The 56,652-nt window shown below is 64.7% G+C and carries 53 protein-coding genes and 3 pseudogenes (1 of these 56 only partly in view); 37 read left to right on the top strand and 19 right to left on the bottom strand.

Going from position 1 to position 56,652, the window contains the following annotated elements:
• From gtdA to AC1DN0_RS06550, 13 genes are all read left to right on the top strand, one after another.
• Positions 1 to 818 carry the 3' portion of a gentisate 1,2-dioxygenase gene (gene gtdA, locus AC1DN0_RS06610; RefSeq protein ID WP_441629064.1) on the top strand. 229 nt of this gene lie to the left of the window's left edge, so 818 of the gene's 1,047 nt are visible here — the last part of the coding sequence; the start codon falls outside the window, past its left edge; the stop codon is at positions 816 to 818.
• Between the two features lie 79 nt (positions 819 to 897).
• Positions 898 to 1,596: a fumarylacetoacetate hydrolase family protein gene (locus tag AC1DN0_RS06605; RefSeq protein ID WP_441629062.1), complete on the top strand. Its 699-nt coding sequence runs from the start codon at positions 898 to 900 to the stop codon at positions 1,594 to 1,596.
• Positions 1,597 to 1,619: 23 nt separating this feature from the next.
• A complete protein-coding gene (maiA, locus tag AC1DN0_RS06600) occupies positions 1,620 to 2,264 on the top strand; it encodes a maleylacetoacetate isomerase (protein ID WP_441629060.1) in 645 nt (214 codons plus the stop codon).
• Between the two features lie 57 nt (positions 2,265 to 2,321).
• A complete protein-coding gene (locus AC1DN0_RS06595; RefSeq protein WP_441629058.1) occupies positions 2,322 to 3,530 on the top strand; it encodes a 3-hydroxybenzoate 6-monooxygenase in 1,209 nt (402 codons plus the stop codon).
• Positions 3,531 to 3,633: 103 nt separating this feature from the next.
• Entirely contained in the window at positions 3,634 to 4,977 is a 1,344-nt protein-coding gene (locus AC1DN0_RS06590) for an MFS transporter (RefSeq protein ID WP_477143901.1), read from the top strand.
• A 339-nt stretch (positions 4,978 to 5,316) separates the two neighbouring features.
• A complete protein-coding gene (locus AC1DN0_RS06585; protein ID WP_477145609.1) occupies positions 5,317 to 7,179 on the top strand; it encodes an OPT/YSL family transporter in 1,863 nt (620 codons plus the stop codon).
• A 382-nt stretch (positions 7,180 to 7,561) separates the two neighbouring features.
• On the top strand, positions 7,562 to 7,768 hold the full coding sequence (locus AC1DN0_RS06580) for a universal stress protein (protein WP_441629052.1): 207 nt from the start codon (positions 7,562 to 7,564) through the stop codon (positions 7,766 to 7,768).
• A gap of 129 nt (positions 7,769 to 7,897) precedes the next feature.
• Positions 7,898 to 10,693 (top strand): monovalent cation/H+ antiporter subunit A, encoded by a 2,796-nt coding sequence (locus tag AC1DN0_RS06575; protein WP_477145608.1) that lies wholly within the window; start codon positions 7,898 to 7,900, stop codon positions 10,691 to 10,693.
• Positions 10,693 to 11,064, top strand: coding sequence for a Na+/H+ antiporter subunit C (locus AC1DN0_RS06570; RefSeq protein WP_441629049.1), 372 nt, complete (start codon positions 10,693 to 10,695; stop codon positions 11,062 to 11,064). The genes AC1DN0_RS06575 and AC1DN0_RS06570 overlap by 1 nt, the downstream gene beginning before the upstream one ends.
• Complete coding sequence (locus AC1DN0_RS06565) at positions 11,061 to 12,593, top strand: monovalent cation/H+ antiporter subunit D (RefSeq protein WP_441629047.1); 1,533 nt, start codon at positions 11,061 to 11,063, stop codon at positions 12,591 to 12,593. Before AC1DN0_RS06570 ends, AC1DN0_RS06565 begins: the two co-directional genes overlap by 4 nt.
• Positions 12,594 to 12,597: 4 nt before the next feature.
• The gene (locus tag AC1DN0_RS06560) at positions 12,598 to 13,101 is read left to right on the top strand and encodes a Na+/H+ antiporter subunit E (protein ID WP_441629045.1); all 504 of its coding nucleotides are present in this window, start codon (positions 12,598 to 12,600) and stop codon (positions 13,099 to 13,101) included.
• Positions 13,086 to 13,361: a K+/H+ antiporter subunit F gene (locus AC1DN0_RS06555; protein ID WP_276286515.1), complete on the top strand. Its 276-nt coding sequence runs from the start codon at positions 13,086 to 13,088 to the stop codon at positions 13,359 to 13,361. Before AC1DN0_RS06560 ends, AC1DN0_RS06555 begins: the two co-directional genes overlap by 16 nt.
• A gap of 52 nt (positions 13,362 to 13,413) precedes the next feature.
• Positions 13,414 to 13,818, top strand: a complete 405-nt coding sequence (locus tag AC1DN0_RS06550) for a Na+/H+ antiporter subunit G (protein ID WP_441629100.1) — start codon at positions 13,414 to 13,416, stop codon at positions 13,816 to 13,818.
• 24 nt (positions 13,819 to 13,842) lie between these two features.
• On the opposite strand, the gene AC1DN0_RS06545 is transcribed toward AC1DN0_RS06550, so the two are convergent.
• Positions 13,843 to 14,154, bottom strand: a complete 312-nt coding sequence (locus AC1DN0_RS06545; RefSeq protein ID WP_441629042.1) for a high-potential iron-sulfur protein — start codon at positions 14,152 to 14,154, stop codon at positions 13,843 to 13,845.
• Between the two features lie 334 nt (positions 14,155 to 14,488).
• On the opposite strand from AC1DN0_RS06545, the gene AC1DN0_RS06540 reads away from it, so the two are divergent.
• A complete protein-coding gene (locus tag AC1DN0_RS06540) occupies positions 14,489 to 15,223 on the top strand; it encodes a hypothetical protein (protein WP_441629040.1) in 735 nt (244 codons plus the stop codon).
• Positions 15,224 to 15,335: 112 nt separating this feature from the next.
• On the opposite strand, the gene AC1DN0_RS06535 is transcribed toward AC1DN0_RS06540, so the two are convergent.
• Positions 15,336 to 16,244, bottom strand: a complete 909-nt coding sequence (locus AC1DN0_RS06535; protein WP_441629098.1) for a LysR family transcriptional regulator — start codon at positions 16,242 to 16,244, stop codon at positions 15,336 to 15,338.
• 211 nt (positions 16,245 to 16,455) lie between these two features.
• On the opposite strand from AC1DN0_RS06535, the gene AC1DN0_RS06530 reads away from it, so the two are divergent.
• Positions 16,456 to 17,439: an aldo/keto reductase gene (locus tag AC1DN0_RS06530; RefSeq protein ID WP_441629038.1), complete on the top strand. Its 984-nt coding sequence runs from the start codon at positions 16,456 to 16,458 to the stop codon at positions 17,437 to 17,439.
• Positions 17,440 to 17,529: 90 nt separating this feature from the next.
• Positions 17,530 to 18,062 (top strand): annotated as a pseudogene (locus AC1DN0_RS06525) (MFS transporter); the annotation flags it as partial.
• Between the two features lie 79 nt (positions 18,063 to 18,141).
• Here the strand turns inward: AC1DN0_RS06525 and AC1DN0_RS06520 are convergent.
• From AC1DN0_RS06520 to AC1DN0_RS06510, 3 genes are all read right to left on the bottom strand, one after another.
• Positions 18,142 to 18,330, bottom strand: coding sequence for a DUF3008 family protein (locus AC1DN0_RS06520; protein WP_441629036.1), 189 nt, complete (start codon positions 18,328 to 18,330; stop codon positions 18,142 to 18,144).
• Between the two features lie 219 nt (positions 18,331 to 18,549).
• Positions 18,550 to 18,774: a DUF2188 domain-containing protein gene (locus tag AC1DN0_RS06515; RefSeq protein ID WP_035864358.1), complete on the bottom strand. Its 225-nt coding sequence runs from the start codon at positions 18,772 to 18,774 to the stop codon at positions 18,550 to 18,552.
• 191 nt (positions 18,775 to 18,965) lie between these two features.
• Complete coding sequence (locus AC1DN0_RS06510; protein ID WP_035864360.1) at positions 18,966 to 19,691, bottom strand: GntR family transcriptional regulator; 726 nt, start codon at positions 19,689 to 19,691, stop codon at positions 18,966 to 18,968.
• A gap of 171 nt (positions 19,692 to 19,862) precedes the next feature.
• Between AC1DN0_RS06510 and AC1DN0_RS06505 the strand changes: the two genes are divergently transcribed.
• From AC1DN0_RS06505 to AC1DN0_RS06495, 3 genes are all read left to right on the top strand, one after another.
• The gene (locus tag AC1DN0_RS06505; protein ID WP_441629033.1) at positions 19,863 to 21,083 is read left to right on the top strand and encodes a pyridoxal-phosphate-dependent aminotransferase family protein; all 1,221 of its coding nucleotides are present in this window, start codon (positions 19,863 to 19,865) and stop codon (positions 21,081 to 21,083) included.
• A gap of 340 nt (positions 21,084 to 21,423) precedes the next feature.
• On the top strand, positions 21,424 to 24,468 hold the full coding sequence (locus tag AC1DN0_RS06500; RefSeq protein WP_477145607.1) for an FAD-binding and (Fe-S)-binding domain-containing protein: 3,045 nt from the start codon (positions 21,424 to 21,426) through the stop codon (positions 24,466 to 24,468).
• The gene (locus AC1DN0_RS06495) at positions 24,461 to 25,627 is read left to right on the top strand and encodes a DSD1 family PLP-dependent enzyme (protein WP_477145606.1); all 1,167 of its coding nucleotides are present in this window, start codon (positions 24,461 to 24,463) and stop codon (positions 25,625 to 25,627) included. The genes AC1DN0_RS06500 and AC1DN0_RS06495 overlap by 8 nt, the downstream gene beginning before the upstream one ends.
• Before the next feature lie 218 nt (positions 25,628 to 25,845).
• Here AC1DN0_RS06495 and AC1DN0_RS06490 read toward each other — a convergent pair whose 3' ends face one another.
• The 3 genes from AC1DN0_RS06490 to AC1DN0_RS06480 all read right to left on the bottom strand — a co-directional run bounded on the left by AC1DN0_RS06490 (position 25,846) and on the right by AC1DN0_RS06480 (position 28,693).
• A complete protein-coding gene (locus tag AC1DN0_RS06490) occupies positions 25,846 to 27,267 on the bottom strand; it encodes an MFS transporter (RefSeq protein WP_477145605.1) in 1,422 nt (473 codons plus the stop codon).
• A 137-nt stretch (positions 27,268 to 27,404) separates the two neighbouring features.
• Positions 27,405 to 27,638, bottom strand: coding sequence for a DUF2188 domain-containing protein (locus AC1DN0_RS06485; protein WP_441629025.1), 234 nt, complete (start codon positions 27,636 to 27,638; stop codon positions 27,405 to 27,407).
• Positions 27,639 to 27,790: 152 nt separating this feature from the next.
• On the bottom strand, positions 27,791 to 28,693 hold the full coding sequence (locus AC1DN0_RS06480) for a LysR family transcriptional regulator (RefSeq protein ID WP_441629023.1): 903 nt from the start codon (positions 28,691 to 28,693) through the stop codon (positions 27,791 to 27,793).
• Positions 28,694 to 28,932: 239 nt separating this feature from the next.
• On the opposite strand from AC1DN0_RS06480, the gene AC1DN0_RS06475 reads away from it, so the two are divergent.
• From AC1DN0_RS06475 to AC1DN0_RS06465, 3 genes are all read left to right on the top strand, one after another.
• A complete protein-coding gene (locus AC1DN0_RS06475) occupies positions 28,933 to 29,898 on the top strand; it encodes a hydroxymethylglutaryl-CoA lyase (protein ID WP_441629021.1) in 966 nt (321 codons plus the stop codon).
• Between the two features lie 11 nt (positions 29,899 to 29,909).
• Positions 29,910 to 31,064 (top strand): CaiB/BaiF CoA transferase family protein, encoded by a 1,155-nt coding sequence (locus AC1DN0_RS06470; protein WP_441629019.1) that lies wholly within the window; start codon positions 29,910 to 29,912, stop codon positions 31,062 to 31,064.
• A 69-nt stretch (positions 31,065 to 31,133) separates the two neighbouring features.
• Entirely contained in the window at positions 31,134 to 32,123 is a 990-nt protein-coding gene (locus tag AC1DN0_RS06465) for a tripartite tricarboxylate transporter substrate binding protein (protein WP_441629017.1), read from the top strand.
• A 197-nt stretch (positions 32,124 to 32,320) separates the two neighbouring features.
• Here the strand turns inward: AC1DN0_RS06465 and AC1DN0_RS06460 are convergent, their stop codons facing one another.
• From AC1DN0_RS06460 to AC1DN0_RS06420, 9 genes and pseudogenes are all read right to left on the bottom strand, one after another.
• Positions 32,321 to 32,836, bottom strand: coding sequence for an NADH-quinone oxidoreductase subunit B family protein (locus tag AC1DN0_RS06460; RefSeq protein ID WP_441629015.1), 516 nt, complete (start codon positions 32,834 to 32,836; stop codon positions 32,321 to 32,323).
• Positions 32,836 to 34,383: a hydrogenase large subunit gene (locus tag AC1DN0_RS06455; RefSeq protein WP_477145604.1), complete on the bottom strand. Its 1,548-nt coding sequence runs from the start codon at positions 34,381 to 34,383 to the stop codon at positions 32,836 to 32,838. The genes AC1DN0_RS06460 and AC1DN0_RS06455 overlap by 1 nt, the downstream gene beginning before the upstream one ends.
• 4 nt (positions 34,384 to 34,387) lie before the next feature.
• Positions 34,388 to 35,842 (bottom strand): hydrogenase 4 subunit F, encoded by a 1,455-nt coding sequence (locus tag AC1DN0_RS06450; protein WP_441629011.1) that lies wholly within the window; start codon positions 35,840 to 35,842, stop codon positions 34,388 to 34,390.
• A 1-nt stretch (position 35,843) separates the two neighbouring features.
• Complete coding sequence (locus tag AC1DN0_RS06445) at positions 35,844 to 36,503, bottom strand: formate hydrogenlyase (RefSeq protein ID WP_477103023.1); 660 nt, start codon at positions 36,501 to 36,503, stop codon at positions 35,844 to 35,846.
• Between the two features lies 1 nt (position 36,504).
• Complete coding sequence (locus tag AC1DN0_RS06440) at positions 36,505 to 37,452, bottom strand: respiratory chain complex I subunit 1 family protein (protein ID WP_441629007.1); 948 nt, start codon at positions 37,450 to 37,452, stop codon at positions 36,505 to 36,507.
• Between the two features lie 7 nt (positions 37,453 to 37,459).
• Positions 37,460 to 39,484 (bottom strand): hydrogenase 4 subunit B, encoded by a 2,025-nt coding sequence (gene hyfB, locus AC1DN0_RS06435; protein ID WP_441629005.1) that lies wholly within the window; start codon positions 39,482 to 39,484, stop codon positions 37,460 to 37,462.
• A 123-nt stretch (positions 39,485 to 39,607) separates the two neighbouring features.
• A pseudogene (locus tag AC1DN0_RS06430) lies at positions 39,608 to 39,757 on the bottom strand (ribbon-helix-helix protein, CopG family); the annotation flags it as partial.
• Between the two features lie 383 nt (positions 39,758 to 40,140).
• The gene (locus AC1DN0_RS06425; protein ID WP_441629003.1) at positions 40,141 to 40,479 is read right to left on the bottom strand and encodes a hypothetical protein; all 339 of its coding nucleotides are present in this window, start codon (positions 40,477 to 40,479) and stop codon (positions 40,141 to 40,143) included.
• A gap of 189 nt (positions 40,480 to 40,668) precedes the next feature.
• Entirely contained in the window at positions 40,669 to 40,872 is a 204-nt protein-coding gene (locus tag AC1DN0_RS06420) for a CopG family transcriptional regulator (RefSeq protein ID WP_035864406.1), read from the bottom strand.
• A 156-nt stretch (positions 40,873 to 41,028) separates the two neighbouring features.
• Between AC1DN0_RS06420 and AC1DN0_RS06415 the strand changes: the two genes are divergently transcribed.
• From AC1DN0_RS06415 to AC1DN0_RS06390, 6 genes are all read left to right on the top strand, one after another.
• Entirely contained in the window at positions 41,029 to 41,280 is a 252-nt protein-coding gene (locus tag AC1DN0_RS06415) for an HPr family phosphocarrier protein (RefSeq protein WP_441629001.1), read from the top strand.
• Positions 41,281 to 41,314: 34 nt separating this feature from the next.
• Complete coding sequence (locus tag AC1DN0_RS06410; protein ID WP_477103020.1) at positions 41,315 to 42,130, top strand: fused MFS/spermidine synthase; 816 nt, start codon at positions 41,315 to 41,317, stop codon at positions 42,128 to 42,130.
• Positions 42,131 to 42,195: 65 nt separating this feature from the next.
• Positions 42,196 to 43,341, top strand: a complete 1,146-nt coding sequence (locus tag AC1DN0_RS06405) for a DUF1275 domain-containing transporter (protein ID WP_477145603.1) — start codon at positions 42,196 to 42,198, stop codon at positions 43,339 to 43,341.
• A 100-nt stretch (positions 43,342 to 43,441) separates the two neighbouring features.
• The gene (locus AC1DN0_RS06400) at positions 43,442 to 43,789 is read left to right on the top strand and encodes a YkgJ family cysteine cluster protein (RefSeq protein ID WP_477112005.1); all 348 of its coding nucleotides are present in this window, start codon (positions 43,442 to 43,444) and stop codon (positions 43,787 to 43,789) included.
• A 1,533-nt stretch (positions 43,790 to 45,322) separates the two neighbouring features.
• The gene (locus AC1DN0_RS06395) at positions 45,323 to 45,658 is read left to right on the top strand and encodes a hypothetical protein (protein ID WP_441628993.1); all 336 of its coding nucleotides are present in this window, start codon (positions 45,323 to 45,325) and stop codon (positions 45,656 to 45,658) included.
• A gap of 66 nt (positions 45,659 to 45,724) precedes the next feature.
• Entirely contained in the window at positions 45,725 to 46,273 is a 549-nt protein-coding gene (locus AC1DN0_RS06390) for a lipid-binding SYLF domain-containing protein (protein ID WP_441628991.1), read from the top strand.
• A 182-nt stretch (positions 46,274 to 46,455) separates the two neighbouring features.
• On the opposite strand, the gene AC1DN0_RS06385 is transcribed toward AC1DN0_RS06390, so the two are convergent.
• Positions 46,456 to 47,349 (bottom strand): MipA/OmpV family protein, encoded by an 894-nt coding sequence (locus tag AC1DN0_RS06385; RefSeq protein ID WP_477103017.1) that lies wholly within the window; start codon positions 47,347 to 47,349, stop codon positions 46,456 to 46,458.
• 529 nt (positions 47,350 to 47,878) lie between these two features.
• On the opposite strand from AC1DN0_RS06385, the gene AC1DN0_RS06380 reads away from it, so the two are divergent.
• A complete protein-coding gene (locus AC1DN0_RS06380; RefSeq protein ID WP_035864451.1) occupies positions 47,879 to 48,421 on the top strand; it encodes a MarR family winged helix-turn-helix transcriptional regulator in 543 nt (180 codons plus the stop codon).
• Between the two features lie 32 nt (positions 48,422 to 48,453).
• On the opposite strand, the gene AC1DN0_RS06375 is transcribed toward AC1DN0_RS06380, so the two are convergent.
• Positions 48,454 to 49,677, bottom strand: coding sequence for an IscS subfamily cysteine desulfurase (locus AC1DN0_RS06375; protein WP_441628987.1), 1,224 nt, complete (start codon positions 49,675 to 49,677; stop codon positions 48,454 to 48,456).
• A gap of 380 nt (positions 49,678 to 50,057) precedes the next feature.
• Between AC1DN0_RS06375 and AC1DN0_RS06370 the strand changes: the two genes are divergently transcribed.
• From AC1DN0_RS06370 to AC1DN0_RS06335, 8 genes and pseudogenes are all read left to right on the top strand, one after another.
• On the top strand, positions 50,058 to 50,546 hold the full coding sequence (locus AC1DN0_RS06370) for a lecithin retinol acyltransferase family protein (RefSeq protein WP_441628985.1): 489 nt from the start codon (positions 50,058 to 50,060) through the stop codon (positions 50,544 to 50,546).
• 154 nt (positions 50,547 to 50,700) lie between these two features.
• Complete coding sequence (locus tag AC1DN0_RS06365; protein ID WP_045241263.1) at positions 50,701 to 51,228, top strand: flavin reductase family protein; 528 nt, start codon at positions 50,701 to 50,703, stop codon at positions 51,226 to 51,228.
• A gap of 33 nt (positions 51,229 to 51,261) precedes the next feature.
• Entirely contained in the window at positions 51,262 to 52,743 is a 1,482-nt protein-coding gene (locus AC1DN0_RS06360; RefSeq protein WP_441628983.1) for a 4-hydroxyphenylacetate 3-hydroxylase family protein, read from the top strand.
• 46 nt (positions 52,744 to 52,789) lie between these two features.
• Positions 52,790 to 53,170, top strand: a complete 381-nt coding sequence (locus tag AC1DN0_RS06355; protein WP_441628981.1) for a cupin domain-containing protein — start codon at positions 52,790 to 52,792, stop codon at positions 53,168 to 53,170.
• Positions 53,171 to 53,172: 2 nt separating this feature from the next.
• On the top strand, positions 53,173 to 54,519 hold the full coding sequence (locus tag AC1DN0_RS06350; protein ID WP_441628979.1) for an amidase: 1,347 nt from the start codon (positions 53,173 to 53,175) through the stop codon (positions 54,517 to 54,519).
• 81 nt (positions 54,520 to 54,600) lie between these two features.
• A complete protein-coding gene (locus tag AC1DN0_RS06345) occupies positions 54,601 to 55,803 on the top strand; it encodes an ABC transporter substrate-binding protein (RefSeq protein ID WP_441629096.1) in 1,203 nt (400 codons plus the stop codon).
• A 27-nt stretch (positions 55,804 to 55,830) separates the two neighbouring features.
• The gene (locus tag AC1DN0_RS06340; RefSeq protein ID WP_441628977.1) at positions 55,831 to 56,520 is read left to right on the top strand and encodes a DUF2848 domain-containing protein; all 690 of its coding nucleotides are present in this window, start codon (positions 55,831 to 55,833) and stop codon (positions 56,518 to 56,520) included.
• A gap of 50 nt (positions 56,521 to 56,570) precedes the next feature.
• A pseudogene (locus AC1DN0_RS06335) lies at positions 56,571 to 56,652 on the top strand (ABC transporter ATP-binding protein); the annotation flags it as partial.

Below are 56,652 nucleotides of genomic sequence, written 5' to 3'. Positions count from 1 at the left end.
CCGGTCTGCCCGGCAAGTCGAGCATCACGTCCACCCTCTATGCCGGACTGCAACTGATCCTGCCCGGCGAGATCGCCCCCAGCCATCGCCACACGCAGTCCGCATTGCGCTTTATCGTGGAAGGCTGCGGCGCCTGGACCGCCGTCAACGGCGAGCGCACCACCATGCATCCAGGCGATTTCATCATCACGCCATCGTGGACGTGGCACGACCACGGCAACCCAGCCGTGGCCGACGGCGGCGAGCCGGTAGTCTGGCTCGACGGGCTGGATATCCCGCTGCTGCAGCACCTGGACGCCGGGTTTGCCGAAAACTATCCCGAAGCCTCGCAGCCGGTGCTGCGTCCCGAGGGCGACAGCTTTGCCCGCTTCGGCCACAACATGCTGCCGGTGCGCCACCGCGTCACCGATCCCACTTCGCCAATCTTCAGCTACCCGTACGCCCGCAGCCGCGAGGCACTGGACCAGCTCTACCGCAATGGCGAACTCGATGCCTGGGACGGCGTGAAGCTGCGCTACGTGAACCCGGCAACCGGCGGCTGGCCGATGCCGACCATGGCGACCTTCATGCAGTACCTGCCGGCCGGCTTCCAGGGCAAGACCTATCGCAGCACCGACGCCACCGTCTATTCGGTGGTGGAGGGGCGCGGCACCGTGCGCATCGGCGAAGCGCAGTTCCAGTTCGAGCCGCGCGACACCTTCGTGGTGCCGTCCTGGCAGCCCGTGCAACTGGCTTCGGTCGGGGACACGGTGCTGTTCAGCTATTCCGATCGTCCGGTGCTGTCCGCGCTCAACCTGCTGCGCGAAGAACGCACCTGATCTTTTTTGCCCGGGGGCGGAACGCGGCGCGTGCCCGCCCTGCAAGGCTTCATCCATTCTTTCCGTGTGAGGGTTTCCCATGTCTTTCGTTATTGCACCTCCCGCTACCGTGGCCATTCCGGTCGTGGGCAGCAGCGACCAGTTTCCCGTGCGCCGCGTCTACTGTGTGGGCCGCAACTACGCGGCRCATGCCCGCGAGATGGGCTTCGATCCCGATCGCGAGCCGCCGTTCTTCTTCTGCAAGCCTGCCGACGCGGTGATTCCGGTAGCTTATGGCGAGACCCTGACGCTGCCCTATCCGGCGCAGACCGCCAACTACCACTATGAAGCCGAACTGGTCGTCGCCATCGGCAAGGGCGGTTCGGATATTCCGCTGGAACAGGCGCTGGAACACGTGTGGGGCTATGCCGTGGGCCTGGACATGACCCGCCGCGACCTGCAGATGAAGATGCGCGAGATGGGCCGCCCCTGGGAAATCGGCAAGGCCTTCGACGCCTCGGCGCCGATCGGCCCGATCCATCCGGCCAGCGCCGCCGGGCATTTCGCGCAGGGCGCGATCTGGCTGACTGTCAATGGCGCCGACAAGCAGCGCAGCGACGTAACGCACCTGATCTGGTCGGTGGCCGAGACCGTTGCCGATCTGTCGAAGTACTTCCGCCTGGAACCGGGCGACCTGATCTACACCGGCACGCCCGAGGGAGTCGGGGCCGTCAAGCCGGGCGACCTGATGGTCGCCGGTGTGGAGCGCCTTGGCGAATTGTCGGTGCGGGTGGCCTGATTCATCTTTGCGAGGGCTGCGCCGTGCAGATCTATAGCTTCTTCAACAGTTCCACTTCGTACCGCGTGCGCATCGCGCTGGCCCTGAAGGGCCTGCCTTACGACTACCACCCGGTCAATATTCGCGTCGGCGAGCATCGCGCCGCGGACTACGTGGCCGCGATCAACCCGTCTGCCGTGGTGCCGGCGCTGGTCGACGGCGATTTCCACCTCGGCCAGTCGATGGCGATCATCGACTATCTCGATGCCCACCACCCGGAGCCGCGACTCATCCCGCGAGAGCCTGAACTGCGCGCCCGGGTGCTGGAACTGGCCAACGTGATCGCCTGCGACATCCATCCGGTGAACAACATGCGCATCCTGCGTTACCTGCAAGACACGCTCGGGGTATCGCCGGAGCAGAAAGACGCCTGGTACCGGCACTGGGTCGATGAAGGGATGGGCGCGGTGGAGCGGCTGCTCGCGCAGCACGGGCGCGGCCCGTGGTGCTTCGGGGCGGCGCCCACGCTGGCCGACTGCTGCCTGGTGCCGCAGATCGCCAACGCGCAGCGCATGGGCTGCGATACCAGCGGCTTCGAGCGGGCCATGGCGGTGTACCGCCATGCCAGCGAGCACCGGGCCTTCCGGCAGGCAGAACCTCAGCGGCAGCCGGACTACACGGCGCGCTAACCGAATGGGGTGCCCCAGGGCGTTTTTGTCCCGACGCGCGCACCCAAGGAGACCATCATGAATACCATTCGCAGCACGGACCGCAAGGTGATCGTCGTGGGCGGCGGCATAGGCGGCCTGGCCGCCGCGCTGGCGCTGGCCCGGCAGGGCATCGGCGTCGAATTGCTGGAGCAGGCGGAGAAAATCGGCGAGATCGGCGCCGGCATCCAGCTCGGCGCCAACGCCTTTGCCGCGCTCGATGCGCTGGGCGTGGGCGAAGCCGCGCGCAAGCGCTCGGTCTTTACCGACTACCTGATGATGATGGACGCCATCGATGCCACCGAAGTGGCCAAGGTGGACGTGGGCGCGCGTTACCGCGAGCGCTTCGGCAATCCCTATGCCGTGATCCATCGCGCCGACATCCACCTGTCGATACTGGAAGCCGTGCAGGATCACCCGCTGATCCAGTTCCGCACCGCGACCACGGTGTGCGCGCTGGAGCAGGACGAGCGCGGCGTCACCGTGATCGACCAGCACGGCGAGCGGCACCAGGCCGACGCGGTGATTGGCTGCGACGGCGTGAAATCGGCGGTGCGCCAGGCTTTGCTGGGCGACGAGCCGCGCGTGACCGGGCACGTGGTGTACCGCGCCGTGGTCGACGTGGCCGACATGCCTGCCGACCTGCGGATCAACGCGCCGGTGGTATGGGCCGGCCCCAACTGCCATCTCGTGCATTACCCGCTACGCGGGGGCGAGCAGTACAACCTCGTGGTCACCTTCCATAGCCGCGAGCAGGAAGTGTGGGGCGTGCGCGATGGCAGCAAGGAAGAAGTGCTGTCGTACTTCGAAGGGATCCATGCCCGTCCGCACCAGATGCTGGACCGGCCGAGCTCTTGGCGGCGCTGGGCCACCGCGGACCGCGATCCGGTCGAGCGCTGGAGCTTTGGCCGCGCCACCATCCTGGGCGATGCCGCGCACCCGATGACGCAGTACCTCGCGCAGGGCGCCTGCCAGGCGCTGGAGGATGCCGTCACGCTGGGCGCGGCCATCGAGGCCAGCGACGGCGACTTCGAGGCGGCCTTCGCGCTGTACGAGAAGGTGCGCATCCCGCGCACGGCACGGGTGCTGTACTCCGCCCGCGAGATGGGCCGGCTCTACCACGCCAAGGGCGTGGAGCGGCTGGTTCGCAATTCGCTGTGGGTGGGACGGACGCAGGAGCAGTTCTACGACGCGCTGCAATGGCTGCACGGCTGGCGTGCCGAGGACTGCCTGCGAGGGGCGCGGTAGAGCCGGCTACGAAAGCCGGAGAAAGCCAGAGAAGGCCGGGAAGGCCACCAAGGGCGAGCCGACAGCAGATCGGCCGCCTCGAAAGACAATGAAGGAGACAGCCGTGCCCACCCAACCATCCATCGGTATCACCGAGTTCATCGACCGCCAGCCCTTGTCGGCGTTTCAGGTCGGCATCGTCGTACTCTGCTTCCTGATCGTCGCCATCGACGGCTTCGATACCGCCGCCATCGGCTTTATCGCGCCGGCGATCCGCGCCGAATGGCAGCTCACGCCCGGGCACCTCGCGCCGCTGTTTGGCGCCGGGCTGACCGGCCTGATGGCGGGCGCCTTCCTGTTCGGCCCGCTGGCCGACCGCTTCGGGCGCAAGACCATCCTTGTTTTCTGCGTGCTGTTCTTCGGCATCGCCAGCCTGGCATCCGCCTTCTCCGGCTCGCTGTGGGGCCTGGTGGCGCTGCGCTTCCTGACCGGCCTCGGCCTTGGCGGCGCCATGCCCAACGCGATCACGCTGACCTCGGAGTATTGCCCGGCCAAGCGGCGCTCCTTCCTGGTGACGACCATGTTCTGCGGCTTCACCATCGGCTCGGCGCTGGGCGGCCTGGCCTCGGCGAGCCTGATCGAGGAACACGGCTGGCGCGCGGTGCTGCTGCTGGGCGGCGTGCTGCCCTTGTTGCTGTTGCCATTCCTGCTGTGGAAACTGCCCGAGTCGGTCCGGTACCTGGTGATGAGCGGCAAGCAGCCGGAGCGGGTTGCCGCTACGCTGCAACGGATCGCGCCGGGCGAGCCGATTGCGCCCGGCAGCATCGTGGTCACGGACAAGCGCATGCCCGGCTCGCCGGCCGCCCACCTGTTCAAGCCCGAGCTGGTGCGGGGCACCCTGCTGTTGTGGCTCACTTTCTTCATGAGCCTGCTGGTGATCTATCTGCTTTCCAGCTGGCTGCCCACGCTGCTGCGTACGACCGGCGTCTCGCTCAAGACCGCGGCGCTGGTCACCACGATGTTCCAGGTGGGCGGCACCCTCGGCGCCATCGTGCTGGGCTGGCTGATGGATCGCGCCAACCCGCACTACGTGCTGGCGGCAAGCTATACGCTGGCGGGCATCTTTGTGGCGGCCATTGGCAGCCTGACCGCCGCGCCCTGGCTGGCGGGCCTGGCGGTGTTCGCCGCCGGGTTCTGCGTTTCCGGTTCGCAGGTCGGTGCCAACGCGCTGTCCGCAGCCTACTATCCCACCGATTGCCGCGCCACCGGGGTGGCCTGGGCCAATGGGGTCGGCCGGATGGGCTCGGTGGTGGGATCGGTGGGTGGTGGCACCATGCTGTCGCTGGGCCTGACGATGCCGGCGCTGTTCCTCCTGGTGGGGATCCCGGCCGTGATCGCGGGCGCCACCATGCTCCGGTTCGGGCGCCATCGCGCGGGCCAGGCGCGGCACATGGCTGTGGCCGCCTGAGGGCTGAGCCGGGCGGGTAAGCTGGCTTATTCTTGAACTTTTAAATGATAATGCGTATCATTTGAGATTCTCGGATTAGTGACACGATCTGAGTCAGCAAATGGGTTCCCGGACACGTCTCGTGTCCGGTCTTTTTTGCGGGCCGCCTTGTGTAGCCTGGTAGGGCCGGCATAAGGTGCCCTTGCGCACGAACGCACGCCTCGCGCTACCCCGGTTGCGGTAGCATCTCCCCAGCCCAGGCGCGGTTGTCTCTCCAGCAGGCCGCCTCTGCCTCACGGCACTTTTTGTTTCCTTCGCGCCAAGCAGCCACTGATGCGCCAGGCGCGCATGGGGGAGCCAATGACGGCAGCCCGCAGGCCACCGCAAGACGCCGCATCGCGCGCTCATGCCGAGCCGGCACCCTTGCCGCCAGCTTACGGCGGCGACGGCACTGGCCGGCGCTGGGCCTGGCTGCCGGAGCAGGGCGGATGGCGGTACTACGCGCTGCTCGGCGCCGTCGGGGTTTTTGTGCTCGGCCCGCTCGGCGGGATTGCCGCGGCCTATATGAACTTCTCGCTCGGCTTCTTCGTGGGCGGGCAGGTCCTGGCGGGGATTCTCGGCTCCACGGTGACCTTTGGCTACGGCACCGAAGGGCGCCACGGGGCGAACTATATCCAGACCATTGCGTCGTCGGTGGCCGGCATGAGCGGCATGGCCGTTGTGATCCAGGCGATGACCTGGATGGGCATGCCCGAGCCGCCGCTGTGGCAACTGATGCTGTACATGCTTTGCGTCGGCATGTTCGGGGTGGGCGTGGGCATGCTGTACACCCCGATCCTGGTCGACCGCCTGCAACTCACCTTTCCGTCCGGCCTGGCGGTGGCCAATATCCTGCGCGCGTTGACCGATCCGGTGCTGCTCCGGCGGTCGTTGTCCCGCCTGGCCGGCGGCACGGTGCTGGGCATTGTCGGCGGTATCGGCGCGGTCCGGATCGATCGGCTTGCCGCCATCGACCTGTCGGCGTCCACCTTCGGCGCCGGCATGATCGTCGGCGCGCGCATCGGCCTTGCCGCGCTGGTGGCCGGGCTGGCGGGCTGGGCGCTGATTCCGTTCTTCGTCTCGATCGGCTGGCTGGCGCCAGGCGAGCCGTTTCGCAAGATTACCTTCCTGATCGCGCTCGGGATGATCATGRGCGCGGCGCTGGTCGATATCGCGCTGATCCTGTTCAAGGCGTACCGGCAGCACCGGCGCCTGCGTGGCAGCGGCATGCCCGGGCCGGTAGGGCCATCGCGGGGCAGCCAGTGGCGGCTGGCGGCGTGGGTGCTGTTCTGGGGCGCCGCCATCGTGGCGGTTGGTGCGGGGCTGCTCCACCAGCCCGCGGGCTATCTGGTGCTGGCGGTGCTGCTGGTGTTTGTGTTCGCGATGGTGAATGGCATCTCGGTCGGCATGGTCGATCAGAACCCGATTTCCTCGGCCTTCGTGCTTTCCGTGATCCTGATGGCCGCGTTTGGCTTGCGCGACCCGCACGTGGGGCTGATCGCGGCGACGGTGTTGCTGGTATCGACCAGCGAGGCGTGCGATATGCAGCAGGACCGCTCCACCGGCTGGCGGCTCGGAACCAATCGCACCTTGCAGTTTCGCTTCCAGGTGGCGGGGATTGTCGCTGGCGCGGTGCTGGCGGTGCTGTTCGCCAGGCTGTTCATGGGTGCCTATCCCGAGTTGGCGCTGGACCAGACCGCGCTTGCCGCCAGCGATCAGCCGCATCGCTGGGCATCGGCCATGACGTACAAGATCGTAGGCGCCTTGCGTGGCCTGACCGATGACCTGCCGCACCAGCGCACGGCGGTGGCACTCGGCATCGCCCTGGGCTTTGCCACGGCGCTGCTGCGCTTGCTGGTCAGATCGGGGGCGCGCTATCAGCGCTTCATCCAGGCCGGCAGGGTTGGACGCATTGCGGACTTCCTGCTCGATACCGTGGTGTTGCCGTCGCCCTATGCGTCCTCCTTTGGCGGATTCGTCAACCTCCCCACCTCCGCGTGGTTCGCGTTGGGCGGGGTAGTGGCCAGCGTGCTCAATAGCCTGCCGGGGTCGAAGGGCACGCCTGACCCCTTGCCCGAGGACATGAGCACGACGTCGCTGGTGGGCGGCGGGCTGATCGCGGGCGATGCGCTGGCGGCGGTGGGGCTCGGCATAGCGGGCCTGGTTTTTACGGCCATGGGCTAGCCCGCTTTGACTTGTGCATTCAACCCTCGTTTTCCTATTTGAGTTCCGGCGGGGCCGGCCAATGTGATCGGGACGGCAGGAAGACACGGGCGTTATTGTAAGAAGGGTGATTCATTGCGCCCATGCGCGATCAGGACTACCGTCGCCCGGCAGCACCTTGCGGACAGGCCGCGAAACGTGGCCACGCTCAGGTAGCGCGCCGTTTTGAATATTTTTGAGACAGATCTGAATTCTTTGTGCCTGCCAGCCGCGCGCGGGCGAGGGCGGGCGGTTGTAGCGCAAAATGATTGCCGGCGGCGCGAGCGCCAGCCGGCTGGCGCCGGACGACCGGTTCGCATGCGCGGATCGTGGCCGCGTGCATTGGATGAGAGGTGATAGCACGATGAATCGACATTGGGTCACTGGCGACCCCGCGCATGAGATCATGCGGCTGGCGGCCGAACTGGATGCCGACGCGATCGTGGTGGGCTCCAAGCGGCGCGGTGCGCTGGCCAATGCCATTCTCGGTTCCGTCGCGACGACGATCCTCGGCAAATCGCAAGTGCCGGTGGTTGTCGTCAGCCGGGGCGAGGCAACGACCGGTACCTGAAGCGCTTTCCCGTTCAACAGCCCGCACCCCACCGGTGCCGGCCACACAGGAGGGAGTGATGACCATGGTGGTGCTCGCCGCGAACAGCTTGTCCAGCCGCATCGCTGGCCCGGCGCCCGGAGGTGGCCGATGTTGATGGTCTGGCTGATTGCGCTCCCGCTTTTCGCCGCGGTGCTGATGCCGCTGGCCCGGCGTCTGGCCCGTGGCCTGGCCGCGCCCATCGTGGTGGCCACGCCGCTAGCGGGCCTGGGCCTGCTGCTCAGCGCGCGGGGCCGGGTGGCCGATGGCGGCGCCATCGTCTGGCGGCAGCCCTGGATCGAGGATATCGGGCTGAGCCTGAGCCTGCGGCTGGACGGACTGGCGTATGTGTTCGTGCTGCTGGTGCTGGGCATCGGGCTGCTGGTCATTCTCTATGCGCGCTATTACCTGCCGCGCAGCGAATCCACCGTACGTTTTTTCTCCCTGTTGCTGCTGTTCATGGCGGCGATGCTCGGTGTCGTGCTGTCCGGCAACCTGCTGCTGCTGGCGGTGTTCTGGGAGATGACCAGCATCGTGTCGTTCCTGCTGATCGGCTTCTGGTCCTATCGCTCGGACGCGCGCAAGGGCGCTCGCATGGCCCTGACGGTGACCGGCGGGGGCGGGCTGGCCTTGCTGGCCGGCGTGCTGCTGCTCGGCCACATTTGCGGCAGCATGGAATTGTCCGATGTGCTGGCGCAGGCAGGCACGGTGCAACGGCACCCGCTCTATCCGCTGATGCTGTCGCTGATCCTGCTGGCGGCGTTCACCAAGTCCGCGCAGTTTCCTTTCAGTTTCTGGCTGCCGCACGCCATGGCGGCACCCACGCCGGTCTCGGCGTATCTGCATTCCGCCACCATGGTCAAGGCTGGCGTCTTCCTGCTGGCCCGGCTTTATCCGGTGCTGGATGGCACCAACTGGTGGTTCTACATGGTCAGCCTCACCGGCCTGGCCACGCTGGTGGTTGGCGCCGGCATKGCATTGTTGCAGCGCGACCTGAAGGGCTTGCTGGCGTATTCCACCATCAGCCATCTCGGCCTGATCACGCTGCTGTTCGGGCTGGACACGCAACTGAGCACGGTGGCTGCGCTGTTCCACATCCTCAACCATGCCGTGTTCAAGGCGTCGCTCTTCATGGCGGCGGGCATCATCGACCATGAGACCGGCACGCGCGACCTGCAACGGCTGCGGGGCTTGCGCAGCTACATGCCGCATACCGCGCTGCTGGCCATCGTGGCCTCGTTGTCGATGGCGGGCGTGCCGCTGTTCAACGGCTTCCTGAGCAAGGAGATGTTCTTTGGCGAGACCCTGGCGCAAGGCCTGCTCGGTGAGTTCAACTGGATCATCCCGGCGGCGGCGACCTTCGCAGGGGCACTGACGGTGGCGTACTCGCTGCGTTTTATCTACGGCGTGTTCTTCGACGGCAAGCCGGTCGACCTGCCGAACTACCCGCCGCACGAGCCACCCCGTTCCATGAGGATCCCGGTGGAGGTGCTGGTTGCCATCTGCCTCGTGGTCGGGCTGTTCCCCGCGTACACGGTGGGGCCCTTGCTGGCCTCCGCGGCCCTGGCCACGCTGGGCGGGCCGTTGCCGGAGTACAGCCTGAGCCTGTGGCATGGCGTCAACCTGCCTTTGTTGATGAGCCTGATCTCGATGGTCTGCGGTTCGGTGTTTTTCTTCTTCCGGCGTGATGCCTTCCATCGCCATCACGCACGCATGCTCCACCTGAACGCCCGCGATGCCTTCGAGGCGGCCATCGGCTGGCTGGAGCGGCTGGCCGGCCGCATGACCGGGGCGTTCGAGAACGGCTCGCTGCAAGGCTACCTGGCGTGGATGGTGGCCGCCATGCTGCTGATTCCGGCCACTTTCCTGGCGGATCTGGACACGCTGGCCGGCCCGGTGCCCCCCGGCCCGCTCGACGCGATGACCGTGACAGGCATGGCGCTGCTGGGGCTCACGGCGATCGGCGTGGTGCTCGCTCACAGGCAACGGCTGAGCGCGCTGATCCTGCTGGGCGCGTGCGGGCTGCTGGTGGCGCTGGCGTTTACGTGGTTTTCGGCTCCCGACCTGGCGCTGACGCAGGTTTCGGTCGAAGTCGTCACAATCCTGCTGCTGGTGCTGGCCTTGTTCTTTCTTCCCATCGACCGGCCGGACGCCTCGCCGGTGTCCCGGCGTGTCCGCGATGCCTGCCTTGCCCTAGGCAGCGGCGGCTTGCTAGCCGTCCTGGCATATGCCGTGATGACCCGGCCCTATGATTCGATTTCCGCCTTTTTCCTGGCCAACAGCGTTGAAGGTGGCGGTGGCCACAATGTGGTCAATGTGATCCTGGTGGATTTCCGCGGCTTCGATACGCTGGGCGAGATCTGCGTGCTGCTGGTCGCCGGCCTTGCGGTACAGGCCTTGCTCAAGGGCATGCGCCTGGCGGCGCCGCAGGCGGGGCCCAACGGGCTGCCGTGGTCGAGCCAGAGCCACCCGTTGCTGCTGGCCATCCTGGCCCGGCTGATGCTGCCGCTGACCATGCTGGTCGCGGTCTTCATGCTGCTGCGCGGGCACAACCTGCCGGGCGGAGGCTTTATCGCCGCGCTGATCACGGCGGTGGTCTTGCTGCTGCAGTATGTGGCCAGTGGCGTGCTGTGGACCGAGGCGCGCATCGCGCTGAATTACCGCGCGCTGGCGGGCAGCGGCATCCTGGTGGCCGGGCTGACCGGGCTGGGTAGCTGGGCGTTCGGCTTCCCGTTCCTGACAACGGCCTTCGGGCACTTCCACTTGCCGGTGCTGGGCGAAATCGAACTGGCCACCGCCATGCTGTTCGACCTCGGCGTCTATTTCACGGTGGTGGGCACGACCTTGCTGATCGTGTCGCACCTCGGCGTGCGCGACAAGCGCATCCACGCGCGGGAGGGTGCCTGATGGAAGCCGTCTACGCCGGCACGGTCGGCATCCTGATGGCCTGCGGCATCTACCTGCTGCTGCGCGCGCGCACATTCCCGGTGGTGCTGGGACTGGCGCTGATCTCGTACGCAGTGAGCCTGTTCCTGCTGGGCATGGGCCGCCTGTCCAGCGGCCGCCCGCCGGTCATCGCCAGCGGGGCGCGGTATGCCGACCCGCTGCCGCAGGCACTGGTGCTGACGGCCATTGTCATCGGTTTTGCCATGACCGCATTCGCGGTGGTGCTGGCGCTGCGCTCGCTTGGCATCACAGGCAGTGACCATGTGGATGGCAAGGAAGCGGGCCAAGAGGAGGCCGGCGGCGCTGGCAGGAACGAGGCGGACGGCCCATGACCCATAGCCTGCCTTTTTCGATCCTCCTGCCCATCCTGCTGCCGATGTTCGCCGGCGGTTTACTGGTGGCGATGCCGCTGCGCTGGCTCCGGGTCCAGCGCACGCTGAGTACGGCCGCCGCGCTGCTGCTGTTGCCGGTGGCTGCCTGCATGGTCCTGGAGGCAGCCACCGGCGCCATCCCGGTCTATCACGTCGGCAACTGGCCGGCGCCGTTCGGCATCGTGCTCCAGCTCGACCGGCTTGGCGCGCTGATGCTGCTGCTGACCGCCGTGCTGGGCGCGGCTGCCGTGGTGGCCGCGGGCAGGGGAGACGCGCGGATGGGGCGGCATTTCCACGCCCTGTTCCAGTTCCAGTTGATGGGCCTCAATGGCGCCTTCCTGGCGGGCGACCTCTTCAACCTCTTTGTCTTCTTCGAGATCCTGCTGATCGCCTCCTATGCCTTGCTGGTGCATGGCGGCGGGCGCGCGCGGATCGGCGCCGGGATGCACTACGTCTTGCTGAACCTGGCGGGCTCGGCCTTTTTCCTGATCGCCATCGGCGTGCTGTACGGGCTGAGCGGCACCCTGAACATGGCGCACATGGGCCTCCGGCTGGCCGGGTTGCCGCCTGCCGACGTGCCGCTGGCCACGGCCGCGGGGGCCATGCTGATGCTTGTCTTCGGGCTCAAGGCGGCGCTGTTCCCCATGCTCTTCTGGTTGCCCAAGGCCTACGCCAGCGCTACGGGCTCGGCCGCCGCGCTATTCGCCATCATGACGAAGGTGGGCATCTACGCCATCCTGCGTTGCGCCGCGCTGATCTTCGGCGCGCCCGGCGGCATGCTGGCGGCGTTCCTGCATGACTGGGTCTGGTGGATGGCGCTCGCCACCATGGGGTTTGGCGCGCTCGGGGCGCTTGCCGCCCCCAACCTGAAGACGCTGACCTGCTACCTCGTGCTGGCATCGGTCGGGCTGCTGGCGGCCAGCGTATCGATGCAGACCGGACAAAGCTGGGCGGGGGCGCTGTATTACCTGCTCAGTACCACGTTGTGCACGGCGGCACTGTTCCTGCTGACGGATGCGCTTGAGCCGGCGCCGCCGGCGGGCTCGGTGGGGCAGCCTGTCCCGGTTGTCCACGGCTCGCGGCTGGCGGGCGCGCTGTTCCTGGTTGCGGCGCTGGCGGCGATCGGCCTGCCGCCGCTGTCGGGTTTCATCGGCAAGGTCATGGTGATGCGCAGCGCGCCGTTGCCGGCCGCGGCCGTGTTGTGGCCGGGCGTCCTGCTATCCAGCCTGGCGCTGCTGATTGCCGTGAGCCGCACCGGCACGCGCCTGCTCTGGCGCCTGCCCCAGGAACACGATCCCGAGCGCCACGGTGCTTACCATCGGGTCGCGCCGGATGGCTGGAAGCTGGGTTGTTGCGCCTTCCTGCTGGCCTGCAGCGTCGCGCTGGTCCTGTTCGCGCAGCCGCTGAGCCAGTACCTGGCGGACACCGCCGCCCAATTGTTCGACCGCGCGGCCTACTTGCGCGCGGTGCTGCCGGCCGCGGGGAGCTAAGGTCATGGTCAAACGCTTGTTTCCGCATCCGTGGCTCAGCCTGGCGCTTCTGGCGACATGGCTGTTGCTGGTAAACAGGGTGTCGCCTGCCGACTGGGCGCTGGGCGCACTTCTCGGCTGGGCGATCTCGCTCCTGATCGGCAAGGGACTCTGGCTGCGTCCGATGCGCGTGGGCCGGCCCGATCTGATGCTGCGCCTGGCGGCGCACGTGCTGATCGACATCGTGGTGGCCAATGTGGAGGTGGCCTTGCTGGTGCTGGGGCCGGTGTCGCGGATGCGCCCGGCTTTTATCCAGGTGCCGATCGATGTCGAGCATGAACTGGCGCTGTCCGCGCTGATCAGCATCGTGTCGCTCAGCCCGGGCACCTTATGCGCCGAACTCAGCGATGACCGCCGCCGGCTGCTGGTCCACGTACTCGATCTGGACAATGAAGCCAAGCTGATCGCGCTGGTCAAGTCGCGCTATGAGGCGCCGCTACGGGAGATATTTGAATGCTTGCCGTCGTAATACCGCTCTCGCTGGGAATCCTCGGGGTCGCCTTCCTGCTCGCCTTTATCCGCCTGGTGCGCGGGCCGGGCCTGCCCGACCGCATCGTCGCGCTCGACACGCTCAATATCAATGCCATCGCGCTGATCGTGGTATTCGGCATCTGGCTGCGCTCGGAATTGTTCTTCGAGGTTGCCTTGCTGATCGCGGTCATGGGCTTTATCGGCACCGTCGCCCTGACCAAGTACCTGCAGCGCGGCGACATCATCGAACTCAAGTGACCGGACGGATCGGACTGGTCCGCTAACCATGACGGGAGGCCCAATGGACAATATGAGCCCAATCGCGGAATTCGCCACCTGCGTGCTGCTGCTGATCGGCAGCGTGTTTACGCTCGTCGGCGCCATCGGGCTGCTCCGGCTGCCGGACTTTTTCATGCGCCTGCACGGGCCGACCAAATCCACCACGCTGGGTGTCGGTGGCGTCGTGGTGGCTTCGGTCGTGTTTTTCAGCAACCAGGGCAACGGCCTGAGCCTGCATGAACTGCTGATCACCGCCTTCCTGTTCCTGACCGCGCCAATCAGCGCCCATATGCTGGCCAAGGCGGCGATGCAGCAGCGCCTGCCCGTCGACCCGCGCACACGGGGGCGCACATGGGAGGCGGAGGACCGGGAGCGCAGCGAGCCGCGCGGGCAGGCCGCGGATCCATCATCGGCGGGGAAGGTTCCCGAGAGCTGACGGCGCCGGCATGGCGTCCAGTCTTCAGCCCTGCTCCCACGCGCTGCACCAGCCGGCGGCGGCTACCTGCTTGTCGCCGAACAGCACGCAGCTGCCCGTCGACGGACTGGCGCCTTCCTGGAACAGCTGGCAGTTGGCGCAGGTCTGGCTGGCCGCATGCCTGGGGAATTTCGCCTGATCCACCTTGCGGGTGTCCGCCTTGTAGTCCAGCTTGACGGCCTGCGGATCCTTCTCGTCGAGCGTGGCCGCGCCGGCGCCGGACGGCGCCGCAACGGCCGCGAGGCTTGTGGCCACGGCTATCGGCAGTGTCTTCAGGAATTGACGGCGGGTCGACATGCGGCTTCCTTTTTCTGTGGGGATTGAAGACTGCCGGACTCGACGACATCACCGGTAGCGGACCGCGCGCGGCGCCTGGCTGACTGGTGTGAAGGCCGATATTCTGTGGGGGAGTTCCGGCGTGCGGCTGGTGTGGATTGTGGCACAGCGGCCGTCGCCTGGCGCGGCATGTGCGGTTTGCCGCCACCGGATTCTCCGCGGAATGGACAAGCCAGGGTGAATCGGGATAATCGTGGCTCCGCTGGCTGGCCTATGGCAAACTCGGCGCTGCCTTTTTTGCCGCAGGCGGGTTCACCGCCGCCACGCCAACCACACGCCATCCACCACTACGCCCATGACCGCTCGCACCAACACCGATACCCTCCGCCAGGCGCTGCAGGAACCGCTAGCGTTGCAACTGTCGCCCTTGATGGGCCCGGACTTCGCCGGGACGGCCGAGGGCGAGCGTTTTGCCATCTATACCGAACCGCCGGAAGCGCCCGGACGCGACGAAGTGCTGGCAACCCTGCGTGCCCAGCTTGAAGCGGAAGCCGGCGTACCGTTGCCCGGCGGCGACGCGCCTGTATCCGGCGAAGTCCTTGACAGCGAGGACTGGGAGCCCGGYCAGGCCTTCGAGATGGACATGGATAGCGACGAGGTCTGCGGCCAGGTCCTCTTCTACCGGCTGATCCTCGCGCGGGACCTGCATCCGGTCGGCTATTGCGCATTCGAAATCAATGCCGACGAAACCGGTGTGATCTTCGTGACCCTGGTCGAGTCGTGGGTTCGGCCGCAATACCGGCAGCTCGGGCTGGAGAGCGGCTTCGTGCTGCAGATGGGCAATGCCGTCTACAACCTGCTGGCTGACCTGGACGCGCGGCTGCAGGCCGCGGGCGAGCGCAGCGCGTCGTTCGAAGTGTTGCTGGGGCTTGAGCAGGCGTCCGTGGCAGGCACGGCGCTGTTGCGGTCGCTGGCCAACACGCTGCAAGGCTGGACCGATCCCTCCGCCGCGCGTGGCGCCGCCGGGCGCGAGCCGTTGGGCATTACCAGCGTCCGCGTTTCGGTGCTTCCCGCCAGTTCAGCGGATTGAGGAAGGGGGAGGCAACGCTCGTTGCCTCCGCTGCTTTGCCGCGTTCCGGAAAAGCGGGCGATGAAGTGAACGATCTCCGGCGCCAGGCCGCGTTGATCGTCATTACTGATCGTCACAACGCCGGCCGACGGCTGGCCCACTCGCGCACCGCCTGCGCAAACAGCCTCAGCGCGGTAGGCGGGTGCCGGTTAGCCGGGTAATAGAGGCACAAGCCGGGAAAGGAAGGGCTCCATCCCGGCAGCAGGTGGATCAGCCGGCCCGAGGCCAGGTGCTCCGCAACCTGATCTTCCGGGACCCAGGCGATGCCGATACCTGCCAGCGCTGCTTCGACCATCAGATTCAGGTTGCCAAGCGTCAGCGGCCCGTCGACATCGATGCTGGCGCTTTTGCCGCGATGCTCGAGATCCCAGCGGTAGAGCGCGCCACTCTCGAACCGGAAGCGGACGCATCGGTGCTGCCCCAGGTCGTGTGGCGCTTTCGGCGGCTCATGACGCGAGAGGTATTCCGGGGATGCCACTGCTGCGAACCGCATGTCAGGTCCGAAGCGGACGGCGATCATATCGCGCGGCACATCGTCCAGAACCCGTATGCCGGCGTCGAAACCGTCGGCCACGATATCCACGAGTCGTGTGTCCACGATGAACTCGACGTGTATGCCGGGGTAAGCCGCCAGGAAGTCCGGCAGCACATGGCGCACAAGCGGCCTTGCCGCGGACTCGGATGCGCTGATACGGATCGAGCCCGACGGCCGGTCGCTTGCTGACGCGACTTCGTTTACCGCATCCTCGATATCGGCGATAGCCGGCCTGACGCGCCGCAGAAGCTGTTCACCCGCTTCGGTCAGCGCGACCGACCGGGTCGTCCGGTTAAACAATCGCACATCCAGCTTCGCTTCGAGATTCCGCATTGCGTGACTTAGCGCCGACGGCGAAACGCCCAGCGTGCGCGCGGCCGCGCGAAAGCTTCGCTGCTCGGCAATGGTCATGAAAGCAGTCAGTTCGGACAGGCCAGCGCGCATCATTGATGAATTTCTCTCAACTCCCTGTGAAATGGTAAGCGGATTGTTGAATGAAGTACAGCAACCTAGAATCCACCACAGCAATCCACCACAGCAAATAGCGACTGACACGTGTCGGGCGTTGCCCGCGCAGCTACGGCCTCCCTGCAAAGGCCGTGACAGTAGCGCCCGATCAACGGCAACGATCCGCTGCGACATTTGGAAAAGAGAAATTATGCAAAAGCGCACACTTGGTAACAGCGGTCTTGATGTTTCGGAACTCGGCCTTGGCTGCATGGGCTTGAGCTTCGGATACGGCCCGGCCACTGAAAAGTCCGAAGGCATCAAGTTGATCCGGGCCGCATTCGAGCAAGGCATCACATTCTTTGACACGGCCGAGGCCTATGGCCCGTTCGTCAACGAGGAACTGGTCGGCGAGGCCTTGGCGCCATTTCGCGACCAGGTGGCGATCGCCACCAAATTCGGCTTCAAGGACGGCGATTCGACAAAGGGCCTCGACAGCCGGCCCGAGCGTATCCGCGCCGTCGCGGAGGCATCGCTGAAGCGTCTGAAGACGGATCGCATCGACCTGTTCTACCAGCATCGTGTCGACCCGGCCGTGCCGGTCGAGGACGTGGCGGGCACCGTCGGGGAGCTGATCCGGGAGGGCAAGGTCAAGCACTTCGGCATGTGCGAGGCTGGCGCGCAGTCGATCCGCCGGGCGCACGCCGTGCAGCCGGTGGCGGCGCTGCAGAGCGAGTATTCGCTGTGGTGGCGCGAGCCGGAGGAGAAGGTGCTGCCGACCCTCGAGGAGCTCGGCATCGGCTTTGTGCCGTTCAGYCCGCTMGGCAAGGGCTTCCTGACAGGGGCCATCGACGCGGGCACCACGTTCGACAAGACTGACTTCCGCAACGTTGTGCCACGCTTCTCCGAGGAAAACCGCAAGGCCAATGCGGGCCTCGTCGAGGTACTTGGCCGGATTGCGGACGGCAAGGGCGCCACGCGGGCACAGATTGCGATCGCCTGGCTGCTGGCGCAAAAGCCGTGGATCGCACCGATTCCGGGTACCACGAAGCTGCACCGGCTGAATGAGAACGTCCGCGCGGCCGCCGTCGAACTGTCGGCCGAGGATTTGTCCGTCATCGAGGCGGCACTGCAACGGATCACCGTCGCGGGTGATCGTTACCCGGCCCATCTCCAGCAGCGAGTCGATCGCTGACTTGCCTGTGGCGGCAACGCGCCGGTGTCCGGCCTTCCGGGTACCGGCGCGTTTGCCGTGCGCAGCAGGATATCGAACCATGTCACTGACGCCGGCACGCCTTTCGCGTACATCACCTGCCACCACGTATCGCCGCAGGCCTACGGCGTGCTGTTTGGTGCGGGCATCGCCGGCATCATGATCACCACCTGGTCAATTCAAGGCTGGTGACCCGGCTTGGCAGCGATCGCCTGATGCGGGCCGGTACCATCGGCGCGGCAATCGCGGGCATTCTGCTGGCAGTCGCCGCCCGGACTGGCTGGGGCGGGCTGGCGGGTCTGGTGATACCGCTTTTCCTGCTCGTCTCCGCAACCGGCCTTATCGTCGCCAATTCGATTGCCGGTGCGCTCAGCACGTTTCCCGGACGCGCCGGTGCCGTGTCGGCGCTGACCGGCGCCATCCAGTACGGCGCCGGCATCGTCGGCTCGGCTCTGGTCGGCGTCGGCACGGACGGTACACCCTGGCGGATGGGTGTCGTCATCGCCCTCCTGAGCATCGGCAGTCTGCTCTGCGCGCTGTTTCTCGTGCAATCTCCCGCCGTTGCGCCCAGCGTTATCAGGCCGGCTCGGGTTTCAACAGATTAGTGAAGCGGCCCGGACTCGCCCGGAGCGGTGTCGTCCTTGTCTGGGCGAGTCTGGCGGAACGCCTTATGGCCTTATGGCCTTATGACTTGCTCGTATGGCTCGGCTTGCCCTTTTGCCTCGTGGCGGCCATCTCGTGCAGCTCGGCTTCGCTCATCGACCTGAACATGGATTTCGAGGCGCCTTTCAGGCTACTTGCCTTCCGGTCGCCGCGCTTCGCGGAAAGCGCCGCGCCAGCGGCCATTTGTTGTGCCTTTGACTTCGCGTGCATGGAGATCCTCCTTCGCGTATGCAATGCGTGACCAAAGCCGCCACCGGATGGCGGCGGGGTATGCGCTTGGAGCAAAGCACGTGCCCGCGCAACGCCACGCTTGCCTGCCGGCGGGATACGCCTCCTCGTGGGTTGGGCCGCTCGGGTTTGGCGCCGCTGCCGCGTGGCAGTGGCGGCGAATAGTGCAACGCCGGTAGGAAAGTCTTCACGACGCGGCGCTCAGCCGTGCACCGAACGAGGATCATGGCCAAAGCTGTTGCGCGCACGGATCTGTCCGTCCAGGCCGTGAATCAGAAGTTCGACGTGCTCGCGCTGGGCGTCCCGGGTACCGGCTTCCACGGCGTCTTCCTGGGACGTGTGATGCGAGTTGGCATACCTCGCCCCCTCCTGGATCACGTCCCAGCCGGTTCCGTGCGGCAAAACGTGGATATTCCTGGCTGTCATGGCGATCTCCTGTTTGGGACGTGTTTGGACGTGTGAATATTTCCATTCTGGACCCGCCGTGACGCATGACCATCGGGGAGTGTCTGACAAAGGCGCAACGGGGAGACGGCGCCGTTTCAGTGCAGGTGTGGCGGTAGCGCTTTACTCGTCAGGACATCGCCGCAAGAAATATGCCGTGCTTTCCGGCGCGCCTACGCGTTAGCCGTGGGCGGGTCGCCGACGGGATCCGGATGGATCCGCATGATGGCGTCGCGCTTTTCCAGCAGGTGCCGCTTGAGAATCGAGCCGAGCAGCTTGCCGTCGCGCGCTTCCAGTGCCTTGATCATGTCTTCGTGATCGTGCACGGCGCGGTCCCACTTGTCGGTCTCGTGATTCGAGCGGAAACGCAGCGCCTTCAGGCGCCGGTTGATGCTCTGGTAGGTCTGGCGCAGCGTGGCATTGCGCGCCGCTTCGTTGATCCGGTCGTGGATTTCCTGGTTGCGGCTGTAGTAGCCCGGCAGGTCGTTCTGCACGCGGCAGGCCAGCATCGAATAATGCAGCGCCTTGATCTCCGCCAGCTCGGCCGGCGTGATGCGCTCGCATGCCAGCTCGCCCGAAAAAGCTTCGAGGCCGCTCATCAGCTCGAAGGTTTCCCACACTTCCGATTCCGTCATGCGCGAGACGCTGGCGCCTCGGTTGGGAGAAATCTCGATCAGGCCTTCCGCCGCCAGCACCTTGAACGCCTCGCGCAGCGGCGTGCGCGAGATCCCGAGGGTTTCGCACAATTCGCGTTCATTGAGCTTCATGCCTGGCGATAGCACGCCTTCCACGATGAATTTGCGCAGGTGCTCGACTACTGTGTCGTGAAGCCGTTGCCGTTCAACCTTGGGGAGGACCGGCGCAGGGCGGGAGAGGTCGCCGCCAACTGGATTCTGCATACAAAGTCCTTATCTTTGCGTTTTCCGCATTTTACTGCATCTCTCACCAGACGCGCAGCTTCGGGGTAAACACCCAGTGTTTACAGTCATTCAGCGCTTGGAAGGCGGTCCTTTCGTCTGCTAAAGTATTTTGAATGCAAAATTCATAATCCACAAAGGAGGGACCAATCCATGATCAAACTCGACTTCCACCCCGCTGGCCGCCACTTCCTTCAGATCCCCGGTCCGAGCCCCGTGCCCGACCGCATCCTGCGTGCGATGAGCTATCCGACCATCGACCACCGCGGTCCGGAGTTTGGCGCGCTGGGCCGCAAGGTCCTGGCCGATATCAAGAAGATCTTCAAGACCGCGCAGCCGGTGATCATCTATCCGGCCTCCGGGACGGGTGCCTGGGAAGCCGCGCTGACCAATACGCTGAGCCCCGGCGACAACGTGCTGATGTTCGAGACGGGTCACTTCGCCACGCTGTGGAAGAAAATGGCGGAGGCACTGGGACTGAAGCCGGAATTCCTGGGCCTGCCGGGCATCGAGGGCTGGCGCCGCGGCGTGCAGCCGGACATGATCGAAGCCCGCCTGCGTGCCGACAGCGCGCACGCCATCAAGGCCGTATGCGTGGTGCACAACGAGACTTCGACCGGCGTTACCTCGAATATTGCCGCCGTGCGCCGCGCTATCGACGCGGCCGGCCACCCGGCGCTGCTGTTGGTGGACACCATCTCCGGCCTGGCCTCGGCGGACTACCGGCACGACGAGTGGGGCGTGGACGTAACGGTGTCGGGTTCGCAGAAGGGCCTGATGCTGCCGCCGGGGATCAGCTTCAACGCGTTGTCGCCGAAGGCGATCGCGGCCAGCAAGCAGGCGAAGCTGCCGCGTGCTTTTTGGGGCTGGGACGAAATCATCGAAGCCAACAAGAACGGCTACTGGCCGTACACGCCGAACACCAACCTGCTCTATGGCCTGTCGGAGGCGCTGGACATGATCCTGGACGAGGGCCTGGACAACGTCTTCGCGCGGCACCAGCGGCTGGCCGAGGCGGCCCGCCGCGCGGTGGGGGCCTGGGGGCTGGAGATCCAGTGCGCGGACGCATCGGTGTACAGCCCGGTGCTGACCGGCGTGATGATGCCGGAGGGCGTGGACGCCGACGCGGTGCGCAAGCACATCTATGAACGCTTCGACATGTCGCTGGGGCAGGCACTGGGCAAGATGCGCGGCAAGATGTTCCGTATCGGGCATCTCGGCGACTGCAACGACCTGACCCTGATGGCCACGTTGTCCGGTTGCGAGATGGGGCTGAAGCTCGCGGGCGTGCCGGTGGCGGCGAGCGGGGTCGTGGCGGCGATGGAGTACCTGGCCGCGCATGCGGACGCGCCAGCGCTGAAGGCCGCGGCCTGAACCGGCACCGGAAGGCCGGGCGGCTTGCCCGCGCGGCAGGCGTACGCCGGTCTTCCTGAGTCACCGCAAGTGCAGACAGGCATGGCTTCACCTCCCGGGGTGAGGCCAGGGAGAGGTGTTGCCTTTTGGCGCCCCGCCGCCTGCGTGCACTAGCGGGAACCGGCCATAGAGCCGGCGGCGATGAATCTGCCCCGGCCCGGACCGGGCGGGCACGAAAAGAGGAACAAGCCGGGCGCGGCGCTGGGCAGGATCGCCGGCCTGCCTGCGGTCGAACTCATCCTCGCGTAACAAGCCGCGCGCAGATGCGGCACCGATACCCACAAGCCACTGGTAGAAAGCCATGAATGATTCCTCCCCCTCGCTGCTGGTCAAGCCGATCCACCTCGTGCCGTCGCAAGGCCGTGCCAGCTCGCCRCTGTCGGCACGACTGCGCAAGGAACTGCGCGGCGATGTGCTCTTCGACCGGGCCAGCCGGGGCCGCTACTCTACCGATGCCTCGATCTACCAGATCATGCCGGTCGGCGTGGTGGTGCCGCGCGACCAGGCCGACCTGATGCTGGCGCTGGAGATCGCCCGCGACGAAAAGGCCCCGGTGCTGGCGCGCGGCGCGGGCACCAGCCAGTGCGGCCAGACCGTTGGCGAGGCGCTGGTGATCGACAACAGCAAGTGGCTCAACAACGTCGTGGATTTCGATCCCGCCGCCCGCACCGTCACCGTGGAACCCGGCATCGTGCTGGACCACCTCAATGCCTGGCTCAAGCCGCACGGCTTGTGGTTTCCCGTGGATGTATCGACCGGAGCCCAATGCACCATCGGCGGCATGGCCGGGAACAACTCATGCGGCTCACGCTCCATCGAGTAYGGCAACATGGTGCACAACGTGCTGGGCATCGATGCCGTGCTGGCCGACGGCAGCCAATGCCATTTCGGCTCACTCAAAGAGGCTGTCGCGGACAGGCGCGTGGAGGGCATCCTGCAAGGCCTGCGGCGAATCGCCACCCGCGAGCGCGAGGAAATCGCCGAGCGCATGCCGAAGGTGCTGCGCCGCGTGGCGGGCTACAACATCGACCTGTTCGAATGCCAGAATCCGCGCGCCTATACCGACGACGGCTACGCCAATCTCTCGCATATCCTGGTGGGATCCGAAGGCACGCTCGCCTACAGCCGGCAGCTCACGCTGAAGCTGTCGCCGCTGCCGCAGCACAAGGTACTGGGTGTGGTGAACTTTCCCACGTTCTACCAGGCGATGGACATGACGCAGCATATCGTCAAGCTCAAGCCCGTGGCCGTAGAGCTGGTGGACCGCACCATGATCGACCTGTCGATGGAGAACCCGGCGTTCCGCCCGGTGATCGGGCAGGCCCTGTCCGGCGAGCCGCAGGCCATCCTGCTGGTCGAGTTCGCGGGCGAGGAGCACAGCGCGCTGCTGGCGCGGCTCGACGATCTCGCGACGCTGATGAGCGACCTGGGCCTGCCGGGCTCCGTGGTCAAGATGCCCGATGCCAAAGCCCAGAAGGCGCTGTGGGATGTGCGCAAGGCGGGCCTGAACATCATGATGAGCATGAAGGGCGACGGCAAGCCGGTGTCCTTCATCGAGGATTGCGCTGTTCCCCTGGAGCACCTGGCCGAGTACACGCGCCGGCTCACCGCCGTGTTCCACAAGCACGAGACCGAAGGCACGTGGTACGCCCATGCCAGCGTGGGCACGCTGCATGTGCGCCCGATCCTGGACATGCGGCGCGACGGCGCGCTGCGCATGCGCGAAATCGCGGAGGAAGCGGCCGCGCTGGTGCGTGAGTACAAGGGCGCCTATTCCGGCGAACACGGCGACGGGCTGTGCCGGGGTGAGTGGGTGGCCTGGCAATACGGTCCGCGCATCAATGCCGCCTTTGGCGAGATCAAGGCGCTGTTCGACCCGGACAACCGCTTCAACCCGGACAAGATCGTGCGGCCGCCGAAGATGGACGCGCGCGAGAACTTCCGCTTCGCGCCGGGCTACGCCGCGCTGCCGCTCGCGCCCGCACTGGACTGGTCCGCCTGGAACGTGACGCGCAACCCGCTGACCGGCGAGGAAACGGCGCCGGGCACGGGCAGCGACCGCGCGGGCGGGCTCGCCGCGGCAGTGGAGATGTGCAACAACAACGGCCATTGCCGCAAGTTCGACGCGGGCACCATGTGCCCGAGCTATCGTGTGACCAAGGATGAGCAGCACGTTACGCGGGGTCGTGCCAATACGCTGCGGCTGGCGATCTCCGGCCAGCTGGGCGATGAGGGCCTTGCCAGCGCGGAAGTCAAGGAAGCCCTGGACCTGTGCGTCTCCTGCAAGGGCTGCAAGCGCGACTGCCCGACGGGCGTCGATATGGCGAAGTTCAAGATCGAGGCCCGCCATGCCTGGACCAAGCGCCATGGCATCACCCTGCGCGAGCGCATGGTGGCCTTCATGCCGCGCTATGCGCCGGTCGCCAGCCGGTTCCCCGCGCTGCTCGCGCTGGCCGGCAGCATTCCCGGCATCTCCGGCGCGATAAAGCGCGCGGTGGGATTCGCGCCGCAGCGCTCGTTGCCACGCTTCAAGACATCGTTCCTGTCGAAAGCCCGGACCAGGGGGCAGGCAGCACCGGGCCGCGAAGTCATGCTCTTCGTGGACACGTTCACCAATTACATGGAGCCGGAAAACGCGCGGGCGGCGCAGCAAGTGCTGGAAGCCGCCGGCTACACGGTGCACTTCAACACCCGCGAAGGCGAGCGCCCCCTGTGCTGCGGCCGTACCTTCCTTGCGGCGGGGCTGGTGGACCAGGCCAGGGAGGAAGCGCGGCGCCTGCTGGATGCCGTCAAGCCCTATGTCGACCGGAACATCCCGATCGTGGGGCTGGAGCCTTCGTGCCTTCTGTCCCTGCGCGACGAGTTCCTCAATTACGGCTACGGCGACGAGGCCAGGAAGCTGGCCGCCCAGGCCTTCCTGTTCGAAGAATTCCTGGTGCGGGAGAAGACGGCGGGACGCCTGGCCCTCGATCTCGATGCGCTGCAGACCGGCGAGGCCCTGGTACATGGCCACTGCCACCAGAAGGCCTTCGATGCCTTCACCCCGGTGCAGACCGTGCTCGGCTGGATCCCCGGCCTGAAGGTGTCGCCGGTGGATTCCTCCTGTTGCGGCATGGCGGGCAGCTTCGGCTACGAGGCCGAGCACTATGAGGCATCGAAAGCCATGGCGGAACTCTCGCTGCTGCCGGYGGTGCGCCAGCGCGCGGCCAACGCCCTGGTGGTCGCCGACGGCACCAGTTGCCGCCACCAGATCCTGGACGGCGCGGACACCGAGGCCGTGCACGTGGCGCGCGTGCTGGCGATGGCGCTGAAGCGGAAAGACCAGGGGCAGCTGCATCATGCGTGAGCACACCGGCCCGGCAGCCGCCAGGCGGCCACCCTTGCGGCTTCCCGAGCCGGCCGCGAAGGGCGATGCGCTGGAGGACGTGGGTTCACCGGCGCTGCTGGTGGACCTGGACGCCTTCGAATCGAACCTGCTGCAGATGCGTGACCTGGCGGCTGCCGCGGGCGTGGCCTTGCGCCCGCATGCCAAGGCGCACAAGTCCGTCGCCATCGCCCGGGCCCAGATGGCCCAGGGAGCCGCGGGCATCTGCTGCCAGAAGCTGAGCGAAGCCTATCCGTTCGCGGCGGCCGGCATCGCCAGCATCCATATCAGCAACGAGTTCGCCGGCGCCGACAAGGTGGCCATGGCGATAGAACTGGCCGGGCATGTGGCGCTGAGCATCTGCGCCGATGACGTGCGGCAGGTGAGGGCGGTGGGGGCCGCCGCCACCGCCGCGGGCGTGAAGATCACGGTGTTGCCGGAGGTCGACGTGGGACACGGACGCTGTGGCGTTGCCAGCCGCGATGCCTTGAGCGCGCTGGCTGACGCCATCGCAGCGTTTCCGGCATTGCGGTTCGGCGGCCTCCAGGCGTATCACGGCCCGGCCCAGCATATCGCCGCCTGGGCGCAGCGCCGCCAGGCCGCGCAACGGGCTGCCGAAGCGGCGCATGCCTATGTCCGGCACCTGGATGCGCGCGGCATCGCCTGCCCGGTGGTCACGGGCGGGGGGACCGGCACCGCGGAGTTCGACGTCGGCAGCGGCGTCTACACCGAGATCCAGCCGGGGTCCTATCTGTTCCTGGACGGACATTACGGCGCCAATGAATGGATGGGGCAATTCCGGCCGGCGCACAGCCTGTTCATCGCGGCCACGGTGATGAGCACGGCTCGCCCCGGCGTGGTGGTTTGCGATGTCGGCCTGAAGACGGTGGCGGTCGATTCCGGCCTGCCGCGGCTGTGGTCGCGCGACGGCAACGGGTCGCTGCGCTACGTCGCCGCCAACGACGAGCACGGCGTGCTCGAAGTGCTCAACGGCGACAGCCACGAGTTGCTGGGCGGCAAGCTGCTGCTGATCCCGGGGCACTGCGACCCTACCGCCAACCTGCACCGGCACTACGTCTGCTTCCGGCAGGGGCGGGTAGCCGGCCTGTGGGATATCGATRCGCGAGGCCTGAGCCGCTGATGCATCGGCCGGTGGCGCTTGCGACCGTGGGGGCCCACAAGTTGCTGGTCACCTCGTCCGCGCTCCATACCGTGCCGATGGTCAGCAACCTGCCGTTCAGCTGGCGCGACCTGACGCCGGTGGCGATGCTAGCGGACTTGCGCGCCAAGGCGCGGCGCATGCCTGAGCGCGTCCGGGCGCGGGTAGTGGCGGCGGAGTTGGCGCAACGCCACGGAATCCTAATGCGCCAGGCTTGTAATCCGGCGCGCGGCCAGCGCTGCCAGCACGGGCGCCACGGCAAAGCTGGCGAACAGCCAGGCGGCAGCCGACTGCGCGCCCGCGGTGCCGCCGGGGACGATCAGGCCAGYGGCATTCGCCACCAGCCCCGCGATCGCTGCGCCGATCGCCATGCCGTAGAGCTGGACGGTTGTGATCGCGGCCGAAGCCGTGCCTTCCTCGCCGTGCGGCGCCAGCGTCAGCACGCGCGTCARCAAATGCGGCCAGCCGATGCCCACGCCAGCGCCCGCGCCGGCCAGCGCCAGGCCACTGAGCAGCGTGCGAGCCGTCGGCGCCAGGCTTGCCCCCGCCGGTACCACTATCGCCAGCGCGATCAGGCTGGCGGCGCACAGTACCGGCCCCGCGCGCAGCAGCCGTGCCGCGCCCGTACCGCCGTGGCCGGAGGAAAGCAGCGCGCCCAGGCTCCAGCCACCCGCCATCGCGGCTGTGAGATAGCCCGCGGCCAGCGGTGTGTGGCCATGCAAGGTCTGCAGGAAATAAGGCACGAAGACTTCGGTGGTGGTGCCGATCAGGAGCAGGGCCACGCTGGCATAGACCGCGCCCAGCGGCGTGCCGGGCTCGGTGCCGCCGCTAGGCAGCAACCGCACCAGCGCGCGCCGGTCCCACACAATGGCGGCGGCGCCGAATGCCAGGCCCGCGGCCACGCCGGCGGCCTGCCAGCCCATCGCCGCCGACAGGCTGCCGGCGGCGACAGCCAGGATCGACGCAGCCAGCAGTGCGATCTGCGCGGCGGGAATGCTCGGCGCGGCGGCGGACGATGCGCGCTCGCCGGCCGGGCGCAATTGCACCGCCACCAGCAAGCCCTGCATGATGGACACCGGCAGCAGCGTCCAGAACGCCCAGCGCCAATGCCCCACCTGGGCGAACAATCCGCCCACGGCCGGCCCGCAGAGCGTGGCGATGCCCCACATGCCCGAGACCAGCGCCACCGCGCGGGGCCATAGCGGCGGCGCGAACACAACCCGGATCAGTGCATAGCTAAGCGCTGCCAGCGTGCCGCCGCCCAGCCCCTGCACGCCACGGCTGGCCAGCATCCAGGGCATGGACGGCGCCAGCGCGCAGCCCGCCGATCCCAGTGCGAACACGGCCAGCGCGGCAATGAAGGCACCGCGCGGTCCCAGGGCGGCCAGAAGCCGGACGGACAGCGCGGCGCCGACGATGGAGGCGACGACGAAAAGCGTGGTGTTCCAGGCGTACCAGTCCAGGCCGCCAATGTCCCGTACCACGGACGGCAGCACGGTGGTGACAATGTGGACGTTGATGGCGTGAAGCGCCACGCCGCCGGTAAGGGCGAGGGCAAGTAACCCGTTCTTGCCAAGGAGCAGTTCGCGCCAGGCGCCGGTGAAGGCTTGTTCAGGGGGCATTGAGAGCGTGCGGCAGGATGGCTGCCACCTTATTATCCAAAATGATGCTTGGATAATAAGGTGGTGCCGTGAATTACACAAGCAATGGCTTGGTATTTCCGGATCCCGGGTCGCTCCCGATGGCGCCGGCTTACTGTCTAGCCCCGCACGTCGCGAGGGTCGTGACCATAGCTGTTGCGCATGCGGATCTGGCCATCCTGGCCGTGAACCAGCAACTCTACCTTCTCGCGCCTGGCGATCACCGTGGCGGCCTCGACGGCTTCCTCCTGATTGAGGAAATGGGCTCGCTCGCCCCTGGCGCCTTCATGGACGACATCCCAGCCGTCGCCGTGAGGCACGACATGTACGTTGCGCTGCGCTTTCGAATCCATGGAGGTCTCCCGGTATCCGTGGCCCGAGGCCACGCTCTGCTCTGTATTGTGACGCGCTGGAACAGTAGCGCCAGGGGGCGCAGTCCCGCAGGTTCACGCGCCTCGCAGGAATCAAGCATAGGTGTTCTGGCCCGACGGTGCCYGGCGGGCTGTCAGGATGCCGCCTGGCGTACCAGGTAATCCACCAACAGCTTCGCCGCCGGCGAGAGGCTCGCCTCGTCGCGGAAGCAAATCGCGAAGCGGCGCTGCGCCCAGCTATCCGTGAGCGGGACCATCTGCACGCCAAAGCTGGCGGAAAGGGGCTCAACTACCTCGCGGGGCACGATGGCAAGACCGAGGTTTGCGCGGACGCAGCGCAGGGACGCATCGAAGGAGGAAACCACCACCCGGTACGCCATCGGCTTGCCGATGATGGCCGCCGCGCGCGCCAGCATGGTGTGTACCGCGGTCTGCCCGGGCAGGCCGATATGGTCGAATTCAAGCGTCTGCTCGAAGGAACACTCCGCCTGGCTCGCGAGCGGATGCGAGGAATGCACGATGGCTGCCAAGGTATCGCTGCGATAGGGCCGGGTCTGGAGTCCTTCGAGATCCGCGGCATCCCAGCAGATGCCCAGCGGCGCGGAGCCTTCCCGCAGTGAGCGGACAAGCTCGCGGCTGATGCTCTCCTCGACGGTGACGCGGATATCCCGATGGTCAGGCACTTGCAGAAAGCTGGCGATATCGTCGGGGAGCGACTCGGCCATGCACGAGACAGTGGACAGCAGGCGGACTTGTCCCTTGATGCCAGTGCCGTAGTCGGTCATATCGCGCTCCACGCGATCAGCCGCGGCCAGCATGGCGCGTGCGTGCTCTAGGAGGATCTCGCCAGCCGCGGTCGGTATCACCCCACGCCGGCGCCGCTCGAACAGCGTGACGCCCACGGTGTCTTCCAGTTGAGCCAGGCGCTTGCTGATGGCCGAAGCCACGATGTGTTGCTGTTCGCCGGCGCGCGCCATGTTGCGCGTCTCGCAAACCGCCACGAACAGGCGCAGGGAGGTGAGGTCCAGGTCACGCATCGGAAGCTTCCGGTGTTGAGTTCAGGATTTCCGATATGGAAATTTAGCGTAGTAATTTTAGCGGGTGTTGCGTTGCTCAGGAATTTCTAAACCGGGGGCGCATGGGATGGTGTGATGCTAGCCAGCCATTCCGATTCGGAATGTTAGTGCTTCTGGATTAGCGCTTCTGCCTTCGATTGGAATGGCATAGAGTGCTCATGCCAGACCGAAACACGAACATCCGAGGGGACCCAGACAGAATGACAACACACGCTGAATTCGCTCCACGCCGGGCCGTGATTCGGGAGGTCGGGCTGCGCGACGGCCTGCAGAGCATCGCCACCATCCTGCCGACCTCCGCCAAGCGCGAGTGGATCCAGGCGGCCTATGCGGCAGGCCAGCGGGAAATAGAGGTCGGCTCCTTCGTCCCGGCGAAGCTGCTGCCGCAACTCGCCGATACCGCGGAACTCGTGGACTTTGCCAGGTCGCTGCCGGGGCTGTTCGTCTCGGTCCTGGTACCAAACCTGCGGGGCGCGGAAAACGCCATCGCCAGCGGCGCCGACCTGATGCTGGTGCCGCTGTCCGCCAGCCATGCCCATAGTCTGGCCAACCTGCGCAAGACGCCCGACGAGGTGGTGGCCGAGGTGGCAAGGATCCGCGCCGCCCGCGACGCGGCCGGCTCCAGGACGCTGATCGAAGGCGGCGTGGGCACGGCCTTCGGCTGCACGCTGCAGGGACATGTGGATCCGGACGAGGTGCTCCGCCTGATGCAGGCCCTGCTGGATGCGGGCGCCGATCGCGTCAGCCTGGCGGACACGGTGGGCTATGCCGATCCCGCAATGGTGCGCAGCCTGTTTGAACGCGCCACGGCAATCGCCGGCGACCGCTTCTGGTGCGGCCATTTCCACGACACGCGCGGGCTTGGCCTGGCCAACGTGTATGCCGCCCTGCAAGCCGGCGTGACCCGCTTTGATGCCTGTCTCGCCGGGATTGGCGGTTGCCCGCACGCGCCCGGCGCCAGCGGCAATGTCGCCACCGAAGACCTGGCCTACCTGCTGGGCAGCATGGGCTTCGATACCGGCATCGATATCGACCGGTTGCTGGCGCTGCGCGAGCGCGTGGCCGGCTGGCTGACCAATGAGACCCTGCACGGCACGCTGTGGCGCGCCGGCCTGCCCAAGACATTTCCCGCATCGGTGGCCGATGCTGCCGCCGCCTGCGCCTGAGAGAGAAAATCATGAGCACTGAACATGCCTCCTTGCCGCTCGCCGGCGTCCGCGTGGTTGAGTTCACCCATATGGTGATGGGCCCGACCTGCGGCATGATCCTCGCGGACCTGGGCGCGGAAGTCATCAAGGTCGAACCCCCCGGCGGCGACAAGACGCGCAACCTGCCCGGCCTTGGCATCGGCTTCTTCCGCTCGTTCAACCGCAACAAGAAGAGCGTCGTCATCGACATCACCACCCCGGAAGGACAGGCCACGGCAGCGGAACTGGTTGGCCAGTGCGATGTGTTGCTGGAGAACTTCCGCCCGGGCCTGATGGAGAAATGCGGGCTGGACTACGCCACGTTGTCCGCCAGATTCCCCGGGCTGATCTACGTGTCGCACAAGGGCTTCCTGCCCGGCCCTTATGAAAACCGCCTGGCGCTCGACGAAGTCGTGCAGATGATGGGAGGCCTGTCCTACATGACCGGGCCCAAGGGCCGCCCGCTGCGCGCGGGTACCTCGGTGAACGACATCATGGGCGGCATGTTCGGCGCCATCGGCGTGATGGCCGCCCTGCGGGAGCGCGACCGTACCGGCAGGGGGCAGGAAGTGCAGAGCGCGCTGTTCGAGAATTGCGTGTTCCTGTCGTCCCAGCATATGCAGCAGTTCTCGATGACAGGCGAGCCGCCGCCGCCGATGCCGTCGCGCGTGTCCGCCTGGAGCGTCTACGACGTGTTCACGCTGGCCGGAGGCGAGCAATTGTTTATCGGCGCCGTCAGCGACAAGCAGTTCAACATCTTGTGCGGCGTGCTGCAACGTCCCGACCTGGCTGCCGATCCGGAGCTCGCGACCAACGCCATGCGCGTCGCGGTACGTCCGGCATTGCTGGAACGGCTGGGTGCGATTCTCAAGGACCATCGCGTGGAAGAACTCTCGCCGAAGCTCGAAGCCGCGGGCATTCCCTACGCGCCCATCATGCGTCCGGAGCAACTGCTGGATGACCCTCACCTGAAGGCAAGCGGTGGCCTCGTGCCGATGCAGACCGAGGATGGCGGCACCACGGACGTCGTGCTGCTGCCGCTGCTGATGGGCGGACGCAGGCCCGGCGTGCGCATGCCGCTGCCGGGCATCGGCGAGCACAACGACGAAATCCTGTCCGGCCTGCGCACGCGCACGCCGGATTGAATCTACCCGCATTGCCGCGTGGCATCGGATGGCCACGCGGATCAGAACGATAAGCATACGGAGACAGACATGGCATTCCCCCTTTCGCGCCGGGCGGTACTCGGCATGGCCGCTTCGGCCATCGCACTCGCGGTCGCCTTGCCGGCCGGCACCGTCATGGCCCAAGGCTCGGGCCGGCCGGTACGCCTGATCCTGCCTATCAGCGCGGGCTCGGGCGTGGATGCTATCGCGCGCGCCGCCGGACCGTCGCTCGGCAAGAGCCTGGGCCAGCCGGTGGTGATCGAGAATCTCCCCGGCGCCGGCGGCATTACCGGCGCAGCGGCGGTGGCCAAGGCGCCGCCCGATGGCACGACGCTGGGCCTGTTCTCCAACAACCATGTCATCAATCCGAGCGTGTACAAGAAGATGCCGTTCGACGCGATCAAGGACTTCACGCCCATCAGCGTGATCGGCTCGACGCCGCTGGTCCTTGTGGTCAACCCCAAGGTTCCCGCGAAGAACGTGCAGGAACTCGTTGCCTTGCTCAAGGCCAAGCCCGATTCGCTCAACTATGCGTCATCGGGCAACGGTACCATCATCCAGCTCGCCGCGGAGATGTTCCTCGATGAAGCGCACGTCAAAGCCCGGCACGTGCCCTACAAAGGCACCGGCCCGATGATGACCGACCTGATCGCGGGCCAGGTGGAGATGGGGGTCGTGGCGCTTAACGCCGTGGCGCCGCACCTGAAGAACGGCACCCTGCGTGCGATCGGCCTGTGCGGCGCCACGCGCTCGCCCGCCGCGCCGGAGATTCCAACCATCGCCGAACAAGGTTTGCCAGACTTCGCGGTCGAGGGCTGGTTTGCCGTGGTGGGTCCGGCAGGGCTTCCGCCGGCCGAGGTCAAGCGCCTCAACACCGTGTTCGTCAAGGCATTCACCAGCCCGGATGTCCTGGAAGCGATGAAGAGGCAGGGCAATACGATCAATCCCGGCACGCCGGAGGCCGCCGCGAAGTTCTTCCAGAGCGAAGCGGCGCGCTATGCGGCACTGGTCAAGAAGGCCAATGTGACCCTGGAGTGAGGTCGGGGTGTGCTGTCGCGGCGGGGCAACCCCTGCCGGCTTTCCCCGCTTCCCGTTGTCTCGCTCCCTGTCGGAAAATGTGCTTGATGCCGGTCACTACGCCGGTCTGCACGACCCCCGGAGCCGTCGTGGCCGCGTTGACCGCGCTTCCTTTAAAAGATGCCGTCGCCATCCTCCATGAGGATCACGTGGAGGATCTAGCTTTTGCGCCGCTGCACGGCGGTCAGTATCCCCCGCAGGATCTCGATGGGGGGAGGCGGGCAGCCAGGCACGGCGACGTCGACGGGGATGACGTTGGCGACGCGACCGCAACTCGCATAGCTCTCGCCGAAGATGCCTCCTGTACAGCCGCAGTCACCCACCGCGACCACGAGTTTCGGCTCTGGCGTCGCGTCATAGGTACGCCGCAAAGCGTCTTCCATGTGGCGCGAAACCGGTCCTGTCACCAGCAGCATGTCAGCGTGGCGCGGGCTGGCAACGAATTTGATGCCAAGCCCCTCAATGTTGTAGTAGGGGTTGTTGAGCGCGTGGATTTCCAGCTCGCAGCCGTTGCACGAGCCTGCATCGACCTCCCTGATCGTGAGCGCCTGACCGAGGATGTCGAGGATGTCCTGGTGGATACGTTGCATCGCGGCGCCACCATCGCCATCGACGGCCGGGGGCGGCTCCGTGACGATGCCAGTGCGGACGATTTGTTTGAGGATGCGCCACATCAGAGGTCGTGTCCCGAATAGCTGAGGTTGAATGACTTGTTGATCAGCGGAAAGTCCGGAACGATGTTGCCAATGACCGCGTGCTCAAGCACCGGCCAGTTCTGCCAGGAGGGATCATGGCAGTGGCAACGCAGGATTCTGCCGTCAGCGCCGATTTCGAGCGCCACAARGATTTCGCCGCGCCAGCCCTCCACCCAGCCTGCTCCGATGGAGATCGCGTCCTGCGCCCGGATGCCGGCATGGATCGTGCCGCCGGGCTGTTCCGAGCAGATGGCGCGAACAAGCCGCAGGGATTCAATGGTCTCGTCAAAGCGCATCGCCACGCGTGCGGCGACATCGCCATCGCGGTGCGTGGCCATCGTGACGTCTAACCGGTCATAGGGCGGCCATGCGTGGTCGCAGCGCAGGTCCGCCGCTTGCGCRCTGGCGCGTCCGGCGAGCCCCGCGAGGCCAAGCTGGGCGGCAAGTTGTGGCGTTACCCGGCCCGTGGCGCGAAACCGGTCCTGCAGTCCGGCATGCTGGTCATAGACGCGCCGCAACGCGCGAACTTCGCGCTCGATGCCGTCGCACTGCTTGCGCAGCCGGTCCATCATGCGCGGCGCCGGATCGATCGCGACACCCCCGGGCACCACCGCATCCATCATGAAGCGATGTCCGAAGGCTTCCCCGGACAGCCGGTGCCAATCCTCGCGCAGCCGCGAGAACTGAGCCAGTCCAAAGGCCAGTCCGGCATCGTTGCCCAACGCACCGAGGTCGCCCAGGTGGTTGGCCACGCGCTCGCGCTCCAGCATCAGGGCGCGCAGCGAGGCCGCCCTTGCCGGTATTTCGCTCCCCGAGGCGGATTCCAGCGCCATACAGTAGGCCCAGGCATAGGCCACGGTCGAGTCGCCTGAGATGCGGCCTGCGAGCCGGTAAGCCTCACTCGGCGCCAGTTCGGTGAAGCGGCGTTCGATGCCCTTGTGCGTGTAGCCGAGGAGGGCTTCAAGGCGCAGCACCTTTTCGCCGACGACGGAGAAGCGGAAGTGGCCGGGTTCGATGATGCCGGCATGCACCGGGCCGACGGCTATCTCATGCACCCCATCGCCATCGACACGTACGAAGGCGTAGTCCGCGGGCAGCCTGCCCGCGGCGGCCAGCGGTTGCGTCCCATGTTGCAGGGGGAATGACCCGGGTGGCCACAGGCCATGGTCGAGCCACGGGCGCTGGTCGTGGCTGCCTTGCACCCGGATGCCCGAGAGGTCCGCCATGGCGCGCTGCATCCGCCCGGCACACGGGAAGATGCCGGCCAGATCCGGAACCCCCTGAGCCGGGCCGCCGAGCCGCAGTTCGAGCCAGACCAGTCCATCCGGTACGGCATACGCGGCGCATGCCGCCAACGTCCCGCCCGCAGCGCTGCGATCGGCGCCCCACACGGAAATCAGTCGTCCGCCCGTGTCCGCGACCGTGCGCGCTGCCGCGCTCCATGCATCGGGACCGGCGAGCCCGTGCCATACCGGCAGCGGTGCCGGGAGGCGATGCAGGTCGAGTCCGAGTTCAGGCAGGGCCATGTGCTCAACCCCCCAGCATGGCGGCCGCCTGGCGGTACCACGCATCCAGGTACGGCGGGATATAGAGACCCAGCATCAAGCCGAGTATGAGGTGCAAGAATACCGGGACCAGCGCCGGCGGGTGCGGCAGGGGTTTCAGGGTGGTCTCGCCGAAGACCATCGGTTGCACGCGGCTGAACACTGACGCAAAGGCCAGGCCGAGCGCGACCAGCAGGAAGGGCGTGGCCCAGGGTTGTTCCCGCATCGCGGTCGTCACGATCAGGAACTCGCTGGCGAACACGCCGAACGGTGGCATGCCCAGAATGGCCAGTACGCCCAGCATCAGGCCCCAACCGACCGTGGGGCTGACCCGGACCAGCCCGCGGATCTCGTCCATGGCCTGGGTTCCCGCTTGCTGGGCCGCATGGCCGACGGCGAAGAAGATCGCGGACTTGACCAGCGAATGCACCGTCATGTGCAGCAGTCCGGCGAAGCTGGCGATCGGGCCGCCCATGCCAAAAGCGAAGGTCATCATGCCCATATGCTCGATGGAGGAGTAGGCGAACATGCGCTTGACGTCCCGCTGACGGATGAGGAGCAAGACCGCCGCCACTACGGAAACCAGGCCGAAGCCCATCATCAGGCGGCCGGTGAGATGGTTGTTCAGCGCGCCGTCCGTCAACACCTTGCAGCGCAGGATGGCGTAGAGCGCCACATTGAGCAGCAGGCCGGACAGCACGGCGGACACCGGGGTTGGCCCCTCGGCATGCGCGTCCGGCAGCCAGTTGTGCACGGGAACCAGGCCGACCTTGGTGCCATAGCCGATGAACAGGAAGGCAAACGCCAGGGTGATGATATTCGGGTCCAGCCGGCCCTTGACCGCATCGAGGTTGGTCCACAGCAGCGCGCCGCCCTCGGGGCCAATGACCTGCTCGGCCGCCATGTAGAGCAGCACCGTGCCAAAGAGCGCCTGGGCGATACCCACGCCACACAGGATGAAGTACTTCCAGGCCGCCTCGAGGCTGGCCGCCGTCCGGTACACGCTGACCAACAGCACCGTGGTCAGCGTGGCGGCTTCCATCGCCACCCATACGATGCCCATATTGTTGGTGGTCAGCGCCAGCAGCATCGTAAAGGTGAATAGCTGGTACATGCTGTGGTACAGGCGCAGCCGCGGCGGCGTCATCTTGCCGTGGTCGCGCTCCACGCGCATGTAGGGCCGCGAGAAGATGGACGTGGTCAGGCCCACGAACGCGGTCAGCGTAACGAGAAACACGTTCAGGGCGTCTATGTAGAACGCACGGTCCCACGCGAGCGTGGGACCGTCGTCGATAATTCGCCCGGTGAGCAGGCAGGCCGCGATGAAGGTGCCCAGGCTGAACACGACGTTGACGTCGCGCGCATGATCGCGATGACCGACCAGCGCCAGCACCAGCCCGCCGGCGAGCGGGGTTGCAAGCAGGAAGGCTAGCGCGATCAACTCAGTCCTCCTTCAGCTTCTCTAGGTGGCGGATGTCCAGGCTGTCGAACTGCTCGCGGATCTGGAACATGAACACGCCCAGGATCAGCACGCCGATCAGCACGTCCAGCGCGATGCCTAGCTCGACCACCATCGGCATGCCGTAGGTCGCCGAGGTCGCGGCAAAGAACAATCCATTCTCCATGGCCAGGAAGCCGATGACCTGCGGTATCGCCTTCGACCGGGTGATCATCATCAGGAACGAAAGCAGTATGCAGGCCAGCGCGATGCCGAGCGTGCCGCTGGCCAACTTCACCGACAGCCGCGAGATCGGCATGGCCAGGTTGAACGCGAAGATCACCACCAGAATGCCGATCACCATGATGGTCGGAATGTTGATCAGCGTCTCTACGTCCCAGCGGATATCAAGCCGGGTGATGACCCGGTGCAGGAGATAGGGGATCAGCAGCACCTTAAGCGCGAAAGTCACGCCGGCCGACAGGTACAGGTCTGGCTGCCGGGTCACGTAGCCGACCACGGCCGTCGCCAGCGCCAGGGTGGCGCCCTGCAGCGTGAACAGGTGGATCAGCGTCAGGATGCGGCGCTGCGAGATCATCCCGAAGGCCAGGATCAGCAGCACCGCGCCGAGCAGGTTGACAAACTGGGTCAGCAGGGTGCTCATGTCAGCGGGCAAGCAGCAAATGCACCAGCATGCCGATCACCGCCAGCAAGAAGGCGGTAGCCAGGAATTCCGGGACGCGGAAGATGCGCATCTTGGCGCTCACCGTCTCCAGCGCGGCAAGCAGGATGCCGCCCACCATGAGTTTGGCCAGCAGCGCCGGCAGCGCCAGCAGCATGGACGATGGCGCCTGGGCCTCGGCGATGCCCCAGGGGAAGAACAGCGCGAGTCCGATACACGAGTAGGCGAACAGCTTCAGGCTCGCGGCCCACTCGATGAGTGCGAGGTGGCGGCCTGAGTATTCCAGGATGAGCGCCTCATGGATCATCGTCAGCTCCAGATGCGTGGCGGGGTTGTCGACCGGCACGCGTGCGTTCTCCGCCAGCGACACCATGGTGAACGCAACGCCGGAAAAGGCCAGCCCGGGGTAGATCGCCAGTTGGCGATGGGCGAGTGTCTCGACGATGGTAGTGAGCGATGTCGATTTGGAAACCAGCGAGGCCGAGAACAGCACCATCAGCAATGCCGGCTCGGCAAGAAACCCGATCAGCATCTCGCGCCGCGCCCCCAGGGTGCCGAAGGCGGTGCCGATGTCCATCGCCGCCAGCGAAATGAAAACCCGTGCCAGCGCAAACAGGCCGACCAGCGCGATCGCATCGGCCGCGGGCGCCAGCGGGAGGTCCGTCGAGAGGGTTGGGATGATCGCGCATGCCAGCGCCATGCAGCCGAACACCACATAGGGCGTGACGCGGAACAGCGGCGATGCGTTGTGTGCCACCACCGATTCCTTGTTGAACAGTTTGTGCAGCGTGCGATATGGCTGCCAGAGGCTAGGCGCGGATTTGTTCTGCAACCAGGCACGGCATTGATTGACCCAGCCCGTCAGAAGCGGCGCCAGGGCGATCGATATCACGATCTCGATCGACTGTGACAGCAAGCCGGTGACTGTCATGGAGACCTCATCGCATCACCGCCAGTAGCGTGGCAATCAGAGTCAGGAAGCTATACAGCAGATACACGGAGATGCGCCCCTGCTGCATCAAGCCGGCCAGCCGCGCCAGATACGAGGCCAGATCGACAGCGGGCAGGTATAGCCAGCGCCAGAAGCGGTCCTCAATGGTCACGCGGTAGCGCGGCCGTTCGTCGAAGGGCGTCGGCAGCTCGCGCTCCATCAGGAAAAAGGGTTCGAAGATCTGCCGGATAGGCTGGCCGAATCCCTCGGCGGTGTCCTGCATGCGCGCGGTGCCCCAGGGAAACCCGCAGGCCCACGGCGGGCCGCGGCGCAACCGGCCGTGGTACAGCCAGCGCACGAGCACGTAGGCCAGGGCAAAGCTGGCCAGGATGCCGAGCAGGAAGATGACCGGCCCATAGCTGGCCTGGTCCCGGTTGGTCGGCGCCAGCAGCCATCCGCTTGCCGCTACCTGGGCACCCAGGCCGGCGGTGACCAGTTGTCGCGTCACCGGGTCGATCAGCTGAATGAACTGCGTCGGCAACAGGCCAAGCGCCACGCAGCCAAGGGCCAGCCACGCCATGCCCGCGCATTCCCAGGGGCCGGCGTCATGCGGGTGGGTGAGCTTGTGCTCGCGCGGCTGGCCGAGAAAGATCACGCCGAAGAACTTGACCATCGTATAACCGGCCAGCGCCGCCACCAGCGCGATCAGCGCGGCGACCACCGGAATCAGCATGGTCAGCAGTGGCATCGGCAAGCCGGGCGTGAACAGGAAGCTCTGCAGCAGCAGCCACTCCGACACGAAACCGCCGAGCGGAGGCAGGCCTGCGCTGGCCAGCACCCCCAGCAATGTGAGCCAGCCCACCCGGGGCATGTACCGTATCAATCCGCCCAGTTTGCCCAGGCTTCGCTCGGCGGTCGCATGCAGCACGCTGCCCGTGCCGAGAAAAAGCAGGCTCTTGAAGAAGGCATGGCTTGCGACGTGATAGAGCGTCGCGGTCAGGGCTAGTGCCGCCATCGGCCTCATGTCATAAGCCGAAAAGATCAGGGTCAGGCCCATGGCGACAAACAGCAGGCCCATGTTCTCGATCGACGAGTAGGCCAGCAAGCGCTTCATGTCGGTCTGCACCGCGGCGAAGACCACGCCGAACAGGGCGGTGGCCAGGCCGATGGCCAGAAGCAGCGCACCCCACCACCACAGGCGCATGGACAGCAGATTGAAGGACACGCGCAACAGCCCGTAGATGGCTGTATTGAGCATGACGCCGCTCATCATCGCGGAGACCGGCGAGGGCGCTGCCGGATGTGCCTCCGGCAGCCAGACATGCAAGGGCAGTATGCCGGCCTTGGCGCCGAAGCCGAACACGGCAAGCAGGAAGGCAATCGATGCCCAGAAGGGCGTCAGAGCCTGGCCGCGCATGTTGGCGAAGGTGTAGTCACCGGTGTTGGCCTGCAGCACACCGAAGCAGAGCAGAATTGCGATCGCGCCGATCCGCGCCATCGTGATGTAGATGTAGCCGGCGCTGCGCACCTCCGGAATGCGGTGATTCGCGGTCACCAGGAAGAATGACGACAGCGCCATGGTCTCCCACATCACCATGAACGAATAGGCATCGTCAGCCAGAATGACACCGGCCATGCTGGCCAGGAACAGGTGATATTCCAGGCAAAGCAAGCCTGGCGGCGTGCCCTCGCCCTTGCGGAAATACCCGGCCGCGAACATGGAGATGCCCGCGGTCGCGCCGCCGATGACCATCAAGAAGTAAGCGGAGAGGCTGTCGAGCCGGACGTGGAAGGGCAGCGACGGCAGCCCGATGGCCAGTACTGCGACCTCCGGCGTGCCGTGTACCGAGGCGAGCGCGAAGCCGGAAAGCGCCAGTCCAAGCAATCCACCGAGAGGGAAGAGAACGCGAGACACCAGGGTCAGCCGCTGCAGCGCGAGAACGCCCGCGGCCCCGACCAGCAACCAGGCCCCCACGACAATAAGCACCCAGTCGATATGGAGCCATTGTGCGGCCGGGGGCAGGCTGCTCATGGCCTAGCCCTTGCGGCGTGCGGTGCGCCGTTTGGCGGGCGGGGCTTCAGACTGCGCCTGCGCTTGTGGCACTGTCTCATCGCCGGCAGGCTCGACATTGTCCGAGTTCAATCCGCTGGGCACGTACTGGACCCCATGTTGAGCGAGGTACTCGCGGATGAGCTGGCGCACCACCTGCGATGCCGTCAGATCCTGTTGCGCGCAAAGGCGCTCGAAAGCGGCCTTCTTGTTTGGATCGATGAGCAGCGTCAGCCGAGCAGTCTTGATCTCCATGGAGCCTCAACGTGCTAGTACGATGGTCAGATGCATCACATCATGCATGAATGTCTGCTGCCAGGCGGTGCTCGGCACTGCCACCGAGCACTGCCGGTGAATCGGCAGCGGCGGTCGCCATTTGCTTGTTACAACCTAGCATACGGGATGAAGATTTCATATGCCAGGAACCATAATTCAATGCGCCATACGTGTAATCACTATGTTAATGTGATTAACATAAGCCACGCAGGCATCAAAGCGCGTGAGGCATTTGCGCGAACGGGCTGGCGAAGCAACCATGGAGCAGCTTGTGGAGCAGGTGGAGGATTGGGATGCTTGACAGGGGGCGTGGACATGCGGTGCTGCGTCCTTGCGCCACCAATGCCTCTTCCCGAACCCGGCTAGCTGGCGCCGGCATCGCCCATGGTGACGGATCGCAGGCTCGTCCTGAGTCCAATACGGCGCAATAGTGTCTGAATGGCGGCCGTGGCGACGTCATCCGTCTCTTGTATGTCCTCAAGCACCGCTTGAAGTACCGCCTGAATCCGCAAGGCCAGCGCTTCGGCAAGCCTTGCCGCGGTGGCGCGTAACGGACAAGAGCCACCGCGCGCGTAGAGCGTGACATCTCTAAGCAGGGCATCACCCCGGTAGATGGCCACCAGCACCTTCGGCTGGAAACTGCCGTCGACGAGCGCCTTTGCGCGCGGAGTGACGCGATAACTAACCGCCGGCTTGTGCATGGATCTCTCCCGATTGTTGCAAGGGCCTGACGGCGGCCGCGGCATTCCGTGACGGCAGGAAGCGTTGCCTTCCGGTCGGCACCTCGCAGGGAGGGCAGGCATCTCGGTGCCCTTGCGCGGACCTTTGCCGGATGCGACCTCGAAGTGGAACTGCGGATTGATGCTGGTAGTCCGCGACGCGGACATTGGTCACTCGCGGTCCTTCCTGGCCGGAAGCGTGGTACCGACTTGGGGCCGCGTGGCGTAAGCCACGCCATGCTGCTCAAGATAGTCGCGGATCAACTGGCGCACCACCTGTGACGGCGTCTGATCCTGCGCCGCGCACAGCGATTCAAAGGCCTTCTTCTTCACGGGGTCGATCAACACGGTGAAACGGGCGGTCTTGGATTCCATGCGCTCTCGAATAGTGTTGTATGATAATAGCGTTATCATTATATACAACTTGACGATGTTCCGGCATGCCAGCCGGTCTTGTCCGGCCTATGGCGGCAAGCCAGAGGACGTGATGTTTGCAAGTTGCTTAGGGGCCGCTTCTTATCCGAGGGCGATGTGGTAAACGCGACAATTGAAATGACGAACCGCATGGGCTTGCAAGGCAGGGGCTCAGCGCGGTTAACCTTTACCGCCGCTCAGTTCGAATCCGAGATCCTGCTTGTCAGTAATGACTGCACAGCGAATGCCAAGAATGTGATGGAGGTGATGCGGCTCTCGGCACGGGCGGGGACCGAGGTGCATATTCGGGCCACCGGACCGGATGAAGTTGCTGCCGTGAAAGTCATTGCCGCCCTGCTGACTGAGTGACGAATTGAATACCACGCCCGATCGAGCCCCCCAGATGGACCCCACGCGCACGTCCTTTGAAGCCTACTTGAAGTTTCTGTCCGAAGCGCCCAACGACGGCACGCCGACGGTGTTGGAAACCTCGCTTGCGCTTTCACTGCATTTCGACGCGCTGGCAACGCAAAGCGTCATGTCGCGGCGTGATCCCGACAAGCTTGTTCTTGGCTACACACGGACGATGATGGCGTTTTTACTGTTGCAGCCGGCGCCCGCCAGGATTTCGATGATCGGCCTCGGCGGGGGATCATTGCTCAAGTACTGCTATCGGCATCTGCCGGATGCCAAGGTTGTCGCCATCGAAATCGATCCGGCGGTGATTGCCCTGCGCGATACGTTTCACATTCCGCCCGACGACGAACGGCTCGAGGTGGTTTGCGCGGATGGCGCCGAATATGTCAAGAGTCAGGGCGCGCGGCCGGAGGTCATCCTGGTGGATGGCTTTCTCGCCCATGGCATGCCAACACAATTGGGCAGCGCGGACTTCTACGCGGCGTGCCACGCTAGGCTCGCCGACGATGGAGTATTGGTCGCCAACTTCATCGACAGCGATGCCGATATTCCGTTCTATATGGAAGAAATTCGTTCGGTGTTCGGCGACTCCTTTTCCATTTCTCCCTCTGAGGACAGTTGCAACTACGCGCTGTTCGCCTGGAAGGGCGCGCAGGCACTTCCCTCGCTGGACGAATTGCTGATGCGTGCGCGCGCTCTGGAAACCACGCATCCGCTGAATCTGCGCTCGGCCGCGCGTCGCTTGAAACAGGGCAAACGGCTGGCGGCGGATCACAACTTCTGGCAAAAGCTCGCGGGCTGACGCGTTCGCCGGCCGATGCCGAATAGACGCGGTCTGAACTGAAGGTAACGCTCACCGATGTGACCATGCCGATTCCATACTTGCGCAGATTGACCGGGAGGGAACGCAGTCCGGAGGCCGACCGGCAACTGGCACGCTATCTTGCGTTTGTGGCAGGCGCCACCAACGCAGGCGGATTCCTGGCGGTGCAGCAATACACCTCCCATATGTCGGGCATAGTGTCCGCCATGGCCGACAATCTGGCGCTCGGCAGCATCGGGCTCATCCTGGACGGCCTGGGTGCCTTGTTATCGTTTCTGGCGGGTGCGGCCTGCTCTGCGATTTTGATCAACTGGGGGCGGCGCGAGCGCCTGCACAGCGAATTCGCGCTGCCGTTGATGCTTGAATCCGTGTTGCTGGTGTGTTTCGGTCTGCTGGGCAGCAATCTCGAGCGTCACGAATGGCTGTTCGTGCCGGCGACGGTCATGGTGCTTTGCTTCATCATGGGGTTGCAGAATGCCATGATCACAAAGCTCTCGAAGGCCGAGATCCGCACCACGCACATAACGGGTATGGTCACCGACATCGGCATTGAACTGGGTAAGCTGTTCTACTGGAACCTGGCCAGGGCCAATTCCGCCAAGCCAACGGTGCTGGCCGACCGGAGAAAGCTGCGGGTGCTCGTTACGCTGGTCGCGCTGTTCTTTGCCGGCGGTGTAGTCGGGGCGGTAGGGTTCAGGCATGTTGGGTTCAGTGTCACCCTGCCATTGGCCACATTGCTGCTCGCACTTGGTGCCGTACCTGTCATGGATGACGTGCGAAGCCACATGTTGCGCTCGGACTTCCTTCCGCGGCTGGCCGCCCGCGCGCGCGCATGGGCACGGGAGGTGAAGCGCGACGTCCACGCGGTGTGRCTCGCTGCGCGCGATCCCCGCACGCCCTGGTATGCGAAAGCGCTGGCCATGCTGGTCGCCGCCTATGCGTTGTCTCCGATCGACCTGATTCCGGACTTCATCCCGATTCTTGGCTATCTGGACGATGTGGTGCTGGTGCCCCTCGGCGTGTTGCTGGTGGTCCGGATGATCCCGCTTGAAGTGATGGAAGAGCATCGGGCCGCCGCCGCGCTCGCTGCGGAGCGTCCCGGCAGCCGCATTGCGGTCGCCGTGATTGTTGCGCTCTGGCTTTCCGCGGCTGCGGTGGCAGTGGCCTGGCTGGCGCGGCTGCGCATTTGATGCGTGCGCCGCCGGCCACCAGGTCAATCGCAGGCAGGTGGGCAGGCCAATGAAGCGGGACGCTCAAATGGGGGACGCTCAAATGACTCGAGTGACTGAAATGACCAGTCAAAAAATCAGATTTTTTCGATCACGGATTCCCTCATTCGAATGCACACCTGGCTGCCATGACTGTTGTGGGCCAGTGATGGCGTCGACGGAGGAGATGTCGAGGCTTCCCGTAAAAAGCGATGCCGAGCACGAAGCTGCGCTTGAAAACCTAAGTTGCCCCCATCTTGGCAGCAAGGGTTGCCAGGTTTATGCCGAGCGCCCGTTGATCTGCCGTCTGTTTGGCACGACGCCCCGGCTGGCCTGCCCGAATGGAAACCGGCCGGAGTTGATGGTCGATCCTGATATAGATCGCCGGATTCAACGCTTCTTCGTTGAAACACGTCATGTATTAGTCTGAGGGAGGTCTTGACGAGCGACGTTCCTTGCTCGATCCCTTTCGCGGTTTCCAGAAACATCGAGGAGCACGCGCGATTTCGACATATTAGCTTGGGTGTAAACGGCATTGGCGAGCGATGCCGTACCCCACTCTCGTGGGACGTCATGCCGGCAGCCGTCAAAGCGACCCGAGTTCGTGCGTGTTCACGCCGTGTCAATTCGTCAATGGCCGCACGGCGGGGACGAACGCGGCTCGCGCTTCATCGGCGCTTCCGATCCGCCCGGTGACATCGCGAGGCGACAGGCCGATCAAACAGTAAGGTTGGCAGGCTGCTGAAATACTGTTTTTCGAAAATCGACGTGAGGCAGGCGGCCCGAAGAACGCGCAAAGTCGAATCGTACATTATTCATAATTATCGAAATATCTAATTGCAAATAAGCTCATGGGGTGCATCGGAGCCAATATACAGATTGTCGAGCGGAGTGCAACCGGAGTTTGGCTGATTTGCCGCATCCCTACTTGTTATGTAAGGGCAAATCATGACTTTAATCCCGGTGAGTACCTCCCATAATCCGCCGCAGGCAACTGCGCTATATCTCGTTTTCCCATCCTGGACCCAGAAGCCCGCTTGAGCGGCGCTATTGTTCTCAAGAATCTTGTAGTTAACCTTGCACACGACAGATTGTTGAGGCACGTTCAAACCCTGACTCGGTTGGGTCACGTAACTAACACTGCCTGGGGGATTCCTTGGCCTAGCCCAAATGATAATGGTCTGGGTTGTGGCCGAGACATTTGGTGCCATCCCGCCACAAGAATCTATATATTTGTTTCCGGCATAATCTACTATTCTTCCTGCTGTGCTAACACTATTTTCTCCGGAAAAAGATGGGCGATTCACGCATCCTGTCGAGGTAAATGATATCGCAGCGCAGAAGAAAAGTAGAGGATAATATCTTTTCATGATGTGAATATCCTATAACAGGATTATGGTCGACAGTGAAAAGAAGGGAGCCAAAAAGGATGGTTTCAGGAAAATTTCCAGAGATTTTTCATATTTTTCCGTAAATTGATCATAGGCGAAGACGTCATCAAGGACCAGATCGACATCCGCTACATCTTCAACCTACGGAGCGTTCATGGGTGGGAAGCATGTAAATCAAAAGGCCGTAGACGCCCGCCGCCGACTCGATAAGTTCGCCTTTAACCTCTGGCCAGGCGCTACGCTTATTTATCCTCGCGCGGTCCGCCGTGCTGCGTTAGGTATACATGTGCAAAGGGGCTTGACGAGCCGGAGTGATCGGAAGGACCGTTCCCGTACGCGCTGTGTAGGACCAAGGTCCAATTGAATCATAGTGTCGGTGTGACACTATGTACTTGCAGTCTAGGAATAGGAGTAGTGCAAACCTGTGATGCGGACGCGCTAACTTGGGGGCAGCGGAACTGCCATTCGAGCCAGGGTTTCGTCGGCATGCTGCGCGGCATGGAAACCCCTTGCACCGGATGACTCTCGTACCGACGTCCGTGCTTTGTGCGATTTGATATGGAGTCGCTAACATGAAATATCCCTTAATCGCGTTGGCCATTGCGGTCTCCGGGTGCGCCACCCCACCGCCACCACCGTCAGACGTTCGTCCCGTCGGCCAAAGTCAGCTTGCCCCCAAAGCGGCCGCTCAATGCATCGGGTCTAAATGGGCGAACAGCTCTGGCCAGGTGGTCTACATGCAGTACATGCTCGCTAACGACCAGGCATTCGATGTCTACGTTCCAGGCCAGCAACCACCAAGCGGCTCGGCCGCCATCGTACGCCAAGGCGCGAGTGGGTCCGGTTCATCGGTGGGTTTCCGCGGCACCGACAGCAATGCGGCTAGCGCCATCAGCCAGTGCCCGTAGGCCTGGGAGCCGCTGTTACTCCCGCGCAAACGCAGCAACGCTTATCGGGGGGGTATGAATCGTCGCATGGTAATTCTGGCGCTGGCTTGCTTATCGGTCATGCCGGCTATCGCGCTTGGCGCTAGCAAGGAGGAAAAGCAGGGGAAAGTACGCAAAGCGGCACAGGATTCTTTGGCTGCCCTCTACAGGGTGCAACCGTCGGCGCGCAAGGCTGTGGAGTCTGAGGCAGGCTATGCGGCGTTCAGCAACTTCGGCATGAAGATCCTCCTCGCTGGCGGAGGGTCGGGCGAGGGCGTCGCGGTCAATAACAAGACCAAGGCCATGACCTATATGAAGATGGCGGAGGTCCAGGCCGGCCTCGGCATGGGCGTGAAGAAATTCCAGCTGGTCTGGGTATTCGAGAACGAGACCGCGCTGAACGATTTCATCACGTCCGGGTGGACGTTCGGTGGGCAAGCAACCGCCGCGGCGAAAGCCGGCGACAAGGGCAGCGCGTACCAGGGGGCGATAGCCGTGGGGCCTGGCGTCTGGCTCTACCAGCTTACCGATAAAGGCTTGGCGATCGAACTCACCGCTAAAGGGACCAAGTACTACAAGGACGACGATTTGAACTGAGCCTGGCCGCTCCGGCTTAAGGAGCGGGATGGAGAATTGCCCGGAATTTAGGCGCGCTACGACATCGGAGCGGATATTGCCAACGCGCAGTGGCTTTTCTTCCATGTTTGCGGGGCAGAGCCTATTGTCTACTGACTCCCTTGGAGAGCCCGCATCGCGGGATGCCAGAGTCGATGGGGCATTCAGAATTCGTAATTGATGGATAGATCGAGGACAAAGTTGGTTGCCCGCTGCGTGATCGGGCTGTGCGCCGCGCTGCTAGCCAGTTGCCCTATTGCGGTGTCGGCGGTCAGCAACCAGTGCTTGCGGAAGTACCAGACCGTAGTGATGGCGGCACCGTACGACACAAGTCCCGGGCCGGGATTGTATTGGGGGTAGCCAGAACGCGCCGCCTGGAGTTGGCTGACACCGAACCACGCATTCATATAGCGGGCGTCAGCAAAAGTTATCGTGGGACCAGCGAACCAGTAGAACCTCTCCGAACTGCCCGGCAGCGGCAAATAGACACCCAGATCGCCTATCCATCCGTCGGTACCACCCATGCTGCGCCGGAGATCGGCGCGGACCACCAGCGGAAATTCTTTCGATACGGCATATTCCAGAAACAGTTTGGCTTCCGGGGCAACGTTGATATTGCCCATGCCGTTCAGATGCCCGGGATCGTCGGCTGCCCGTCGCCCCAGGTTATAGGTAATGGCGGCGCCGCCACGCCAGTGCGTCGCGCGCAGCAAATTGATGCCAATGCCTTCGCCAGTAGAGGCAAAGAACAGGTCGCCGTAACGGATATCGATGCTTGGGCCGACCAGCCAATGATATTGCTGGGCGCCGTCATACCTCGGCCGCAGGCTGGTGCCGAGACCCAGCCGGACTTCCCATTCGGGAATACTCCGCTCGAACAGCTTTATCAGTGGCACACCGGCCGAGTATTGCCATTCGGCGGCAGGTGATGGTGTTTGTGCCCGGGCCGGGGCGATGAAACCGGCGAAGGTGGCCAGCAGCGCGGCGAGAAGATGGTGCGCCAGCCTGCTTCCATGGCCGCTCGCCCGACCTATCCGCTTCGTGTGACGGTTCGACACACCACCTCCGTTTCACATGTTGGGGCGACCTGATTTCTGTAGAGACCCTGGCTGCCATCTTACAAGTAGGGTAGTGCGCGAAAGCCATGCATGCGCGCTGTTTTCACCATGCGCGCGCCAAATCCGACGAATTCGTGCACATTTTTACGTTGGAGCACTGCGCGGGATATGGCTTGCGGAGAGTCGTAGTCGGTGCGCCATCGCGAAGTTCTGCTTCGACGCAAAGGCGTGGGCGGATGTCGCGGAGATCGGCCCGGCGAGCGGCCGCCAAGGTCTACTCCCTGCCAAAACCGCTTCGCCCCTTCGACCGGCATTTACGGGGATATGCTGCTCCAGGCGCTATTCGGGCATCCGTGTGCCGGAAAGGCTGGATTCCCTCGACAAATCAACGGGTCGTCAGGGATGTGGCGGATGTTCTGCGAATCCCCGCCGACCCGCCTCCTCAACAGAGGGGTAGCACGTGCATTGCCAATTTTTTGGTATTATTTTTGGAAAAGATAATTTAGTTAGCTAAAGGAGTGCGTGAGGTATGGCAACGAACACCAAGGTCAAGGCGCTGACGATTACCAATCCCGCATGCCTGGTCGATGGCTCGGATAGCGAGTTCCGGCACCTGGTCAACGGCCTGCTGCCGTTCGCCGCCCGCCTGCTGTCCGTGCGCGATGGTTTCGGCAGCCTGATCGGCCTGACCGGCGTCCAGTATTCGCTGATCCGTTCAATCGCGCATCTCTCCGCGCAAGGCGAAGTGACGGTGAACCAGTTGGCCGAGCATCTGCATTTGAGCGGTCCGTTCGTTACCATCGAAACCGGGAAACTCAAGAAGCTCGGCCTGATCGACAAGAAGGCCCACCCCGAGGACAAGCGCAAGATGCTGCTTACGGTGGCAGCGGCGGGCACCCGCTTGCTGAGCGAGCTGACGCCGGTGCAGCAACGTATCAATGACGTCCTCTTCGAAGGCGTCAACCGCACCGAGTTCAAGGTCCTGTGCTCGGTGGTGGATCGCCTTGTGGCGAATGGCGATCGCGCCTCGCTCGACCTGGCGCACCTTCTTGCGCGGCAGCAAAAAGCGTGATGTTCGCTCACGCGGCTGTCCACGCAGTGGCTTCAGTGCGCCGCCCACTGGATCGTGCTGATGTCAATGCCTTCCTGATGCATATCCCATAGCGGGCTGAGCTCGCGCAGCTTGCTTACCGTGTCCCGTACCTGCCGTATCACCTGATCCACTTCCGCCTCCGTGGAGTACCTCCCAAGCGTAAAGCGAATCGAGCTGTGCGCCAGTTCATCGCTGCGCCCCAGCGCGCGGAGGACAAAAGAGGGCTCCAGCGATGCCGATGTGCACGCGGATCCGGATGAAACGGCAACGCCCTTGATCCCCATGATCAGTGACTCACCCTCGACAAAATTGAAGCTGACGTTGAGGTTGTGCGGGATCCGGTGCGACGTGCTGCCGTTGACGTAGACCTCGTCGAGTTGTTCGAGCCCGGCCAGCAGCTTGTCCCGCAATGCGCCAACGCGGCGCGATTCCTCGGCTAGTTCGAGCCTGGCGAGACGGAATGCCTCGCCCATGCCCACGATCTGGTGCGTCGCCAGCGTGCCGGAACGCATGCCCCGTTCGTGCCCGCCGCCGTGCATTCGCGCCTCGATGCGAACCCGCGGCTTGCGCCGGACGTAGAGCGCGCCAATGCCTTTTGGACCGTACACCTTATGCGCGGTCACGGTCAGCAGGTCGATTTTCAGCGCCTGGAGATCGATCGGGATCTTTCCGGCCGCCTGCACCGCGTCGCAATGGAACAGGATGCCGTGTTCCCGGCACAGGTTCCCGATGGCCGCAACCGGATGGATCACGCCAATCTCGTTGTTGACCATCATGACCGACACCAGGATGGTGTCCGGGCGAAGCGCGGCGCGCAGCTTGCCAAGGTCAAGCAGGCCATCTTCCTCGACGTCGAGATACGTGACATCAAAGCCCTGCCGCTCCAGTTCCCGGCAGGTGTCAAGCACGGCCTTGTGCTCGGTCTTGACCGTGACGATGTGTTTTCCCTTGCCGCCGTAGAAGTGGGCCGCGCCTTTCAGCGCCAGGTTGTTCCCCTCTGTCGCGCCCGAGGTCCAGACGATCTCGCGAGGATCCGCGTTCAGCAGTGCGGCTACGTGCGCGCGCGCGGTCTCCACGGCTTGCTCGGCTTCCCAGCCATAGCTGTGGCTGCGCGAGGCCGGGTTGCCAAAGTGCTGGTACAGGTACGGCACCATCTTGTCGACGACCCTGGGGTCGACCGGCGTCGTGGCGCTGTAGTCCATGTAGATCGGGCGTGCGGTGGCTGCGTCCTGCATTCCTTGGTTCTCCTGATGCGGTTGATGCGCCTTTGGTCCGCGTGATGCGCGGGCCGGCGGCGAGAGCTTGCCGGGAGTCTACCGCCGGCCGGGGAAAAAACACGTTGGCACCATGCCGCCGGTAGGGTTGCTCGTCGGCTTGTCCGCAACGCCGAATCAACCGGATCCGGTTGAAAGCCGCGCGGACAATTGCCCGGAAAGTCATGCCGGCAAAGGGTTTCAGCGTTCGTGACGGATTTCATGCGTGCCAACGATGAGTACTGCATCAAGGGTTTTTACCAATTTGCATACCGATGAATAGTAGCGTTTATTAATAGCTAAGTTATAAAGCTAAATGGCGCCGCGGGACCGGACTGCGCCAACCCGGTTAAGGGGTGCCCATGAACCACGATGACGAGACGCAGGTTCTCCTCGGCTCCCCCGCAGGCAGCGATGCGGCGGGGCGCGAGCTCCCGCTTGGTGCGCATCTGGTCACGGCGCGCCGCGGCTACTTCCATCATGGCATCTATGTTGGCGGCAACCGGGTGGTGCACTACGCCGGATTTTGCGCGGCATGGCATCGCGGCCCGGTGGAGGAGACCACGCTAGACCGCTTCTCCGGCGGCCGCGAAGTCAGCATGCGGGCGCACGTGCACGCCAAATACAGTGGCGAGGAGGCCATGCGCCGTGCCCGCTCTCGGCTTGGCGAGGAAAACTACCGTCTGCTCACCAACAACTGCGAGCATTTCTGTTCGTGGTGCGTGTCCGGCGAAAGCCGCAGCGAGCAGGTGGAAGCCTGCCTGCACCATCCCTGGACATCGATTCCCCTGATCGCAAGCCTGCTCCGGGCCATTTTTGCGGCGCTGGGTCCGTCGTTGCGCGAAGCCTGACCCCACAACCAAGGGTTTTCACCAGCTTGAATGGCGGCATGGATTGGCATTCAATACTACCTAAGTTATAAAGCTAATAAACGAAGCAAAAAACGACAAGTGAAGCAGCGGATCGGAATGCGATCCGCGCCACGGTTTCCATACAGGAGGGATGATGGCCGAAACCCATGCACAGCGCGACGCCGATGCCGACGAGCAGCGTCGCTTTCGCAGCACGCTCGCGATGTTCGCCACGGGCGTGGCGGTGATCACCGCGCCCCGCGCCCAAGGCGCACCGGTGGGCATCACGGTGGCGTCGTTCAACTCAGTCTCGCTCGATCCCCCGCTGATCCTGTTCTCGGTGGACCGGCGTTGCCTGAGCCTGGACGATCTTTGCGCGACGCCACGCTATGCCGTCAACGTGCTCGAGGCGAGCCAGCAAGACCTTTCAAACCGCTTTGCCAGGGCGAACTCCGGCAAGTGGGACGGCATCGGTATTGCCCCGGAGGGGAGCGGCCAGGCGGTGCTCCTGCCCGACGCGCTCGCCACCTTCGAATGCGAGCCGTATGCGCGCCATGACGGCGGCGACCACGTGATCTTTATTGGACGCGTCGTTCGCCACCGGGCCCGGCCGGATGGCAGGCCACTGGTTTTTTTCGGAGGCAGGTATCGCGTTCTCGACGAGACGCCCGCCGCCGCTTGATTCAACGACAGATACGTATTTAGGAGAGAAGACATGGTCAAGACAGGTAGCCGGCATATCGACATGCTGCGCGACGGCCGCGAGGTCTATCTGGATGGCAAGCGGGTCGCGGATGTAACGACCGACCCCGCATTCCGGAACTCGATCCGCAGCTACGCGAACCTCTACGACTTCCAGGCCAGCCCGGAGAACATCGAGAAGATGACCTTCGAGTCGCCGGACACCGGCGAGCGCGTAAGCCGGATCTGGCAACTGCCCGAGAGCTACGACGATCTGGTCGAGCGCCGGATGGCCTTAGAGGCCTGGACGGAACTGCACTACGGCTTCATGGGCCGCTCGCCCGACCATGTCGCATCCTGCATTTCCGGCATGTACATGGGGATCGACGTCTTCGAGCAATACGACCGGGCCCGGGCCGGCGCCCTGCGCGAGTACTACAAGTACGCCCGGGACAACGATCTCTTCCTCACCTACGTCATCGTCAATCCTCAGGCAAACCAGTCCAAGGCGGCGCACGAGCAGGAAGACAAGTACCTGGCGGTGGGCATCGTCGACCAGGATGCCGAAGGCATCACGGTGCGCGGCGCAAAGATGCTGGCAACCAGCGGCATCATGGCCAACGAGGTATTTTGCAGCTGCATCCAGCCCTTGCGCGAGGGCGATGAGATGTATGCGCTTTCGTTCGCCGTGCCCATGAACATCAAGGGCTTGAAAGTCATGTCGCGCAAATCGTACGAGGGCAACGCGACTTCGGTTTTCGACAACCCGCTGTCGAGCCGCTACGACGAGAACGACGCGGTCCTTTACTTCGACGACGTCAAGGTGCCATGGGAGCGCGTCTTTATCGCGGGCGATGTCGGCATGTGCGCAAAGCAGTTTCATGCCACGCCGGCGCATAGCTACCAGAACTACCAGTGCCAGGTCCGGCTGATGGTGAAGCTGCGCTTCCTGGTGGGCATCGCGCAGCGCATTACCGAGGTCAACGGCACCAATGCCTTCCCGCAGGTGCGGGAGATGCTGGGCCAGCTCGCCGCCGAGGCGGCCATGGTGGAGGCCTGGGTCTATGGCATGGAATCCAAGGGTCATATGGAGAAGGGCTACTTCGTGCCCGACCGTAACCTGCTGTACGGATCGCAGGTCATCACCCAGCAGCTCTACGCCAAGGTCCTCAACGCCCTGCGCGAACTGGCGGGTGGCGGAATGATCATGCTGCCGTCGAGCATCCGCGACTTCGAGAACCCGGCACTGGCCTCGATTATCGACAAGACGCAGAAGTCGCCGGCCTGCAGTCCGGAAGAGCGCGTCAAGTTCTTCAAGCTTGCCTGGGACGCCGTCGGGTCCGAGTTTGCATCGCGCCATAACCAATACGAGATGTTCTATGCAGGCGCGGGCTTCGTCACCAAGGGGCACGCCTATCGATCCTACGACTGGAAGAAGGCCACCGACCTGGTCGACAACATCTTGGGCAGCTATTCGCTGGGCGCGGAGCTGGGCCAGGTGGCGCGCGCTGCCTGAGCAGGCAGCCGCTTTTTGAGATTCGCTGACACCCACGGAGATAACCATGGCGATCAACAAGCTTCACGATGAGTTTCACACCATTGATATGGAGAGCGGCTGGGAGGTGCCTCCCGGCTATCCTTCGGGCATCCAGCAAAAGATACTCTCCGGCTCCCTTGACGAAGGCGGCGGCCGCGGCAGCCGCACGCGCCTGCTGCGATTCCAGCCCGGCGTCTTCACCACCGCGCCGTTCGTCCATCGCTACTGGGAGGAAGTGTATCTGCTCAGCGGCGACCTGACCGTCGGTAACGACGAGCGCGGCGAGGGCGGGCGGGCTTTCGATCCGAACACCTATGCATGCCGTCCGCCGGGTGCTTATCACGGTCCCTTCAAGTCGAACGCGGGTTGCATGCTGCTGGAAATCCATTACTTCGACCCGGCCTGATCATGGTGGCGACCATAGATTCCGTGATGGGCCAGCTCTCGGCGGGCACCGCCGATGCGGCGTCGCTGCTGGCGGATTGCGTGGAGCGCGCCTGCAATCCCGGCGGGGAGGGGGCTCGCGTGTATCCGCACGGCGTGAGCATGGCCGCGTCGAAGCAAGCCACGGCCAGCGACATATTGCGCAGACAAGGCGTTGTCGGGCGGCTCTCTGGCTTGCCGATTTCGGTCAAGGATCTGTTCGATGTGCAGGGCGACGTCACGCGGGCCGGCGCCCGCGTGCTGCCCGAGCAGGCTGCCACGGTTGACGCGGTCGCGATTGCACGGTTGCGCGCGGCCGGCGCGGTCTTCGTCGGCCGCACCAATATGACCGAGTTCGCGTACTCCGGGGTTGGCACCAATCCGCACTACGGCACGCCCCGCAATCCGTTCGAGCGCGCGGTTGGCCGCATTCCCGGCGGTTCCTCGTCCGGGGCGGCGGTGTCGGTGACGGACGGCATGGCCGTGGCCGCGATCGGCTCGGATACGGGCGGCTCGTGCCGGGTTCCTGCGGCGCTCTGCGGCATCGCGGGGTTCAAGCCCACCGCGCGCCGGGTGCCGCTGCAGGGCACGGTGCCGCTGTCGCCCAGCTATGACTCGATCGGTTGCCTGGCGCAGACGGTTGCCTGCTGCGCCGCGCTCGACGGGGTCATGGCGGGGGAACCGGAGGTGCCGTTGACAGCAAGGCCGGTACGTGGCCTTCGGCTGGCCGTGGCACGGAACGTGGTGCTCGACGGGCTTTCCGGCGAAGTCGCCAGTGCCTATGAGCGGGCTCTTGGCCGGCTGGCTGCCGCCGGCGCCTTGCTGCGTGAGGTTGCCTTCAATAGCTGGAACCAGTTGCCGGAACTGAACATCAACGGGGGCCTGGTGGCGGCGGAGGCGAGCGCGTGGCATGCCGGGCGGGTCGCCGCCCAGGCGGATCGGTACGACCCGCGAGTCCTGTCGCGCATCCGGATGGGCGAGCAGCAGAGCGCGGCGGATTACCTGCGGATGCGCGCCCGGCGCGAAGCGCTATGCCGGGAGGCACAAGGGGAGTTGCAATGGTTCGACGCAGTGGTGCTGCCGACCGTGCCGATCGCGGCACCGCGGATTGCCGACCTGGCCGATGACGCCGCGTTCTTTAGTGCCAACCGGCTATTGCTGCGCAATCCCGCCATCGCCAATGTGCTCGACCTGTGCGCACTGACCATGCCGTGCCATGAAACGGGCGAGGCACCGGTCGGGCTGATGCTGTTCGGCCAGCCGATGGCGGACCGGCGACTACTCGCCATCGGCATGGGCATGGAGTGCATCCTGCGTAGCCACGAGGAGTAGACGCCTTATCCGCCGGCAAGGCTTTGTGTCGGCTTCTGACAACGAGGAGGAGAGATCATGTTTCATTTTCGGTTCAAGCCGATGTTCCTGGCCGGCACGATGCTGGGCGCTTCGGCGCTCGCCGCGGCCCAGCCGGGCAAGATCAGCGACGGCGTGGTGAAGATCGGTGTTTTGACGGATATGTCGTCGATATTTTCCGATATTGGTGGAAAAGGGTCACTGGTGGCCGCCCAGATGGCGGTGGACGATTTCGGCGGGAAGGTGCTGGGATCGGACATCAAGGTGGTCAGCGCCGACCATCAGAACAAGACCGATGTGGCCGGGACCATCGCGCGCGACTGGTTCGACAACCAGAAGGTGGACGTCATCCAGGACGTATTGCCGTCCTCGGTGGCGCTCGCGGTGTCCAATCTCGGCAGGGAGAAGCACAAGCTGGTGATTGCCAGCGGCGCCGGCACGACCAGGCTGACCAACGAGGATTGCTCGCCCTACACCATCCAGTATTCCTATGACACCTATGCCTTTGCAGCCAACACCGTCAAAGCCCTGTCAAAGGGCGGCGACAACAGCTGGTACTTCCTGACGGTCGACTACGCGTTGGGAGCGTCCCTTGAGAAAGACGCGGTCGATGCATTGACCTCGGTAGGGGGGAAGGTGATCGGGAAGGCAAAGCATCCCATCAATTCCCCGGACCTTTCGTCCTATCTGCTGCAAGCCCAGGCATCGGGCGCCAAGGTGATCGGCCTGGCCAACGCCGGCAGCGATACCGTCAACGCATTGAAGACCGCCCGGGACTTCGGCATTGGCGGCGCGGGAAAGCAGAAGCTGGCGGGACTGCACATGTTTATCAGCGACATCCACAGTCTCGGCCTGCAAGCGGCACAAGGGATGATGCTGACCACTTCCTTCTATTGGGACCGAGACGATGCCACGCGTGCCTGGTCGCAGCGGTTCTTCGACAAGACCAGGAAGATGCCCACGCTCGTGCAAGCCGGTGTGTACTCGTCGACGATGCACTACCTGAAGGCCGTCCAGGCCGCGGGCACCGACGAGACCGACGCGGTGGTGTCGAAGATGAAGTCCAGCCCCGTCAACGACTTCTTTGCGGCCAATGGAAAGATCCGCGCCGACGGGCTGATGGTGCATGACATGTATCTCGCCGAGGTCAAGACGCCGCAGGAGTCCAGGAAACCATGGGACTACTACAAGATCAAGCAGGTCATTCCAGCCAGCGAAGCATTCCGGCCGATTTCGGCAAGCAAATGCGCGCTGATCAGGAAGTGACGGTTAGCAACTAGCAACTACGGAGACATGAACATGCTGACATTCGATATTGAGACACGCACTGGCAGGTGGCAGCGCGTTGTGGACATCAGGCAGCTTGTCATCGCGGGCTGGACGGGGAGAGATGCCGACGCGATGGAGAAGCACATCCGCGAGCTGGAGGCGTTGGGCGTAAGGCGGCCATCGGCCACCCCGGTGTTCTACCGGGTTGCGGCGGACCGGCTGCAATCGCAGCCCGCGATCCAGGTCAGCGGAGGCGCCAGCAGCGGCGAAGTGGAGTTCCTGCTGATCAAGCACCAGGGTGAAATTTTCGTCGGCATCGCCTCGGACCACACGGACCGGGAGGTGGAGACCTACGGCATCACGGTGTCCAAGCAGATGTGCGACAAGCCATGCGCGCAGGTGCTCTGGCGTCTGGCGGACATCGGCAAGCACTGGGACCAGCTTGTCCTGCGTGCCTACGCGACCATCGGCGGCGAGCGGGTCCTGTACCAGCAGGGGCCGGTCACGGCGATGCGTTCGCCCCAGGACTTGCTCGACAGGTTTGCGGAGCAGGGCGGCAGTTTCGACGATGGYACCGCCATGCTGTGCGGCACGCTGGCCGCGATCGGTGGCATCCGGCCGGCGGATCGCTTCGAGATCGAACTGGAGGATCCGGTGCTGGCTCGCTCGCTGCACCATGCCTACGCCGTCGAGGCGCTGCCCGTCCACGGATAAGGCCGCCGGCCAGATCCGCATTCCCGATGCATGCCAGAGGCGAACAAACGATGCCCCACGAAGATTCCATATTAGAAACGCGCGGCCTGACCAAGTCGTTCCGCGGCTTCACCGCTGTGAGCGACGTCAACC

Source organism: Cupriavidus sp. 05N39 (genome assembly GCF_056397325.1).
Note: the sequence above shows the minus strand (reverse complement) of the source record. Positions and strands in the feature narration are given on the sequence as shown.

Bases quoted from the DNA above. Each gene is read 5' to 3' on its own strand.
- AC1DN0_RS06520 (WP_441629036.1), bottom strand. From the start codon at position 18,330: ATGCACGCGAAGTCAAAGGCACAACAAATGGCCGCTGGCGCGGCGCTT.
- AC1DN0_RS06445 (WP_477103023.1), bottom strand. From the start codon at position 36,503: ATGAGCACCCTGCTGACCCAGTTTGTCAACCTGCTCGGCGCGGTGCTG.
- AC1DN0_RS06350 (WP_441628979.1), top strand. From the start codon at position 53,173: ATGGTGGCGACCATAGATTCCGTGATGGGCCAGCTCTCGGCGGGCACC.
- AC1DN0_RS06400 (WP_477112005.1), top strand. From the start codon at position 43,442: ATGACCAGTCAAAAAATCAGATTTTTTCGATCACGGATTCCCTCATTC.
- AC1DN0_RS06395 (WP_441628993.1), top strand. From the start codon at position 45,323: ATGAAATATCCCTTAATCGCGTTGGCCATTGCGGTCTCCGGGTGCGCC.
- AC1DN0_RS06410 (WP_477103020.1), top strand. From the start codon at position 41,315: ATGGACCCCACGCGCACGTCCTTTGAAGCCTACTTGAAGTTTCTGTCC.
- AC1DN0_RS06460 (WP_441629015.1), bottom strand. From the start codon at position 32,836: ATGTGGCGCATCCTCAAACAAATCGTCCGCACTGGCATCGTCACGGAG.
- hyfB (WP_441629005.1), bottom strand. From the start codon at position 39,484: ATGAGCAGCCTGCCCCCGGCCGCACAATGGCTCCATATCGACTGGGTG.
- AC1DN0_RS06475 (WP_441629021.1), top strand. From the start codon at position 28,933: ATGACAACACACGCTGAATTCGCTCCACGCCGGGCCGTGATTCGGGAG.
- AC1DN0_RS06560 (WP_441629045.1), top strand. From the start codon at position 12,598: ATGGTCAAACGCTTGTTTCCGCATCCGTGGCTCAGCCTGGCGCTTCTG.
- AC1DN0_RS06515 (WP_035864358.1), bottom strand. From the start codon at position 18,774: ATGACAGCCAGGAATATCCACGTTTTGCCGCACGGAACCGGCTGGGAC.
- AC1DN0_RS06545 (WP_441629042.1), bottom strand. From the start codon at position 14,154: ATGTCGACCCGCCGTCAATTCCTGAAGACACTGCCGATAGCCGTGGCC.
- AC1DN0_RS06555 (WP_276286515.1), top strand. From the start codon at position 13,086: ATGCTTGCCGTCGTAATACCGCTCTCGCTGGGAATCCTCGGGGTCGCC.
- AC1DN0_RS06570 (WP_441629049.1), top strand. From the start codon at position 10,693: ATGGAAGCCGTCTACGCCGGCACGGTCGGCATCCTGATGGCCTGCGGC.
- AC1DN0_RS06550 (WP_441629100.1), top strand. From the start codon at position 13,414: ATGAGCCCAATCGCGGAATTCGCCACCTGCGTGCTGCTGCTGATCGGC.
- AC1DN0_RS06505 (WP_441629033.1), top strand. From the start codon at position 19,863: ATGATCAAACTCGACTTCCACCCCGCTGGCCGCCACTTCCTTCAGATC.
- AC1DN0_RS06480 (WP_441629023.1), bottom strand. From the start codon at position 28,693: ATGCGTGACCTGGACCTCACCTCCCTGCGCCTGTTCGTGGCGGTTTGC.
- AC1DN0_RS06440 (WP_441629007.1), bottom strand. From the start codon at position 37,452: ATGACAGTCACCGGCTTGCTGTCACAGTCGATCGAGATCGTGATATCG.
- AC1DN0_RS06425 (WP_441629003.1), bottom strand. From the start codon at position 40,479: ATGCACAAGCCGGCGGTTAGTTATCGCGTCACTCCGCGCGCAAAGGCG.
- AC1DN0_RS06370 (WP_441628985.1), top strand. From the start codon at position 50,058: ATGAACCACGATGACGAGACGCAGGTTCTCCTCGGCTCCCCCGCAGGC.
- AC1DN0_RS06420 (WP_035864406.1), bottom strand. From the start codon at position 40,872: ATGGAATCCAAGACCGCCCGTTTCACCGTGTTGATCGACCCCGTGAAG.
- AC1DN0_RS06535 (WP_441629098.1), bottom strand. From the start codon at position 16,244: ATGATGCGCGCTGGCCTGTCCGAACTGACTGCTTTCATGACCATTGCC.
- AC1DN0_RS06380 (WP_035864451.1), top strand. From the start codon at position 47,879: ATGGCAACGAACACCAAGGTCAAGGCGCTGACGATTACCAATCCCGCA.
- AC1DN0_RS06510 (WP_035864360.1), bottom strand. From the start codon at position 19,691: ATGCAGAATCCAGTTGGCGGCGACCTCTCCCGCCCTGCGCCGGTCCTC.
- AC1DN0_RS06465 (WP_441629017.1), top strand. From the start codon at position 31,134: ATGGCATTCCCCCTTTCGCGCCGGGCGGTACTCGGCATGGCCGCTTCG.
- AC1DN0_RS06470 (WP_441629019.1), top strand. From the start codon at position 29,910: ATGAGCACTGAACATGCCTCCTTGCCGCTCGCCGGCGTCCGCGTGGTT.
- AC1DN0_RS06365 (WP_045241263.1), top strand. From the start codon at position 50,701: ATGGCCGAAACCCATGCACAGCGCGACGCCGATGCCGACGAGCAGCGT.
- AC1DN0_RS06360 (WP_441628983.1), top strand. From the start codon at position 51,262: ATGGTCAAGACAGGTAGCCGGCATATCGACATGCTGCGCGACGGCCGC.
- AC1DN0_RS06345 (WP_441629096.1), top strand. From the start codon at position 54,601: ATGTTCCTGGCCGGCACGATGCTGGGCGCTTCGGCGCTCGCCGCGGCC.
- AC1DN0_RS06390 (WP_441628991.1), top strand. From the start codon at position 45,725: ATGGTAATTCTGGCGCTGGCTTGCTTATCGGTCATGCCGGCTATCGCG.
- AC1DN0_RS06355 (WP_441628981.1), top strand. From the start codon at position 52,790: ATGGCGATCAACAAGCTTCACGATGAGTTTCACACCATTGATATGGAG.
- AC1DN0_RS06580 (WP_441629052.1), top strand. From the start codon at position 7,562: ATGAATCGACATTGGGTCACTGGCGACCCCGCGCATGAGATCATGCGG.
- AC1DN0_RS06565 (WP_441629047.1), top strand. From the start codon at position 11,061: ATGACCCATAGCCTGCCTTTTTCGATCCTCCTGCCCATCCTGCTGCCG.
- AC1DN0_RS06375 (WP_441628987.1), bottom strand. From the start codon at position 49,677: ATGCAGGACGCAGCCACCGCACGCCCGATCTACATGGACTACAGCGCC.
- AC1DN0_RS06595 (WP_441629058.1), top strand. From the start codon at position 2,322: ATGAATACCATTCGCAGCACGGACCGCAAGGTGATCGTCGTGGGCGGC.
- AC1DN0_RS06485 (WP_441629025.1), bottom strand. From the start codon at position 27,638: ATGGATTCGAAAGCGCAGCGCAACGTACATGTCGTGCCTCACGGCGAC.